Here is a 57671-nt window from a genome sequence, read left to right as displayed (position 1 = left end):
ACGTAACTTGATCAAACGTGAGTGATCCAGTGTGGTCAGTTCATCTTGATGAATCTTGATTGAGCCTGAACTCGGTTGCTCAAGTCCATTCAGGGTACGCAATAAAGAGGATTTACCCGCACCGCTTTTTCCAATGATCCCAACAATTTTACCTTCTGGAATATCCAGATTAATCTCTTTTAATGCTTCAACCTGTTGACCTTGAGTATCATAGGTTTTATTGAGTGAGCGAATTTGAATATGTGGAACTGCAAAACTCACTTGAGCGCCCAAACTGACCATGACTTAACTCCATGAATGTAAGTTATACCCAACCTGGGAACCAAAGTTTTGGCCCCAAATCTTCATTCAGCGCTGCTTTAACCGCAGGCGAAGTTTGATAAATTTCGACAAATTTTTTCAATTTATCGCCTTTGTCCTGATAATCATCACGCACCACGAATAAAATCGCATAACGTTTATTGGTAGTATCGTCCAGCACTAAGGCACTTTCAGGATCAGCGGTTTTGGCCAAACGTAAATAATGTGGATAGCCAAAGGCTAAATCGACATCATCAATAGCACGTGCCGTTTGTGGGCCTTCTACTTCAATAAATTGTAAGTTTTTAGGATTCGATGAGATATCGCTTAACTTGGATAAATAATTAGTTGGGTCTTTCAGTTGAATCAGTTTGGCTTGTTGTAACAGCAATAACGCGCGTCCTTGATTGACAGGATCGTTTGGAATGACCACACGCGCATTTTGTGGCAAAGCATCCAGACTTTTATATTTTTTGGAATACAGTCCGACATGCGAAGCCGCACCTACACCAAACGCTTTAAGCTTATAGCCTGTTTCTTTAATGGCATTGTTTAAAAAAGGTTGATGTTGGAAAAAATTGGCATCAATATCACCATTATTCAAGGTAATATTGGGCGTATTCCAGTCAGAAAATTCAACCAGCTTAACATGAATGCCTTGTTTCTCAGCTTCTTTAGCCGCAGCCTGTAAGGGATGCGCAAAGGGTGGGCTAATGCCAATCACCAACTCTTCATTCTGCGTTTGGCGTTGTTTATTCCAGATGAATAAACCAATAATTAAAATGACAAAAATTGCCCCGAATATAATCAGTTTTTTGTTCGATGAACGTGATGTGAAAGATGATTGAGTCATCTGATACTCCAAAATTTAAGCGCTAATATGTTGTGAAAGGTGAGAAGATTTTTCTTGTTTTAAAGGTCGACATCGGAAGGCATCGGCAGGGTGCGATGCAGCAAGACGATCACCTTGTTGATGCAGTTTGTGTCGTAAAGAACCCACCTGATATTCCGTTTTATAACGTCCGCGTTGTTGTAATTCAGGAACCACGAAACGGATAAAATCCTGATGTGATTCGGGTGCTACAGTACGAGTCAAATTAAAACCGTCAATGCCTGTGTCATCCATCAAGTCAATCAGTTGCTCTGCGACATGGCTGCCACTCCCGACAATCAATGGATAACGTCCACCCAAAACATGCTGATTTTTTAGATCATTTTTCGTGATTTGCTGAGTTTTGAATTTTTCATTCACAGACGCGATACTGTTACTTTTTTGATAAGGAATCACTTCATCATCTGCAAATTTGGATAAATCCATGCCAACTGAGGAGGCATAATGCGCAAGTCCTGCTTCTGGGCTGGCATATTGACGATACTCTGCCAGTTTCTCCTGAGCAATTTGTTCTGTTTCTCCAGTTACGACGGTAATGCCCAGAAAAATTTTAATGTCACTGGCTTGGCGACCTTGCTGTACCGCAAGTTCACGAATTTTAAGAACTTGCTGACGAATTTTTTCTGGTTGATCACCACCAATAAAAATACATTCGGCATGGGCTGTCGCAAATGCTAATCCACGTGGGGAAGCACCTGCCTGAAATAAAACTGGGGTACGTTGAATGGATGGCGCGACCTGAAACACGCCCTGACTTTGGTAAAAACGTCCTTGATGCTGAATTTCGTGAACTTTGCTCGGATCAGTGAAAATACGACGGATTTTGTCTTTTTGAATCGCATCATCTTCCCATGAACCTTCCCAATATTGATAGCAAAGCTGTAAAAACTCTTCGGCCTGTTCATAACGCAGGTCGTGATCTTTGAGACTTGAATGACCAATGAGACGTTCTGCGCTATCCAGATAGCCCGTGACAATATTCCAGCCAATACGACCTTGTGTCAGATGATCCAGAGAGGCAAAACGCCGTGCAAATTGGTAAGGCGTTTCATAACTTAAATTCACAGTAATCCCAAAACCCAAATGCTGGGTGACCGCGGCCATTGCAGAAACCAAGGTACTAGGATCATGACTCGGCAGTTGAATCGATTCTCGTAAAGTCAGATCAATATTGTTTTGATAGACATCATAAACCCCTGTAATGTCCGCAATGAATAAACCATCAAATAGTCCAGCTTCCAGAGTTTTTGCCAGCTCAGTCCAATAACTTAACTCATTAAAACGATGCGACTGATCACGCGGATGCGTCCATAAACCATGATTGATATGACCGACACTGTTCATATCAAAGGCATTCAGTATAATTTTCTTTGGTAATTTGTTTGTCATTACAATGTGCCTCTGCGTGGAGGCAGAATGCCATTTAAAATATAATTTCCAATAAAGTAATATTTCCAACGCGCGGCATCATGCAAGGTATGAACGCGCGCATTTCGCCAGAAACGATCCAGACCATCCTCAGCCTGACTGCCACGACTGCCTGCCAGTTCAATCAGTTTTGATGAAGCTTTCAGAGCTGTCTCACTACTATGCGCTCGAACTTTTGCCACATCGATTGATGCTTTGGCAATCGTTTCAGCATTGGTTTGTAATTTTGCTGCATCAATAGAGTGTGCTGCTTGCTTGAGTAATGCTTCACTGGCACGAATATCGGTGGCAACACGGCCAATTTCATAAATCGTGAGTGGATCTTCGGCGGCACTTTCAACATTGGAATCGATCCACGGACGTGCCAGATGTACCCGTTTTAGAGTTTCTTCAAAAGCAGCACGGGCAATCCCCACTTCAATCGCTGCATGCATAATTTGTGCAAAAGGCCCAACCAGTGTCGGTTGCTGAAAAGCTGTATCGAATGGAATGACATCTTCGGCAGCAACAAAGACTTGATGAAACTTGACACTACCACTGCCTGTGACGCGTTGGCCAAAACCTGTCCAGTTATCAATTAAACTCAATCCTTCACTTTGACGTTGCACAAAAGCTAGATATTCACGACCTTCGGCATCCACCACTAAGGTCGGAATACGATGCGCAAATAAACTCCCCGTGCAGTAAAATTTTTCACCATTAATCAGATAACCCTCTTTAACAGGAATCAGCGCTGTTTGTTTTAAACTGGCATTTTTCGGTTTAAATTCTGCCAATGCATTACCAAAACGTGCACCATCGAGAACTTCCTGATATAAGCGTTGTTTTTGTGCTTCAGTTCCTGTATTTCTTAACACTTCCAGCGCATAAAAATGGTTTTGCGGAATCTGTCCGATAGATCCATCAACGCCACTCAATAACGCAATAATTTTGGCAACCGTGAGGCTAGATACTTCCGCACCACCATAGCGTTTGGGGACTGTAATCGCCCAGAGTCCAGACTGACTAAAAGCCTCAATTTCAGCAAAAGGTAAGATACGCTGTGCATCACGTTCGATACTTTGAGTTTTAAATTGCTCGGCAAGTTGCTGTGCGATGTCAAGTGCTTCAGCATCATTTTGAATCACACGTACCGTAGAATAATGTTGGGTACTTGGATGATTAACAAGATCATTTTCCGCTTGATGGATGGCTTGATAAGAGGTCATTTTATTATCTCCTTAGATCCATGCATGACGAGCAGGCAAAGTACCGTTCAGGTAATAGTTGCCAATGGCGTGTATTTTCCAGCGCACGGGATCGTGCAAGGTATGCACGCGTGCATTACGCCAGTGTTGATCGAGATTAAATTGGCTCAAGCTGGCACGACTACCGCCCAGTTCGAGTAATTTTTCTGAAATCTGTAAGGCTGCATCATTGGCATAGACTTTGGCTTCTGCCACTAAAATCGACGCTTTGGCTGCTTGTTGTTCGGTGACTTGATCAAGCTGATCCAGTTCATCCAGATACTCAGCTGCTTCATCCAGAAGTAAAATCGCAGCATTGAGGAGAATATCCAGCTTGCCCGTTTCTTGCAGGGTATAAGGTTCTAGACTGGCTTTTTCCACTTGTGCATCGAGAATAGGACGGGCTTTTTTCACGGCTGAAATAAGGTCTGCAAAAGCCGCTTCAGCGATTCCGACATCAATGGCGACCTGTAATAATTGTGAATACGCACCACGATAGGTGGGTGCCTGAGTTAAAATACGTTCATCAAAAATCAAGTCTGGATCAACGATGACCTGATGCAGTTTTACCGTGCCACTTGCCGTGGTTCTTTGTCCAAAGCCATTCCAGTTATTGATGATTTCAATCCCGTCACTGTGTCGGTCTACAATCACCAAAACCACATGACCCTCTGGATGAATGGCTTTAATCGCAAGCCAGTGCGCAAAAATACTGCCTGTGGAGTAAAATTTTTCACCATCCAGATAATACTTGCCATTTTTAAGTGTGAGGGTGGTCTGTAGTGTTTTCGAATCTTTGGTATGACGTTCAGGGCCGCCATTGGCAAGGCGTTTACCCGATAGAATTTCATTAAAAATAAATCGTTTTTGTGATTCTGTTCCCATCAGATCAATTAAATTCAGTAAGCTAATTTGATTTTGAGGAATCTGCCCAACACTTGAATCTGCCTTATTTAAAATCCGAAATACCTGAGCCAGTGTTTTATTGGACACGAAAGCGCCACCGTAACGCTTAGGAATACGAATGCCGCCTAAACCTTTTAGGCTAAATTGATCGATTTCTTCAAAGGGCAAAATCCGCTTTTGATCACGTTGATTACGACCTTCCAGCGCAAAATCTGCAACTTGATAAGCTGCATTAATTGCTTGTTGATCGTTTTGAATGACTTGAACCGATCGGGTAGGATAGAAATTTAACTCAGACATAATGATACCTACTATAGATAGAGGTACCTTAGAAAAAATATACCTAATGGTTAAACGAAGTATTGCGCGTAGTTTATGAAGAAAAGTGCTTAATCATTTTTGATCTAAATTAAGTTATTTTTTGAATAATATTAAATTTATAAAAATCAATGATATATTTATTTTTGATAATTTGAATTTTGGTTTTTTATATCGTATTTATTTGTTTTAAAGATATCTAGCGCGGAAAAACATATAAATTATAGGTATCCAAATCGGATTGCAGATTGTGCCAATAGACGATTTCGCCCAATGTTTGGCACAAAAAGTACATTGTTTTCATTTTGGGTTACTTTTAAAGTAAGCAAAACAAGATGTTGTTTTTTAAAATTGTTTGACTAAAAAAATAAATTGGAGTTTTTATGCGGGTTTTATACCAGTTTCCTTTGTCCCATTATTGTGAAAAAGCTCGCTGGTTACTTGATCATAAGGAATTGGATTATGTTGCGCATAACTTGATTCCTGGTTTCCATCGTGCTTTTGCCCAGTTAAAAACGGGTCAAAATAAACTTCCGATTTTAAAAGATGATAAAAGATGGATTGCTGAATCAACTCAAATTGCGTTGTATCTGGATGATCACTACCCCGAACATTCATTATTACGTCGAGATCCGCATTTACGTGAACTGGCTATTGAGATCGATAAAATTGCTGACGAACTAGGCGTTCATGTACGTCGCTGGAGTTTGGGGCATGCACTGACGCATGGTGATGAAGCGCTTGAAATCATGATGGGTGAACAGGGCTATTTGCGTCAGTTTGAAAAGTTTTCAAAACCGATTTTGAAAACTTTAGTGACCAAAAGCTATGAGCTTCAGGAAGAAAAGATTGCCCAATCTAAACTGCGTATGAATGAATTGGTATTGGTCCTGAATGAACGCCTTATTGATAATTTTGGACGTTATTTGGTTGGGGATCGTTTAGGGCTCGCCGATATTGCCGTTTGTGCAATGCTTGCGCCGATTTTGGAGCTTTCAGGAACACCGTGGGAACGGGAAAATAATGAAGTCAGTTCACCTGAATTACGTCAATATAAAGACTATTTACTCAGTTTACCTTTGGGGCAATATGTACAACGAATTTATGAAACTGAACGTAATGCACGTGTAGATTGGCGTGGTATATAACTTAAACTTGATGCAATTTTCAGAAACCTGATTTGATCAATCAAATCAGGTTTTTTTATTTCTTATGGATGATTTTCTACATACAAAAAGAATGGATTTACTTACTCAAACGCTATCTAAACCAAGATTTTGTATCAATAAGTGAGGCTTTGAAGGCGTTTTGCTGCAAAGCCTATTCAATGTCTTTAACTCTCTTTAATGTGGGTGGGTGTACAAATAGTGCCGTGTTTTGGTGAATCATCTGATTAACAGATATGCAAACAAAATAACGCCACACAATGTTGCTCGACCAACGCATTTTGAAATGTTTAAACCATTCAAATTTCACTTAAGATAAACATAATGATTGGAGATAGCCATGAGTTATCAGTCGGTAAATCCTTTTAACGGTCAAATTCTTAAAACTTATGACTTTCATGATCAAGCTAAAATTGATGAAAGTCTGGATCGTGCTGAAAAGCTATTAAAATCAGATTGGTCTAAAAAAGACCTAGAAAAACGTCTTGCGTTACTCAAAAAAGTAGCAAGTCAGTTAAGAGCAAATAAAGAAAAACTGGCACAACTTATGTCTACAGAAATGGGTAAGTTGATCAAACAGAGCCTTGGTGAAGTGGAGTTATGTGCCAATATTGCAGATTATTATGCACAAAATGCCGAGAAGTTTTTAAGCCCACAAAAGTATCCGACTGAAATAGGTGAAGCGTGGGTTGAACATCATCCACTGGGTGTGATTATGGCAGTCGAACCGTGGAATTTTCCCTTTTATCAACTTATGCGGGTATTTGCGCCGAACTGCGCGATTGGTAATCCAGTCCTAGCTAAACATGCCAGTATCGTTCCGCAATGTGCAGAAGCCTTTGAAAAGATTATTCATGATTCAGGTGCACCAGCAGGGGTATGGACCAATTTATTTATTTCAACCGATCAGGTTGCTGAGATTATTAAAGATCCGCGTGTACAGGGTGTTGCCTTAACCGGTTCAGAAGGTGCGGGAAGTAGCGTTGCCGAACAGGCGGGAAAATATGTTAAGAAGTCGACGCTAGAATTGGGCGGAAATGACGTTTTTATCGTATTGGATGATGCCGATTTGCAACGTGCGATTAAGGTCGGTTGTCAGGCACGTATCAATAATGCAGGGCAAGTTTGTACCGCAGCCAAGCGTTTTATTTTACATGAAAAAATTGCTGAGCAATTTAAGCAAGGCATGATCGAAGCATTTAAAAACCTAAAAACAGGCGATCCACTAGATGAGTCGACAAGTCTGGGGCCTCTATCATCGGCTTCGGCAGCAGAAAACTTACATAAACAGGTAGTCAAGGCTGTTGATGCTGGAGCCACATTAGTATTGGGTGGTAAACCTATTGACGGAGCAGGTAACTTTTTTGAAGCAACCATTTTAGAAAATATTGAAGAAAGTAATCCTGCTTGGTATGAAGAGTTTTTTGGCCCAGTGTCTCAACTTTATGTCGCTAAAGACGACGATGAGATTGTAAAAATTGCCAATCAATCACATTATGGCCTAGGCGGTGCAATCCACTCTAAAGATATTGAGCGAGCAAAAAAACTAGCGTCACGTGTTGAAACAGGCATGATCTGGATTAATAGTTTGACTCAAACTGCACCAGAGTTACCTTTCGGTGGCGTAAAACGTTCAGGTTATGGTCATGAACTTTCTGAGCTAGGTTTTAATGAATTTGTACAAAAGAAATTGGTGGTCATTCCTTCCTAATATTGCAAAAAAGCCTGTCATGATTTTTCATGACAGGCTTTTTTAATGGGTGGATAGAACTTCAAATTTACCAGTAGCCCAGAAATTTCCACCAGATGCCACCAATGACGATAAAAATCACAATATTGACCACACTCATGACAAAGCCTGCCTTCCACCATTCTCCCAAAGTGGTATAGCCAGATCCATAGATAATCGGTGAAGTACCTGTTGCATAGTGCGTAAGTGTCATCATAATACTGGATGCAGCCGCCATGATCAGTGCAAACAGCATTGGGGGAGCACCAAGTGCAATACCTGCTGTGTAAAAGGCAGCAAACATTGCGGTAATGTGTGCTGTAGTACTTGCAAACATATAATGCGCATACATATACGTCAGTAAGAGCAACAAACTTGCCAGTACCCAGTTGAGTCCAAGATGTGCAATCTGAGCTTCAAGAACTCCAGAGAACCACGTAATAAGACCTAACTTATTTAAGTAGGTTGCCATCATCACTAAAGCAGCAAACCATGTGATGGTATCCCATGCACTTTTTTGAGTGAGGATATCTTCCCAAGTCAAAACCCCTGTTAAAAGTAAGAGGCTTAAACCAATAAATGCGGTCGTCGTCGCATCCACTGACCACGCATCACCCAAGATCATGGCAGGAATACCAGCCCAAAGTAATAGCATGATGCCAAAGACACCTAACATGATGAGCTCAGGTACGGTCACTTTCCCCATTTCCTTCAGGCGTTCTTTTGCAAATTGTGCTGAATTTGGCGTTCGTTTAATTTCAGGTGGATACATGAGATAGATGATAATCGGCATAACAATGAGCGCTATGATCCCTGGAAGGATCATGGCAATTGCCCATGTTGTCCAACTGAGGTAAATCTGGGTATTGGTCGCTTTTGCGACCAGATCTACCACCAGTGGATTAGGTGCTGTTGCAGTAACAAACATGGCAGAAGTAATCGGATTGGCATGATAATTCACCAAAGCCAGATATTTCCCCATACGACCTTCAGTGCCTTTGGCGGGGTCTGAATCATAACTGGTCGCAATAGCGCGAACAATTGGATGGATAATTCCACCGCCACGTGCCGTATTGCTTGGCGTAACAGGAGCAAGTATGAGTTCCGACAACACCATGCTATAACCGATACCAATGGTTCGTTTACCCCATACCGCAATAAATAGATAACCTAAACGTGCTCCAAGCCCTGTTTTTTGAAGCCCTTTGGAGATCATGATCGACACCCCAATCAGCCAGATAAGAGGATTGGCAAAACTACTTAAAGCGTCCTTAATGGCTTCACTGGGTTTGGGGTTGGTGACGCCCGTAACGGCAACCAGCGTAATGGCAATCATCGCAATTGCTCCAATCGGGAGTGCTTTCCCAATAATGGCCGCAATTACCCCTACAAACATGGCCAATAAATGCCAAGCTTCAGGTGTTACTCCTTGAGGGACTGGGATAATAAACCAGATGATAAGTGTTAATGCACAGGATATTGCAGCTGGAATTGGTTTAAAGCCCATAAAAACCGCCTTATTATGAATAGATTAACGTTATAATTTATATAGTTAGTATTGTTAAACTGCATGCAAACGCATTTGAGTTTATGATTTTATTATGAAAGAGTCTTGCTCTATTACCAAATGAAGAATTGTTGCCTGTCTGTTACTGCATTCTCACTAGGATTAAGCTAAAAGCTGACACAAATACTGTGAGCATGTTAAATTGTGCCGAGTATTGAGCATAATTATAAGTTTTTATTTATGATGACTAAATTTTCCTTACGTCATTTACGTCGTTTTGTTTTTAATAATTTACAGAATCATGATTATGAAAGTCACTTAAGTCGTCTCCTGAATTTCTTTTTGATATTTTTGATTATTGCCAATGTTTTAGCCGTTATGTTGGAGTCGATTGATTCCATTTATTTTGCGCACAAAAAACTCTTCGATCTATTTGAAACAGTTTCTATCGCTCTATTTACGATTGAATATTTATTGCGCTTATGGTGTGTTGCAGAAGAGCACCCAGATCAACCTGCATGGAAAACACGATTGCAATGGTTTAGTAGTGGCGGTGCGATTATTGATTTATTGGCGATTTTACCCGCATACCTTAACTTTATAGTACCAATTGACCTACGTTTCTTGAGAATTTTAAGATTACTGCGTCTGTTAAAGTTGACCCGTTATTTCGTTTCACTTCAGATTTTACTTGCGGTTATTGAGCGTGAAAAAGGTTCATTTCAGGCAGTTGTATTTATTTTGCTGATTATGATTGTTATGGCTGCGGGTGGTATCTATGTGGTTGAAAATAAAGCACAGCCCGGAGTATTTAGCTCTATTCCCGAGGCAATGTGGTGGGCAGTTGTTACGCTGACTACAGTGGGCTATGGCGATGTGACTCCAGTCACCAATATTGGCAAATTATTGGGCGCTGTAATTACGATTTTAGGTGTTGGTTTGGCTGCATTGCCAGCAGGTATTTTGGCGACCGGTCTTGCAAATGAATTAAGTTTACGTAATCAAAAACTTGCTCAGGAGTTTAGAAATTTGCTGATTTCAAATCAGATAGACTATCTAAATGAAACAAAGGAAATCGAAAAAATCCGTAAACGAATAGGTTTAAGCAAAGAGCAAACCAATGAAGTGATTATGCAATTGATCCGTGAAAAAGATTTGGAAGAGCAGGAACAACAAAAGAAAGCCTTTAAATATTGTCCTCATTGCGGTGAAAAGTTGCCAGAGGCATGAGGTCACTGAAATTGATCTCATGCCAAAGATTTTTATTTCTTATGTTTTTCTACCGCAAAGGCGATCAATAAAATCACTAATCCGCCAAGACTTAGAACAAAACCCACCCAGATAGGTGCGATCCAGCCCATCTGATGACTCAAGACCCATCCACCTAAAAAAGCGCCTAACGCATTTGCCAAATTAAAGGCTGAATGGTTGAGAGATGCCGCTAAACCTTGGGCTTCGCCAGCAACATCCATTAAGCGCATTTGTAAAGTTCCGCCTAAACCCATGACCGTGAGTCCAATCAAAAACAAGGCAAAAATCGCAGTATAAAGCTGGCTCATCATGAAACTGGCTAAAACAAAAGCAAGTGCCGAACTAATAAGCACGGCTACAATGGTTTTATTTAAATTTCGATCGGCCAGCCAACCTGCCAATAATCCTCCAATCACCATACCAACGCCCCAGATGGCTAAAGCAATGGGAACAATATCGATACTGACTTGGGTATATTCAGTCAAAATAGGTGAGACATAACTATAGACCGAAAACATGCCGCCAAACCCAATTGCACCCACAGCAAGCGTGAGCCACATATGGATATTTTTCAGTCCTGCTAACTCGGTTTTAACACTGGCTGTTGAATGTACTGGTATTTGGGGTACAAAAATGGCAATGGCAACTAAGGTAACAAAAGCAATAATTGAGGAAAATTCAAAGCCTGAACGCCAACCAAATTGTTGACCTAGCCATGTTGCCAATGGAACACCGAAAACTGTCGCAATGGTTAACCCCATCATCATTTGAGCAACAGCGGAAGCTCGTTTTTTAGGACCAGCCAGTTCTGCGGCGACCAATGCGCCTACACCAAAATAAGCGCCGTGTGGAAAACCCGCGATAAAACGTGAAAGTAAAACAGTTTCAGGTGTATGAGCCAAAGCGGTTAGAGCATTGGCAATGCCGTAAAACAACATCAAACCCAGTAATAACGACTTGCGTGGAATGCGTGCAGCTAAAATAGCAATAACTGGCGCACCAATCACCACGCCAAGTGCATAAGCACTGATAAAATGACCTGCATCTGGAACACTAATATGTAGATCTTTGGCAATTTCCTGAATCAGTCCCATCGCAACAAATTCAGTTGTTCCGATACAAAAGCCACCAATCGCTAATGCTAAAATGACCCAAAATAATGAATATTGTCGGGGTGAACCCGAAGCAATCGATGTATTTGATTTAGCTGACATAAAAAATCGAGAGAAATGGGAGAATAATCAAGAAATAATTATAGTGGAAAGAGATTGTAATAGTTAACTAATTTACTCGGGATTAAAGATTTTTAACATCTTTACCGCGATAAATAATGATTGAAAAAAGTTATATACAATATATATTTGCATGCTGCATTACGGGGTTTAATGCGGTGATGGAGTTAATCAGAATAATGAGTATGAAGATGTTAAAAAATGTATGGCTGTGGGGTTGCTGGTATCTGTATTGACTAGTAGTGGTTGTGCTGTAGTCATGGCAAGTAATCAGCCCAGTAAGAAAAATCTCAGTGTTCTAAATACAGGTATTTCACGTAATCACGTGATTGCTGAGTTTGGTGCACCTGTTGCAAGTGAATATAAAGATGGTCAACGTGTAGAAATTTATACTTTCCAACAAGGTTATTCCAAAGCAAATAAAACCAGTCGTGTGATTTGGCATGGCTTAGCAGATGTCGCTTCGATTGGTTTGTGGGAAGTCATTGGAACGCCTGCGGAATCATATTTTGATGGAAAGAAACTTTCTTATCAGGTGATATTTGATCAAAACGATAATGTTGCAAGTCATCAGTTACTTTCAATGGTTGCTCAATCACAAACTCAAGTTAATGATGTTGCACAATAACTCCATGATGAATTTGATAGATCAATCGTTCTGATAAAAAAAGCTCTAGGTCAACGTTGACCTAGAGTGTCTGGAGTTTTTGGTTATAGTTTTTTATATTTATTATTTTAAAATTTATAACATTTTTATTTTCAATATCTTAGTAAGAATTTAGCATCCAAATTATTTGATCTGTCAAAATGGAACTAGAAGATGATTGTGTTTTAAAGTCATATAAGTTGAGCTATATTCATGTAGTAAAAGAATAATGAAATAAAATTTAGGTTGAAACAAGCTAATAAATTTCATGATATAATGAATAATATTCACTCTTTTGTTTTGATTCGACTTTATGCTTGAAATTCGCCATCTTAAAACGCTTCTGGCTTTACGTGAGCATGGTTCACTGGTCGCTGCTGCAAATGATTTGTGTCTAACCCCTTCAGCAATTTCACATCAACTGAAAGAACTTGATCATTGGTATGGGGTGGAAGTTGTCAATCGTCGTAGTCGACCTGTAACCTTTTCAAATGTGGGGCAACGATTATTAAAACTTGCTGATGATGTGTTACCACAAATTCAAATTGCACAAAGTGATATCACGCGTATTGTGCATGGGCAGACAGGACGTATTATTTTTTCGTCTGAGTGCCACAGTTGTTTTGACTGGTTAATGCCATTATTAAATCAATATCGCCAACAGTATCCTGATGTCGATCTGGACTTTGCTTCGGGTTTTGAAGCCAATCCACATGAACTTTTACAAACAGGTGAATTCGATTTACTCATTACCGCAGATCCGATTGCGCTTAAAGGGATTGAATATTTTCCGATTTTTGAATATGAATCACGTTTGGTCTTATCCAATACGCATCCTTTGGTGCGTAGCGAAAATATCACGGTACAAAATTTAGCTGAAGAAACGTTGATCACATATCCTGTTGATAAACATCGTCTGGATATTATGGCGCATCTATTTCTTCCTGCAAATATCCAGCCTAAAGCCATCCGTACCACCGATTTAACTCAGATGCTCATTCAACTGGTGGCCAGTGGGCGTGGTATTTCAGCTTTGCCTGATTGGGTGGTGAATGAATATGAACAAAAAGGCTGGGTGACAAGTCGTCGTTTGAGTTGTGTTGCACCACAAGGCTTGCGCCGTACTTTATATGCGGGTTATCGGACTGACGAGAAAGAAAAAAGCTATTTTGAAGGTTTCTTGAAACAGTTGGAAAAATTTTCTCAGAAAAGAATAAATTATTATTCAGCCTAATCATAAGACTTCTTTCATCATTGTTTAAACCTTCTTTATTTTTCTTCAATAGAGAGAAATAAAAGGGACTTATGAAAGAAGTCGGTATTCTTTCTAAGAACGACTCTTGGACGTTATTTAAATTGTAGGTCATTCGGCAGATTGATTAAAAGTGCCCTTTTTGAGCGCATAAGTCTGTTTATTTTCTATGCATTTTGCATAATTAGTCGTAAAATTCCCTCCCATCACTTCCTTATTATTTTAATAGTCAAAAAGTCATCATTTTTAATACGGGTTAGGGCTTAGAATGTCAGGTAAATTTCAACCGACAGTCGAACAATTACTTTCTGTGATCAAGACGCAGACTGAAATTGTAAAATTGGGGCTAGATTTAGACTCAGTGATGACCGTGGTTGCCCAACAGTCAAAGAACATTATTGAAGCTGATGGAGCAATTATTGAACTCTTAGAAACCAATGAAATGGTGGTTCATTCAGTATCTGATCATAATTTAAATCTACTAGGTCATCGCATAAAAGTTAAAAATACTCTTTCGGGACTTTGTATTGAAAAAAGAGAAATCTTATATAGTCCAGATACTGAGACAGATCCAAGAGTGGATGTATTTGCCTGTCGTTATGTAGGACTTCGTTCAATGGCGGTGGTTCCACTTATTCATTGTGAAGAACCTTTAGGCGTTTTAAAAATATATTCAAAAAAAGTAGCCGCTTTTGCAGAAGGAGACTTAAGACTACTCGAGCTGATGTCTGAACTGATTGCGGCCGCCATGTATCATGCAACACGATTTGGTACACAAGAACTCTATCGTATGGCGACTCAGGATGTGCTCACTGAGCTTTCCAATCGCAGTCATTTTTTAGATCATTTCAGAAGATGTCTTGCTTCAACTCAATCCACTCAGAATTATTTTGCTTTGTTAATGATTGATATGGATGGTTTGAAACAAATTAATGATCAGTATGGACATCGGGTTGGTGATGCTGCTTTAAAAGAATTTGCCCAAAGATTAAAAATGGTGATTCGTGTTCAAGACCATCTGGCTCGTATTGGAGGAGATGAGTTTGCCATTATTCTTACTCAATTAACTGATCCAAAACTAAGTTTGAACGTGGTTGATCGAATCAATGTTGTTTGTGATCAAGAATTTATCTTTGAAAATAAAAACTTGAGTATTCGAGCCAGCACCGGGGTTGCAATTTATCCAACCCATGCAGACAGCGTTGAACAATTACTTGAATATGCAGATCAGCAAATGTATTTATCAAAACGATCAAAAAAACAGTCTGAAGACTTAAGCGGTTTTAATCAATTGATTATTGATAGCTAATCAGTAAAGACAAAATTCCTGCTGCAATCAGTGGGCCGACAGGAACTCCTCGAAGTACAGCGACACCTGCCACTGTGCCAATCAATAAACCTGCAACAACATCTGGCTGATTGGTCATGAGTTTAACACCGCGACCGCCCAACCACGCCACTAATAGACCGACTGCAATGGCTAAAATGGATTTGTAACTCAGGAATGATTTAAGAATCGTCTCACCACTTAATTTGCCGCTGGCGATAGGCGTAAGCACACCGATGGTTAAAATAATAACCCCAATATTTAAGCCATGTTGTTGTAAATAAGGGAAAAATTGACTTAATGGTGTAAGCTTAAAAAAGATTAGAACACCCGCAGCAATCGTGACTGCCGCATTTTGACTGAAAATACCACAGGCCAGTAAAACGAGTAAAACCAACAGATTGACATCAAGCTGTGACATGATCATGGTAATAAAAGCGTATATTGGGGGAGTGGTATATTGTATAACGATTTTTTATTTTACCAATGGTTGAAAAATATCATTTTTCTTTTTTAATATTTGATAATCACAGCCAATAAGGGATGTATATAGCTGAAGGCCATTATCTGTAAAATTAGCCACACATAGTTGAAGGGTATGAGTTGATTGAAAATATTTGCAGTAATGTCGGGATTGATTATATCTGTAGTTGCCGTTTGAGCTAAATTATTGTAAATACTGGATATGAGAAATGATAACGTACTTAAGCTCGTTACCATTTCTCATTACATTTACTAATTTAAAAATGCCCAGACATCTTGTGATTCAAGTTTACTTGAAAGCATTCTAAAACTTGTTGGGTCTAGATCGCCATCAACAACAATATAGCCTTGAGTGTTATTTTTTAGTAAATCACATTTATTATCTGTCAACGCATATATTGCGGTATTTGCCAGTTGGCTAGCAGTTATCACACCATTAAAGGTACAGTTTGGATCTTTAGCGATCATCTGTCCGTTAGCCTTCACTTCGATAGGAATCGTAGTGCCATTGGAAAATGATAGGTTATAGAGTCCAATCAACTGATTAATATCCAGTTTTTCATCGACAATTTTTTCATAATGATCTAGCTTAATAACAAGATTTTTATCTTTCTGGTTACTTTGCCATGTTTTACTTTTTGCATCGTAACTCATCACGATTTGAGCACGATCTTGCTCATCATTGAGTACCAATAACTTGTTGCCATCTTGTCCTAAATAATACTTGCCAACCTGCGGTAAATCTTCATTGGTGACTGTACTAATAATGTATGTGCCTACTGGTAAGTTTGGGGCTAATTCGGGCGACTCAGCTATCGTATTTTGTTGATCCTTATGATCATCATTACAAGCAGTTAAACCTAAACTCAAAAACAAAGCTAATAAGTAACGTTTCATCAATTTATTCCCCTTTACTTATTAAATAACCCTTTTAATCGTATTTTTAGCCATTCTTGAGCTGCGGGTCGCTGCTCATAAGCAACTTGCATTGCCGTAACGGCAATCTTACTTTGCATGACAACACTTTCATCAGACATTTGAGTAGAAGCTGGGGTACTAGATGTCACATCAAAGCCTAAACCATATTGATTGTTTCCACTATTATCTTTACTTACATTAAATTTAAAATTGTATAAATCAAAAGTCCCAATTTTTGAAAAAGCAAAAGGAGTATTGGTTGTTAAATTCTTTGGAAAATTAACATTTAAAGTTATACCTTTGGCTAATAATGGTTCTTTACCCGCTTTACTTTGTAATTCTTTTAACAACACTACAGTTTGCTTCGCCACAATCGCAGAATTGGGATTTTTTAAAGATTTATCATCAACTGTATTAGTATCTGCACTTAATGCAATGGATGGAATCCCACGACCTGCAGATAATTGAACATTACCAATAGTTCCAGAATGAATAACTACTTTTCCGACATTTTGTCCTTCATTGGGTCCTGAGAGGACTAGATCTGGTAATTTTCCCCAATGCTTTTTAGCAACAATATCTAAACCGTAAATGGTCGCCATTACAGGCGTTCCATGGACATAGTTCCAGTCACCATTGGTATAGCCCGCTTTAGTAAAAGTTCCAGCAGCAGGTGCTCCTATTGGAGCTGCACCATTATGACAACCATTTTCTGCTGCAATTTGTTTATCATTGTCAGATGTTATTACAGTTGTACTATACATTACGATAGCACCTCCACGTCCACTTTGTGGTGAACAGGGTACTGAGACTAAAACATTATGACCCTCTGTCTTTAACTCGTCGTATAGAGCTTTAATATTACTGGTTAGACCATCATCATTAACTAATAATATATTCATTGCAAAAGCTTGTGTTGTACAAGCAGATAAAATAAGACTGCCCAATAAAATTTTTTTCATATCCAAACCATCGCATTATTCAATTAAGAAGTGGACAGTAATCAAAATATATTTAATTTTTATTACTATTGAAAATTATTTAATAAAAGAAAAACTTTAACTTTATTGTCATTAATTACAATTAAAATCCAAAAATTTCATGATCTTGAATCATTAAAATTCTTTTTTTAAACTTAAATATATCTTGGATTAGATAATGAGTGAATTTCCCAATAGTAATCGTAGAAAATTTCTAGCTATAGGTACAGCACTGGCTGCGGGAACTTTATTAAGCGGTTGCAATGATAATGACCAGCAGCAAGAAATAAGTAATCAAGAGCCAATAAATGACTCAAATTTACTAACACAAATTGAAGCTAAAATGAATCTACAACTAGGTGATGCTAAGCTCGCAAGTATTGTCTCTCCCATCATACTTGACTGTTGCTTCAACTGGGAATTACCACAAATTAAAGCGAATCAAATCAATAGTATTATTGGTTATGCTTTTGGTAATCGTCCTAATGAACAAAGTGGAAATACTTCTAGTAATGGTGGAAATCAAGCAGCAATGCCTGATCCTGGTCCGATGAATGAAGCACTTGCGGATACCATTTATAGTATATATAAATTAAAGCCTGTCAAAATTTATGCGCAATGGGAAATTGCTCGTTTTTTAACATCTAAATATCATGTAGAAAAAGATGTATTAACTTCTATTGAGCCGATCATCGCATCTGATGGAACTATTATCTATCTCAGTACTGACGATGTCGCCAATACAATTATTAAAATTTCTGGTGGGGCGTCTGCACTAGGTAATGCTGCTATTGTAGGCCATAGAGATCACGCAAAACGATGTATCTTGACTTCACAATTACGTGGAATACAGGCAGCCGTGGTTCAAGAGGTTCCTTTACCAATGATTTATGATGAGCAGTCTGGGCAACCTTGGACACGCAGTCGTGATCTATACCTCATTCACGATATATATGCACAGCTTTATACCAAAACAATTCTATTAACCAAGCAAGCATACCCTCAAGGCTAATACCTTATTTAGGACATCTTATAATGTTAACACGTCGACGTTTTCTTACTTTAGCGCCCTCTATTGTGGGGTTGTGTACAATCGGTTCCTCTGTCTTTGCAACAGTTTCAACTTTGGCTGCATCAGATGCTGAATTAAAGCGACAAATGTTAGGTAAATTAACGACTGAATTGAATGATGCTACTTTGGCAAATACACAGACTCAGAACCTGTTTAAGACATTATTTAATTGGGATACTGCTACTTTCGATTTGAATACAATTAATACAATCGTAGCTTATAGCTTTGGATATCGCCCAGCATTGAGTGGTAATACAATGCCAGAATCTGGACCTATTAATGAGCAAATTGCCGATGCAGTGTATATGCTTTATCAAATGAACCCAGTATTAATTTACGCACAGTGGGAAGTGGCTTCTATCTTAAAGTCAAAGTATCACCTAGAGAGCGATAAAGTCATTTCAGTCGGTAATCCAACTATCAATACAAATGGAGTCGTTACGGCAAGTATTGATCAAGTGGCCGCTATGATTGTTAAGAAAGCAAGCATTAGTTTGGGTAAAGTTGCAATTTTTACTCATGCAGATCAACAATCTTTAGCTATTGATATATCTAAAATTTATGGAATGAATGCAGCAATACCTAAAGGAATCGTGATGCCAATAAATTATGATGTCGATGCTTTGCCAGCACAGAATCGGAGGAGAGATTTATATATACTAACTAATCTTTCAACACGAATGGGTATTCTCCGAACCCAATTAATTAATCAAAAATATCCTAATGGTTAGATTTTAGAGTTATCACATATTTTTTAAAAAGTGTGGATTAATTAATTAGTATATAATACATATAAGTATCTTGCTTGTATGTATTATTTTTTTAAATACGGTTTATTTAAAATTTATAAAATATAAGTCATATAAATAAAAATATGAATGATAAACTTAAATATGAAGCGCATTTATTTAAAATCATAATATCTTTAAATGATTGTAAAATTGATTTAAATGTAATTTTAGAGTCAAGTAAATAAGACTTATAAAGATTTAGATTTGATTAATAAATTTTCCGAGCTATTCAGACTTTACATTTGTATTGTTGCTTAAATCTAGTTGATTTAAGCAAAGCTAAACTTTTAAATTTCTGTGGCAGTTGTGCTATTTCTGCTTATTTTGTCGCGTTAAATTTTAAAAATCAGTTAAACTATACCATCGCTTATTTCGGATATTGTTATGCTCTTGGAAAAAATGTTGCAATCACAAGGTTTTGGTTCACGCAAACGTTGTCAGCAACTGATTAAAAATGGAGCAATAAGCATTCATAGCGAAGTGCAAACAGATCTAAAATGTCGTGTCGATGTGAATGGTTTAAACTTTTCAGTATATGGTCAAGATTATACTTATCGCGAAAAAGTGTATATTGCGCTGAATAAACCTCAAGGTTTTGAATGTTCACATCAACCTCAGCATCATCAAAGCGTCTTTAATTTATTCCCAGAGATTTTAAGAGAACGTGGACTCGCTGCGGTTGGGCGTTTAGATCAAGATACAACAGGATTATTATTACTAACAGATGATGGTCAATTTTTACATGCGCTCACTCATCCCAAACGTCATGTTCCAAAAGTCTATCATGTCACGACACTCGCCCCGATTTCTCAGGAACAATTAATCGCGCTAGAAAAAGGAGTTGAATTACATAACGAAAAAGGAATTTTTGCTGCAACAGATGTTCATTTATTAAATGAGTACCAACTCAGTTTAACCATTCATCAGGGTGTTTATCATCAGGTTAAACGTATGCTTGCCGCAGTAGGGAATAAAGTTCAAGCGCTGCATCGTCAGCAAATTGGTGAATTGGATTTGCCTGAGCTTGAATTAGGGGAGTGGATTTATTTAGATAAAGAACAAATTCAGGCAGCACAACAATCAAATTCACAGTGAAATTATTTAAGAAAACAGTGATAAGTAAGAAAAGCATCATCCTGAATAAATCCCATAGACTCATAAAGCCGTTGAGATTCGACGTTGGTTTTCTGAGTCTCCAGACTAATCCTTAATGCACTTTCATGTCGTGCAAATAATATTGCAGTATCGATGAGTTGTCTGGCAGATCCTTGACGACGATAAATGGGGGTCACATAGACATCGTCTAAAATATAATAATTTGAACAGGCGACAGAAGAAAAACCCAGATAAAGCAAGACAAAACCAGTAAAAACATCGTCTTTAACATGGATGAAGATGACACTTTCTTTATTTTCGAAGCGTTGTTTTAGAAAATTATAAGATTGTTTAAGATTAGATGAAGCACCGTAAAACTGACGATATTCATCAAATAACACCGCAAGCTGATTTAAATCTTCTAATGTCGCGCGTCTTACAATCATCTAATTTCTCCATATATTTTATTAATTATCCTAAACATGGAGAGCATAACGAAAAAATCTAAAGAAGAACGTTAAAACTTGTTTATATTTATAAATAGTAAAGCGTATTTATAGTTGATCACTTTCACCTAACAGCGCATTTAACTCTTCAAAAAATGCATCATCATCAAGTTCTGTATCTATAGCAGACCCATTGCTTTGCGTCGTCGCAGATTTCATTTTACGCAGCTTTAAGAGCTGTTCCATATTGATATTCTGGTTCTCAATGGTAAATGGAATAGACTTAGTCAAAACCACTTGCTTGAAAAAAAGACGAACTGCTTGAGCAGGTGTAATCCCCAGTTGCTTAAAAACAGCAAAGGCCTGTTTCTTTTCTTGTGAGTCAAGGCGAACCTGATAGACTTCTGTTTTTCGCATGAATAATAACCGAATGATTTTTTAATTTTAAAAAATTCATTGTAAACCAAGAAATTGTAATTTCAATATTTTGCACATAAAAAATCGTTCATTTGTCATTACTTTGGTATGACAAACTCAAATCAAATGTTGATTCAATACAAATTTTCTGACTATTGATGGGATCGGTGAACTCAATGCTTTTGGCTAAAAGTTGTAATGGCGCAGAAAAATCATCGTCTGCTTTATGTTGAACAGTGGGATAAAAAGGATCATTTTTAATCGGAATACCTAAATAATTGAGATGAACTCGCAGTTGATGCTGTTTACCCGTATGGGGTTTTAACTGATATTTTGCCCATGTTTTATTATGCTCCAGACATTCAATCAAGGTTTCGCTATTGGGCTCACCGCAAGGATTAATCTGCATGGTATAAAAAGGTTGTCCTTTTTCCATACAGAGATTAAGAGTTTGGGGAAAATATAATTCTGGATCATAAGCTGCAATTGCATGGTAAGTTTTTTGGACTTGTCGTTTGGCAAAAAGCTCCTGATAGGCGTGTCTAACTTCAGCTTTTTTACTAAATAGCACGATTCCTGCTGTTTCCCGATCAAGCCGATGTATTGGACTTAATTCTTCAATTCCAGTCTGATTTTTTAAGCGTACCAGTAATGTTTCCTGTACATATTGTCCTGTCGGACTGATGGTTAAAAAATGTGGTTTATCGACAATCAATAAATGTTCATTTTCAAATAAAATTTGGTGCTCAAACGGAACATGGATTTCATGCGCCAAAAAACGATAATAAAAAATATGGGTACTGGCTTGATATGGACTATCGACTGAGAGTATTTGTCCAGTCGAATCATAAATCAAACCCTCTGTAAAACGTTGTCGCCATTCTTGTTCTAAAATATGTGCAAAATGTTTGTAGAGATATTGAAAAACCGTCTGAATAGTTTGATCTCGATCGTGGGGTAAGAAGACTTGACTGGCACTCACGCCATTGATCATCGGCGGTTTAAACTCAATTTTGTTCATGAAATGTGATAAAAATAAACAGATGTAAATGGCTTGTTTTAAAATAAAACAGATGTCCGCCTAGCGTAGGCTTTTAAAGCCTGAAAATGCTATCATATTCCGTTCTTCGATTCATGTCGTGTGTGCTATGCAATATTCCTTATCGTTACAATTAAATAGTGAAAATGATACTGAGCAGTTTGCGCAGCATTTAGCTAAATTTGTGCAATCTGGTGTGATTTATTTGATTGGTGATCTAGGAGCAGGGAAAACCACTTTTACACGCTATTTATTGCAACACATGGGACATCAAGGTGCAGTCAAAAGTCCAACTTATACGCTGGTTGAACCTTATAAAATTAACAATAACGAAATTTTTCATTTTGATCTTTATCGTTTAAATGATCCTTATGAATTAGAGCTGATGGGGATTCGTGACTATCTCGAAGTGCCTAACGCTTTATTTTTATTTGAATGGCCCTCTAAAGGTGGAGATGAAATTCCACAGGCAGATCTCGTCATCAATATTGAAAAATCAGAAGATGATCTTCAGCGTTTTGTTACATTGTCTTTAAATGATGAAAACCTTTATCAGGCATTAAAGGAAACATTGGAATCATGAGTGATTCAATTAGCTTGCGTCGTATCCATGCTTTAAATCCTGCTTTAGCCAACCAGATTGCTGCGGGAGAAGTAATAGAACGCCCGTCATCAGTAGTCAAAGAGCTTCTGGAAAACTCGATTGATGCAGGAGCAACCGAGTTGATTATTCGTGTTGCACAAGGCGGCGCAACCCTCATTGAAATCATCGACAATGGCAATGGCATTCATCCAGATGATTTGCCGCTTGCCGTTATGCGACATGCCACTAGTAAAATTCAAACTGCTGAAGATTTGCATGCGATTGTCAGTTTGGGCTTTCGTGGAGAAGCATTGGCTTCAATTGCAGCTGTATCACGTTTGACTTTGGTGAGTAGTCAAAATGAAGAAGGGATTGGTTATCAGGTAGAAGTGAACGGTACCGCTTTTGAACATCAACAGGTTCAAGCAGTGGCAGCACAAAAAGGTACCCATATTCGTGTACAGGATTTATTTTTTAATGTACCTGCACGGCGTAAATTTTTAAAAAAACCAGGTACAGAATTTGGACATATTGAAGAAATTGTTCGCCGTTTGGCTTTAACCCATTTTGATATTCGTTTTGTCCTTGAACATAACGATCAGATCCGTCTCAATCTTCCGATTGCTGATAGCGGTGCTTTGCGTTTTCAGCGAGTACAGCAATTATTGGGTCAGCAGTTTACCGAAAATGCTTATTGGCTCGATAGTGAAAGTATCAATATGCGTTTGTCAGGTTGGCTTGGACACCCTTCTGATGCCAGACCACAGGCTGATTTACAATATGTTTATGTGAATGGTCGTATCGTCAAGGATAAAACCATTTCTCATGCGCTGCGCATGGCTTATGACGGTATTTTACATGGCCATCAATATGCGGGTTATTTACTGTTTTTAGAGGTTGATCCCGAGCAGATTGATGTCAATGTGCATCCCACCAAGCATGAAATTCGTTTCCTCAACCAACGTGAAGTGCACGAGTTCGTCAGACATTATGCCAAAGAAACCTTAGCGCAGTTTCAAACTGCAAGTACGGATTTGGCTCAGGCAATGAAAGCTGATGAGCAGGTGACATCCGCTTTAAATACGGTCATTCAACCGCGTTATCAGGAACAATTTGCTTTACATAAAAATTTGGATACGTCGCCACGAGTATCAGATCAGTCTGAAACAACACCAGAGCTTTCTATTGAGTTACTGACTGATTTTAATGCCAGCCGTCCACAGATTGTTCAATATTCACCCCAAAGTCGTTATAACGGTTCAACGCAGCTCAATAATGCCCTGAAAACGTATTTGTCGCCGCTTCGGGAAAGTTCAGATACTGAGCATGATACATCTGTAACATCCTCTTCAGTCGATGAGTTTCCTTTAGGGATCGCCATTGCACAGTTACATGGCATTTATATCTTGGCACAAAATACAGAAGGACTGATTATCGTTGATATGCATGCGGCGCATGAACGTATTTTATTGCAACAAATGAAAAGTGCTTGGGATAAACCAGAGTTTTGGACATCTCAGCAACTTTTAATTCCAAAAATTATTACCATTAGTCGCATGCAAGCCACCCGCATTGAGGATTTAAAAAATCAACTGCTTCGATTGGGGCTTGAAATCGATCAATACGGCGATGAGCAGGTCATTGTTCGTGGGGTGCCTGCGATTTTGCAAAAAGCCGATTTTGACAAGCTCATTCCTGAACTGTTGCATGATTTGGATCCAAATGATGAGGCTCAGGCACTGATGCAAAAGCGCGATCAGATTTTGGCGGGCATGGCGTGTCATGGCGCAGTACGTGCACATCGTATGCTTAGTCTTTCGGAAATGAATGCCTTACTCCGTCAGATGGAACAGACTGAATTTGCCAGTCAATGTAATCATGGTCGTCCGACATGGCGAGCGTTTCCACTTAATCAACTCGATAAACTTTTTGCTCGCGGAGAATAATCTCAAATGTCATCAAACTTGCCTGTGATTAATCTGATGGGGCCGACTGCCAGCGGCAAGACTGCGCTGGCATGTGAGTTATACGAACGTGGACATTTTGAAATTATTTCAGTGGATTCAGCACTTATTTATCGAGATATGGATATTGGTACTGCTAAACCTACGCAAGAGGAACAAGCACTTTATCCGCACCATCTGATTGATATTATTTCGCCTTTAGAGGTGTATTCTGCTGCCCAGTTTGTCGAAGATGCGAGTCGCTTGATTGATGACATTCACGCACGTGCTAAAACCCCGATTTTGGTGGGTGGAACGATGTTGTATTTCAAAGCATTGCTTGAAGGGCTTTCAGATCATTTACCTAACGCAGATGCACAGGTTAGAGCGGAAATTGAACAAAAAGCAAATGAGCAGGGTTGGCAAGCTGTTTATGAAGAATTAACGCGGGTGGATCCACTTGCAGGAGAAAAGTTCAAAGTTTCAGATAAACAACGAATTATTCGGGCATTGGAAGTTTTTCGTTTAACTGGTCAGCCAATCACAAAATTACAAGCAGAACAGCCTAAAAATTTACCATATCGCTACATTTTTCATAATTATGCTTTACTGCCAGATCGAGTAGAATTACATCAGCGAATCGAACAAAGATTACGCAAAATGTGGGATATTGGTTTTTTAAATGAAGTGGAATACTTGATTGAAAAATACGATATTAATGACAATTTGCCCTCAATGCGATGTGTCGGCTATCGGCAAGCACTCGATTTTCTTCTAAAAAGTGACAAAAGTCACAAAAATAAGCTGGAGATGGAAGATAGAGCATTATTTTCGACACGACAACTTGCAAAACGTCAATACACTTGGTTACGATCTTTGCAAGAAACACACTGTTTTAAAACTTATTTAACGATAAAGCAAGCTCAAGAAGACTTGCGAAACTCTTATGGATAAAGCAAAATTTACATACTATCTTTTTTATAATTTTTAATTGAAAACTAAAGATGGTTTTTTGCGCTGATTTTTAATTTTTTTGGAGTTATAACATGTCTAAAGGTCAAACTTTACAAGATCCGTTCTTAAATTCTCTCCGTAAAGAACGTATTCCTGTTTCTATTTTCCTTGTGAACGGTATCAAGCTACAGGGTCATATTGAATCTTTTGACCAATACGTGGTTCTATTAAAAAACACAGTAAGCCAAATGGTTTATAAGCATGCAATTTCTACAGTTGTTCCTGCTCGTAATCCACGTCCAGCTGGCGCTCCTGCAACAGCAGGTCAAGGTGGCGGCTTTGGCGGTGGTCAAGGTGGCGGCTTTGGCGGTGGTCAAGGTGGTGGCTTTGGCGGTGGTCAAGGTGGTGGCTTCGGTGGTCAAGGCGGCTTCGGTGGTCAAGGTGGTGGCTTCGGTGGTCAAGGCGGCTTCGGTGGTCAAGGCGGCTTCGGTGGTCAAGGTGGCTTTGGTGGTCAAGGTGGCGGCTTCGGTGGTCAAGGCGGCTTTGGTGGTGGTCAATCATCAGGCTTTGATGGCGATACAAAATTTGAAGATAATCAAGAAGACGAAAATAATCGTTAATTGATCATTTTAGAGAAGCCTCGATCTTAATCGGGGTTTTTTTATGTCAAGAAGGATGTGTACGATTAAATTTGAACAAGTTAAAATAAAAAAGCCAGCAATTGCTGGCTTTTTTATAAAATCAAGTTTTAAGATTTATTTTTCTGACTTTGTTCTTGAAGGGCTTTCTTATCCAGAGTTGGATCTTTGATTTCGACGTAGGCATTAGAGCGTACTTCACGTAACCAACTATCCACTTCGGTATCAAACTGGCGTTCACCTAATATTTGACGCGCCATACGCTCTTGATATTCATGCGTCATATCCTGTTTACGGGTATCTTGTACCTGTAAAATATGCCAACCGAACTGAGTTTGAAACGGCTCGCTGATTTGACCCACAGGCGTATTCTTCATTTTTTCATCAAACTCAGGAACCATCATCCCAGGAGTTACCCAGCCTAAACTACCGCCATCACGAGCAGAACCTGGATCATTGGAAAAGGTGGCTGCTAAAGTTGCAAAATCTTCACCTGCTTTTAAGCGATTATATAAGCTGGTAATCATTTGCTTGGCATTTTCAGGGCTGACGACTTCAGAAGGTTGAATTAAGATATGGCGAGTTTTATATTGCTCCACCATCGCTTTTTGATCACTTGTTTTGCGGTCAAGTAGTTTTAATACATGAATTCCATCACGGACATTAATCAGTTCGGTGGTTTGACCTGTTTGTAAGGCACTTACACGCGCTGCCAGTTCCGCAGGAATATCGGCTAAGTCACGATAACCCATATCCGCACCTTCAACCTTGATATCTTTGGTTGAATAAGTCTTGCCAATGTTTGCAATATCATCGCTGCTATTTAAAGCGGTTTTAACTTCTTGAGCGACCTGATTGAGTTGTTGCGGATCTGCTTTGGCACCAGAAATACGTGCATGTAAGACATGAACCTGACTGCCTAACATGGCTTGACCCTGTGGGGATTTTAAAAAGTTGGCAACGTCTTGATCGCTAATTTTAATACGTGACATCACTTGTTGCTGACGTAAGCGACTGATGGCTAGATCTTCACCAATACGATCACGTAAGGATGCATAAGTTCCTGGCGCCATAGCATCCAACTTTTGCTGGAAAGCTTCAAGAGATTTGCTGCCAGATTGGTTTGCAACTTTAAGTACGGCTTCATTAAGCGCTTTTTCGTCAGGCTTGATTCCATAACGTTTCACTTGCTCAAGTTGGGCTTCACGTAAAATCAGTTGATCTAAAACTTGTAGCTGTAAGTATTGTTCAGGTGGAACTTCTTTTTTTTGCGCTTGCATTTGATGGGCTGCCTCAGCAACGCCTTGTTCTAAATCGCTCTTTAAAATGACACTATTGTCCACAATTGCAATCACTTCATCCGAAGGAGTTGCAGCAAAACTATGCATTGATGAAGAAACAACCGCTGCGAGGGCAGTTGCTTTAAATAACTGTTTTAAATACTTTGTCTTCATTAACGTTGTGTCCAAGATTGATTAGTTTCTTTAAAGCCTAAAACTCGATTTTCCATAATAGATGCAAGTTTGTTATTTACACCACCTAAGCCTTTCAGGGTAAGTTCGACCATAACCGCTTTTTTTACATTGACGTTTGGATCGTTTGGATTATCAAGGTCATTGTAATAAGAGCGTCCATAGACTGAAACGCCCCAACAGCATGATTCGTAATTTACACCGAGTAAATATTCACGCGCGACACTATTGTCAAGGTCGTATTGAACATGGCCCATAATACGCCAATTGTTATGGATAGGTTGTATAAAGGATGCAACCACCTGATCATAAGTATTTTGGCGATCTGGAATTTCTTTACGATAAAAATAGCCTAAGTTATACAGATTTCCTTTGTCACCTGTGTAGTACATTTGAAAATCACGTTGTGAATTCGTACCGTTTGACATCCATGCCGAATTTGCACCAATGGTAAAGTGCTGTGAAAGCTGGCTAGATAAACTCACCACAGGCCCTGTATTGTTTTCCGTGTCGCTTTCATCATTACTGATTAAAGTGACGCGTCTATCTTGAAAATAGTAGCTTTGTCCAACACTGGCGCGCAGGCGTTCTAAACCTTCTGGATCAAATAAACTATAACTTACGCCCAAAGACATAAAGTTATTATCTTCTAAACGGTCATGTCCATAGAAGCGATATGGGTTAAACAGTTGATCATAATTAATCGAAGCTGTAGTGGTGTCAAAGTTTGGATAATCTGTCTGATTTTTATACGGCGCATAGGCATAAAATGCTCTTGGCGTAATGGTTTGCAGGTATTTTCCATCTTTTTCAAAGGTTAAACCAGTATCCAGACTGAATTGCGGTACAACCACCGATTTATTTTTATCGTTTGGTGTTGCTCCACCTTCAGGATATAAAGCGTTGATGGTGTTTTCATCATAAAATGTATTAATGCTACGAACCGAGACTTCAGGAATGGCAAAAGCATAGGTGTTTCTAAAGTTATAACGTGCCGCGAATTGGTTATAGATTCGTGTACCACTTGGCTGAGTGCTATAGTTGTTAGTATCACTAATGTCTTTTTTGAAATATGCGGTGTCGTTATTAAACTCGTATTGTAACCCTAGAGGATTGCCCGTGACATAGTTTAGTAAAAACTGAGGCAGACGCGCATAAGGTCGGTCAATATCAGCTACGGTTTTATCTAGAGTCTGAAAGTCTTCAACTTTTAATTGAGCTTTTAAGCCAGGAATTTGATTTTTATAATTTAACACCCAGGCACGACGTAAATTTAAATCTGTCTTTGAATCAGGACTTGAGTTTAAGTCTGCCGTAAAGTCTTTATCTGATGCGTAATTGTATTCTAAGTTGGTTGACCAATAATCATTGATATCCCAATTATGTAGAAATTTTAAATCTTTACGGTCTTGATCATTATATTTTTTATCTTCAGGAAGGTAAGCACCAGAAATTTTACCCTCACCAAAGTTCTCGGTGATATATCTGAACTGACCTTCCAGCATCGTACCACGATCAGCATAGTAGCGTGGCGTCACAGTTGCATCGTAGTTAGGCGCGAGATTAAGATAAACAGGAACGGCAAGTTCAAAACCACCATCATTGGAAAAACCAAAGGTGGGGTTTAAAATCCCAGTAGTTCTACGATCATCAATCGGAAAGTTAAAATAAGGAACTGCTAATACAGGTACATCTTTGACGTAAAGTTTTGTGCCCTTGGTTATGCCCCGACCACTGTCCTGATCCAACTTGATTTCTTTGGCTTTAATTTGCCATGTTGGTTTTTCTTCAGGAGGACAGGTCGTGTAGGTCGCATCATGCAAAACCATCGTCGTCGGTGATGTGCGATTGATTTGCTGTGCATGACCATGCGCATGCCGTTCCTCAGAAATATAGAAACTATTATTTAAATCACCTGTTTGGGTCTTTAAATTGTAATTGATCTTGTCGCTTTGAGAAAGCAGCCCGCCTTGTGCCAATTGTACGTGACCTTCAGCGTCAGCATAGGTTTGAGTCTGATCAATGGTGACTTTGTCGGCACGAATAGATCGACCTTCCTGATCAATTACAACATTACCACTCAGCTCTGAGTCGCCTTTGGGATTGTAATGTCCATAGTCGGCAGTCACCACAGAAGTTGCCTTTTCTGGATCTACGGCTTGAGCGGTTGGGCTGATGGGAGTGATCCATGTGCCTGTACAAAAGGCAGAGCTTAATGATTTTGTATCTCTGACCTGAGCTTCAGGTGCAGATTTATCTACATAATATTGCTCAAAAAATTCCTGACCAGGATAAGCTTTTTGAATGCTTTCCTTGAGCTGTTTATTATCAACGTTAGAAGCCGCATTATCCGACTCAGCATAACTTGATTGTATGGAGCCACCACATAAAAGTGTCAAAATAGCGGTCGCTAAAGGATTAAATTTAAACTGATGCTTCATTGTTTCATTAACCAAGTATGCTAATTCGCAATTAATTATTGTCGCATCATAGAGAAAAAGTTTATAAGTGGCTACACTTATGACTTCAAAATCTCAGCTAGTTTTAGATTTTATTGCAAATGAATACACAACGTGAACAATTGATACAATCATGGATTGCCTCTGCTTTGAATACTGAAGATTTTCAGGTTCACTTTTTAGCTGGAGATGCGAGTTTTAGACGCTATGCACGCGTCATTAACCAAAATAATACCTTTATGTTGATGGATGCGCCACCTGAAAAAGAAGATTGTGCTCCATTTGTGATGATTGATGAGTTTTTTGATCAGCATGGTGTGCGTGTGCCACATATTATTGCTAAAAATTTGGAGCAGGGTTTTTTGCTACTCGAAGACTTTGGTGATGTGGTCTTATCAACTCTACTCAATGATGTCACGGTGGATCATTATTATCTACAAAGCTTTAAGCAACTGATTCAATTGCAATCGATTCAGGGTAAGGGACATTTCCCAATCTATTCGCATGAAAAGTTACTGACCGAAATGAAGTTGCTGACAGATTGGATGCTGCCATCACTTCAAATTATACCAAGCGCAGAACAGCAAACAGTTATCGATCAAGTATTTGATTTATTGGCAAATACTGCGCTTGAGCAGCCTCAGGTGATTGTGCATCGGGATTTTCATAGTCGTAACTTGATGAAAATTGAAGGCGAAGAACAACTGGGTGTAATTGATTTTCAGGATGCGGTGATTGGTGCAGATACCTATGATCTGATCTCGATTACGCGTGATGCGTATGTGCAGTGGAATGCAGATCGGGTTTATCGTTGGTTCCAGCTTTTTTATGATTTATTACCCGATGAAGCCAAGATCAATCGCAGTTTTGAACAATTTAAAAAAGAAGCAGACTTTATGGCGATACAGCGTCATATCAAAATTCTGGGAATTTTCGTCCGTTTATTTGAGCGAGATGGAAAATCGGGTTATCTCAAAGATTTGCCTCGTGTGATGTGGTATTTACTCGAAGAAAGCAAAGCTTATCCAGAATTGGATGCTTTTATGCAATTTATGCAGCAGATAGTTATGCCTAAGTTTATTGAAAAATATGGTCGTTATGAGGTAGCCGCCTAATGAAAGCTATGATTCTTGCTGCGGGCTTGGGTAATCGTATGCGTCCATTGACTTTGCATACACCGAAGCCTTTATTGCAAGTCGCTGAAAAACCTTTGATTGTCTGGCATATCGAAAAGTTGAAAAAGATCGGTGTCACCGAGATCATCATTAATACGGCATGGTTGGCTGATAAACTGGTAGATACTTTAGGCGATGGCTCGCTTTTAGGTGTCAAAATTTTATGGTCACATGAAGCTGAAGGTTTGGAAACAGCGGGTGGCATTATCAATGCCTTGCCACTTTTGGGTGACGATCCTTTTATTTTGGTCAATGGTGATGTTTGGACAACGATGGATTTTGCATCGCTTTTAAAGGTCAAATTAATCGACGATTTAGCGCATTTAGTATTTGTGCCTAATCCTGTGCAACATCCGCAGGGTGATTTTGTGCTATCCAATGGCAAAGCTTATACTTTTGAGCAAGCGCAAATCGGTGAGGCTCTAACTTATAGTGGCGTGGCTGTTTTATCGCCAAAACTATTTGAAAATTTAGAACACGGTAAACGACCTTTAGCACCTTTATTGAAACAAGCCATGCTTAACGGTCAAGTGAGTGCTGAAAAAATGCAGGGTGTTTGGGTCGATGTGGGTACGCCTGAGCGATTAAATGAGCTAGATCAACACATTAAAGCAGGTTTATACATTTAACTGTGTAAACGCTAATCGTTGACCACTACTTTTGAGTAGAGAAATAGGTATACTGCAACTAACTTTTTAGAGATGTTCCACGGATATGCATCCTTTTTTCCACGAATTAAAACAGGGCAGTCAGGCTTTAGGTTTAGACCTGAGCGATGATGCTTTAAATCTGTTGTTGAAATATCAAGATGCATTGGTGCTCTGGAATAAAGCCTATAATCTCACGGCGATACGGGATCCGAAAGAAATGTTGGTGAAGCATTTATTGGATAGTCTAAGTATCTTAAAAGATTTACCTGAGGGTCGTTTACTCGATGTCGGTACAGGTGGCGGGATGCCAGGCATGATCATTGCATTGTGCCAGCCAGAACGTTGCTGTGTATTGCTAGATTCAAATGGTAAAAAGATTCGATTTTTAAAACAGTTTATTGCAGATTTAAAATTAAAAAATGTGATTGCTGTCCAAACACGTGTGGAAAATGAAGATTCGATTGGTGAATTGGGTCAATTCGATGTGATTACCAGCCGTGCATTTGCTTCACTGACTGATTTTGTCAATGCCGCACGACCGTACATGCATCAAAGCAGTATCATCGCTGCGATGAAAGGTTTGGTTCCTTTAGAAGAAATGCAGCAAATGCAACATGAATTTTCGTGTCAGGTGATTGAGTTGCAAGTGCCGCGTTTAGATGAACAACGTCATTTGCTTTTACTTGAACAAAAACAATCTTAAATTGGGGTAACTATGGCTCAGATTATTGCAATAGCCAATCAAAAAGGCGGCGTAGGTAAAACCACGACCGCTGTGAATCTGGCTGCCTCATTGGCTGTATTAAAAAAACGCGTACTTTTAGTGGATATGGACTCACAGGGCAATGCCACCATGGGGTCTGGTGTACAGAAAAATGATTTGCTGTATTCCATCACCGATGTATTGCTCGGTGAAGTTCCTGTTGAAACTGCAATCACAAAATCTGAAGTAGGTTATAAAGTGCTGGGTTCAAACCGTGAGCTTTCGGGTGTAGAGCTTGCGATTGCCGATCAGGAAGGGCGCGAATTTATTCTAAAAAAAGCGCTAGATAGTGTTCGTGATGCTTTTGATTATATCATCATCGACTGTGCGCCAAGTTTGAGTCTAATTACGGTCAACGCGCTGGCTGCTGTAGATGGGGTTATGATTCCGATGCAGTGCGAATATTATGCGCTCGAAGGTTTAGCTGATTTAACCCAGACCATTGATCGCATTCAGCAAGCATTAAATCCTGATCTGCAAATTATTGGGGTTTTGCGTACGATGTACGATGCACGTAATGCTTTGACTCGTGATGTTTCTGCTGAATTAGAACAATTTTTTGGTAAAAAACTCTATGACACGGTCATTCCGCGTAATGTTCGTCTTGCTGAAGCACCTGCACACGGTTTGCCGATTATTTATTTCGAGAAAAGCTCCAAAGGTGCTGTGGCTTATTTAAATCTTGCTGCTGAAATGTTGAAAAAAAGTAAAATGAAAAAAGGGAGTCACGCATGACCACAAAAAAACGCGGATTGGCAAAAGGTCGTGGTCTGGATGCACTTCTCGGCTCTATTCAAAAGGAAAAGTTACAAATAGAAGCACAGGCGATTGATCATGGTCAGCTCAAACAGATTGATGTTAATCTACTGAAACGTGGGGAATACCAGCCACGTCGCTTTATACAGGAACAAGACTTAAAAGAGCTTGCATCATCTATTGAAAAACATGGTGTGATGCAGCCGATTGTGATTCGTCCGATTGAGGATGAAAAATATCCCTATGAAATCATTGCGGGTGAACGTCGTTGGCGCGCAGCACAATTGGCAGGTTTAAAAGAAATTCCTGCGATTGTCCGTGACTTGAATGATCAGGTTGCCATTGCATTGGCACTGATTGAAAACATTCAGCGTCAGGATCTCAACCCGATTGATCAAGCATTGGCTTTACAACGTTTTCACGACGAGTTTGGTTTAAGTCATCAAGAAATTGCAGAAACCGTGGGTAAAGCCCGTACTACGGTCAGTAATTTATTGCGTTTACTCAGTCTGGATGATGCCATCAAAAATCTGATGCAGGAAGGTCAATTGGATATGGGGCATGCCCGTGCGATTTTGGCGTTAAAGGCCAAAGATCAAATGGCAGTCGCTAAAATTGTCATCGAAAAAAGTCTTTCAGTACGTCAAACAGAGCAACTGGTTCGTGAATGGAATGAGCCAAAACAAGACAAACCTCAGGCTGTGATTTCGCCAGATATTGAGCAATTGACCCAAAAATTATCTGAGCGTTTTGGTGCAAATGTAAAAATCGATCACAATAAACAAGGAAAAGGCAAACTGGTCATTCACTATCATTCACTTGATGAGTTAGATGGTATTTTAAATATTTGCTTAACCGATTAGTCTATGCTGACCTTTTAAATTTTTTTGTAGTCATTGGGGAAGTACAGCATGTGGGAATTAGTTAAGGCAGGGGGCTGGTTGATGCTGCCCCTCATTCTATGTTCTATTTTTACTGTGGCGATTAGTATCGAACGTTTTATTCGCCTGAAACGATCAGCAGTTTTGCCAAGCGCCCTCATGTCTTCAAGTTCTCATTCGGTTGATCAGGTCATTGTGCAATTGCAGCAAAACCAAGCCTTGCAAACCAGTCCTTTGGGACGAATTTTAAAAGCTGGTATTGAAAACCAGAGTATGGGCGAGCAATTTGCCAAAGCACAAATGGAAGTTACTGCCTCTCAGGAAATTGGATATCTGGAACGTAATATTAACTTTTTGGGAACGATGAGTGCTGTTGCGCCTTTACTTGGTCTTTTGGGTACAGTCGTTGGAATCATCGAATCCTTTCTAGTGATTGATATTGGATCGAGTAGTAGTCCAACTTTAATGATTCCTGGTATTTCTAAAGCGTTGATCACTACCGCTGTGGGAATGTTGATCGCAATTCCAGCATTAATGGCGTATCGTTATTTTCAGCGTCTTGTGCATGAATATATCGCGGAGCTTGAACAACAAGCGACTCTTTTTCATGCCGCACTTTTTTTCAAACCTTCGCAGTCAAATGCATTTGAGCAACGTCGTGTAGGCTAGGGCGGGATATTATGAAATTTAAGCGCCCGCAAGTTGAAGATATTCATATCAATCTGACACCTATGATTGATTGTCTGCTGTTTATTTTGGTGTTTTTGTTGCTTTCTACGACCTTTGCACAAAATAGTCGAATTAATCTGACTTTACCCGATGCACAAGGGGTTCCACCAAAACAATACGATCAAAAAATCGAGGTCATGGTAGACTCTTCGGGGCATTACATGGTCAATGGTCAAGCCATTTCTAGTCAGAGTAGTTCTGATTTAAGTAGTGCAATTAAACAGGCGGCACATGATCGTCGTGATTTAATGTTTGTCATCGCCGCTGATGCCAAAGCGACGCATCAGGATGTGATTCGCGTGATGGATGTGGCAGGACAGCTTGGTTTTGTTAACATCAACATTAGTACAAAAGTTCCTTCCAGAGGTTTTACTGAGTGAAGCAAGATTTTAAGATTTATCTTCGTCTACTATCCTATCTAAAACCCTTTTGGGGCATTGCATTATTGGTATTGGTTGGTTTTGCGATCAATGCTGCAACTGAGGTGTCAGTTGCCAAGTTATTAAAATATATCATTGATGCAATTCAGGAAGGTAGTCGACAAAATCTTGATTGGTTTCCAGCCCTTATAGTGTTGTTGGTTTTCTTTCGTGGTCTGGGCTTGTTCATGGGCAGTTATTTTACCGCTGTCATCTCACGCAGTTTGATCTTTAGTATTCGTCAGGATGTCTATGCAAAACTGTTGTGTTTGCCTTCACAATATTATCTGGATAATTCGTCAGGGCATATTACTGCCAAGATCATGTATAACGTAGAGCAACTCACGGCTGCATCTTCTGAATCGCTGACGACCATTGTTAAAGAGGGTTTTATTACCATTGGTTTATTGGGTTATCTTTTTTACTCGAACTGGCGTTTGACTCTGTGTATTCTAATTTTTATGCCTTTGATTGGTTTGCTTGTTCGTAAAGCATCTAAAAGAATGCGTAAACTTTCGATTCAAGTACAAAATACCATGGGTGATGTGAATCACGTGGTACAGGAAAGTATCAATGGTAATTCAGTGGTTAAAACCTTTAATGGCGAAGCCTCAGAACAACAGCGCTTTTATAAGTCTTCTCAGGAAAACCTCAAACGTGGTTTGAAAATGGTGGTAGTTCAAAACATGAACTCGCCACTGGTACAATTAGTAATGGCATTTGCCATGAGTTTAATCGTCTGGTTGGCATTGCGTCCACAAATTTTGGGTAATACGACTGCGGGTGAGTTTGTGGCCTATATTACGGCTGCAGGCTTGCTCGCAAAGCCTATAAAAAATCTGACCGATGTAAATGAAAAGATACAACGCGGTATTGCAGCAGCTTATTCTGTTTTTGAATTATTGGATTTACCTGAAGAAAAAAATACAGGAACTTTGAAGCCTGAATTGAAAGGTAATATTCGTTTTGATCATGTGGGTCTGGTGTATAAATCAGATGTTCATGCCATTCAGGATTTTACGCTCAATATCAAATCAGGTGAAACAATTGCTTTGGTCGGGCGTTCTGGTGCAGGTAAAACTTCTTTGGTGAATTTGTTGGTGCGTTTTCAGGAAACGACTAGCGGTCAAATTTATCTGGACGATCTTCGTATTGAAGATATCGATTTACCAACTTTACGCCGTCAGGTTGCGATGGTGAATCAGCAAGTAGTGTTGTTTAATCGTACAGTGCGCGAAAATATTGCGTATGGACAGCTTGAAGGTGCAAAAGAAGAAGATATTATCGCTGCGGCAAAAGCTGCTTATGCACATGATTTTATTATGAACTTACCGCAAGGTTATGACACCGTTCTTGGCGCTCAAGGATTGAATCTATCGGGTGGTCAGCGTCAGCGTATCGCGATTGCCCGAGCGATCCTAAAAGATGCGCCGATTTTGATCTTGGATGAAGCGACAAGTGCACTGGATAATGAATCTGAGCATTTTATCCAAAAAGCTTTTGATCAGGCGATGCAGCAAGATCGTACCACCATTGTGATTGCACATCGTTTGTCAACGATTGAAAATGCAGATCGAATTGTGGTGATGGATAAAGGTCGTATTGTGGAGCAAGGTACACATTCGGAATTACTGGCTAAACATGGCGCTTACTATCAATTACACCAGCGTAATTTTGAGGATTAGTCTGCATGTCTTTTGCCCAAATGATTCAGGATGCGTGGAATAAACAAGCAAAATGGCTAATTTTGTTACGTCCACTGTCATGTTTATATTGGGTAGGTTCAAGTTTTAATCACAAGCTTTATCAAACTGGCGTAAAAGCAGTATATACCGCACCCGTACCTGTGATGGTGATTGGTAATATTACGGTAGGTGGGAGCGGTAAAACGCCTCTATTAATCCAACTGATCAAATATCTGATGCAGCGACAGCTTAAAGTCGGTGTGATCAGTCGTGGTTATGGTGGTCATGGGCCTTTTCCTGCTTTCGTGGATATGAGTTCCAAACCTGACGAAGTGGGCGATGAGCCGTGTTTAATTGTTCAATCTACACATGTACCAATGGCTGTAGGAGCAGACCGTAAAGCAGCAATTGAATTACTGCTGAGTCAATATGATATCGATCTCATTATTAGTGATGATGGCTTACAACATTGGGCCTTAGATCGACAAATTGAATGGATTGTACTAGATCTTAATCGCGGCTTGGGCAATGAAAAACTGTTGCCTGAAGGTTATTTACGTGAACCCAAATCACGTTTAGAAACGGGGACTGTTATTGAACATGGAGTACAACCGCAGTCGAGCTTAAATATGCACCTTCAAGCAGGTCAGCCGTATTTGTTAAATCCATCCAAAAATGCTGCAAATTTATTTAATCCGCAAGACCAGTTTTATGCAGTAGTCGGTATTGGTTTTCCGCAGCGTTTTTATAAAACGCTTGAATCGATTGGTATTCAGGAATTTCAATGCCATGAATTTCCTGATCATTATGATTATGAAATTGAAGATTTACAGTTTGATGATCACAACCCCATCATTACCACCGAAAAAGATGCAGTAAAGATTTTAGCTTTGCTTCAACAGTATCCAGATTTCACTACTGAAATTTGGGTCGTGCCTGTAGAAGCAATCCTTTCTCAAGATTGTTACCAATTACTTGATGCTCAATTACAACAGTTGGGTATTTCTCTGTCTCAGGAAATTTAAATGAAACACATCGTCATTCCTGCTCGTTTTGCTAGCTCACGTTTACCTGGGAAACCTCTTTTAGAGATTCATGGTCGTGCCATGATTTTACGTGTTGTTGATCAGGCAAAAAAAGTTCAAGGTTTTGATGATTACTGCGTGGCCACAGATGATGAACGTATTGCTCATATTTGTCGTACAGAAAATATTGATGTCGTGATGACCAGTACGGAACATCCTTCTGGTACAGATCGTTTAAGTGAAGTTGCACGAATCAAAGGCTGGGCAAGTGATGACATTATTGTTAATGTGCAAGGTGACGAACCTTTACTGCCTGCCAAATTAGTACAACAGGTGAGTCAGTTATTGGTTGAAAAACCAAATTGTTCTATGTCGACCTTGTGTGAGCCGATTCACCAGTTGGAGGAATTTCAGCGTAACAGTATTGTGAAAGTCGTCATGTCTAAAGGCAATGAAGCGCTATATTTTAGTCGTGCAACGATTCCTTATGACCGTGATGCGGCGCAACAGCACACCCAACAACTACATGCACATGCTTATCGTCATTTGGGGTTATATGCTTATCGGGTCAGTTTGTTACAGGAATATGTGACTTGGGAACAGGGCACATTGGAAAAACTTGAAAGTCTTGAGCAGTTGCGTGTGCTAGAAAATGGTCATCGAATCGCGATTGCGATTGCAGAAGCCAATCTGCCACCGGGTGTGGACACTTTGGCGGATTTAGAGCGTTTAAACGCGATGCCCGTTTCAAGCTTTCAATAATTTTGGATGATTTGATGCAAACTGTTTATCCGTGGCAACAAAATGTATGGGAGACGCTCACCAGCCGATTCCCAGAAGTGGGTCATGGTCTCTTGTTTTATGGCAAAAATGGTTGTGGGAAACATGAATTTGCCCAGCATTTTTTAGCTTGGATTCTCTGTTCTAATAAACAGGCTCAAGCTGCCTGTGGTGAATGCGTAAGTTGTCAGTGGTTAAAGTCCGATACCCATCCCAATTATGTACATATCAGTACCGATGAAGAAAATAAAAAACAAAATGCCAAGATCAAAATTGAGAAAATACGTGAGCTATTGCCTTTTGTGCAACAAACCGTAGATGGCTGGCGTGTGATTGTGATTGAACCCGCGGAAGCTTTGAATATTGCTTCGTCCAATGCGCTCTTAAAAACACTCGAAGAGCCAGGTGAACGTATCATTTTAATTTTATTGGCAGATCATTATCTAAAATTACCTGCGACTATCCGCAGTCGTTTGCAGCACTTCGCACTAGATCGAATTTCACCTGAGCAAGCATTGCAATATATTCAAAATAAGCAGCCTGAACTTTCGGTAGAACAAATCAACTTGCTCTTGAATCTTACGGGCGCTATGCCCTTAAGTGCGTTACAGTTAGCAGAAAGTGATTGGTTAAATAAGCGTACTGACTTTATGGCTGATTGGACAAATTTGGTCATACAGAAAAATAAACCCATAATGCTCGCAACCAAATGGTCAAAAGAGTTGAGCTTTAATGATTTTATTGCGATGTTGGAGTACTTGTTGGGTGATGTAATTTGTGTCAAGCTCAATCAATCAATCAAAAACATTGATCTGTCTTTTGATCAAATCGTGCCAGCCTATACGCTTGAGCAATTGTTTGAAATCTATGCAGAAATACAACATGCCAAGCAATTGGTTGAGCAAAATGTACAAACCAATCTGGTTTTGGATCAACTTTTTATAAAATTAATGAATGTTAAATAAAGGGGAAGTAGAATGGAACCACGTATGATGGGCGGAATTATTCAGTTAAATATTCCTGATCGTGCAACCTTGCAAGCCAGTTATATGAGTTTTGTGCAAGGTGGTGGTTTATTTATTCCTTCCAAGCAAGCTGTCAAGCTGGGTGACGAGATATTTGTACTGGCTACCTTGCCCGAGCAGTCGCAAAAGATTCCTCTCACTGGAAAAGTGATCTGGATTTCACGTAAACAAACTGGGGTTAAACCGCATGGTTTTGCGATTCAACTCAGTGGCGAAAAGGGAATCTACTACAAAAATGAAGCAGAAAAGCTTTTGGCGGGTAGTGTATCTGATCGTCCTAATTTCACCATGTAAAAAATAGGAAAAAATTGTGTTTGTAGATACTCATTGTCATCTGACCATGCTGGATTTGACAGCTTATGATGGAGATTTGGATCAGGCACTGGCACAGGCGCGTCAAGCAGGTGTATCCAAGTTTATGAGTATTTCAGTTGATCTGGATGATCATCTTCAACTTGCTCAAATCGCCGAACGCCATGATGATGTGGGATATACCGTCGGTGTGCATCCCTGTGAAGATGCAGCCACGATGGCTCGAGCGACCACTGAATTTCTGGTTGAATTGGCACAATCTGATAAAGTTTGGGCATTAGGTGAAACGGGGCTTGATTATTATCATAGTACTGAATTTGTAGAACAACAAAAGCAATGTTTTGCCCGACATATTGCAGCATCTAAAATTGTGAAAAAACCAGTGGTGGTGCATACTCGTTCTGCCAAGCAAGATACCATTGATATTATTCGTGCAGAGCAATCGACACATGGTATTTTACATTGCTTCACTGAAGATTGGGAAACGGCAAAAGCGGCGCTAGATTGTGGTTACTATATTTCTTTTTCAGGCATTATTTCTTTTAAAAATGCGCAAGATTTACGAGATGTCGCTAAACAAGTGCCACTTGATCGAGTATTAATCGAAACAGATAGCCCCTATTTGGCACCTATGCCTTATCGTGGTAAATCAAATGAACCAAAATATGTGCCATTTGTAGCCAAAGCTTTAAGTGATGTATATGATAAACCTCTAGAAGAAATGGCAGCTATTACTCGCCAAAACTTTGAAAATCTTCTGAATATGAAATAGTTGAATTAAACGAAAGCTAAAGTAAGAGAGTTATTGCGTGAAGATGGATCGTCAGGCTCAGTTTCGAGCAAGAGAAATATTGATATTTCAGGTTGCAGAACAACTCCTATTGGAAAATGGCGAAGCAGGTATGACACTTGATGCTTTGGCAGCGGAGCTGGATCTGGCTAAAGGCACGCTTTATAAGCACTTTCAAAGTAAAGATGAACTGTATATTTTATTGATCATTCGTAATGAAAAGATGTTGCACGAAATGGTGCAGGATACGCAAAAGACTTTTCAGGAGCATTTAGCTTTTTTTATGTTGCATCATTTGCATCATCCTGAACGTACTGTGATGTTTCATCAGATTGAAGAACGTTTGTCGACAACTGGACAAGGGATACAGCAACTTTTTCAAGAGCTTTATCAGATTCGTAAGAAACGTTTACGCATTATTATTGGTATGACAGATACTTATCTGGAGTCAATCCAAAGCTCAATGACGACCCGTGATTATTTGGCTGGAATTTGGTCGCTTACACATGGTGCAGCCGCTATTTTAAATTCGAGTTTTTATCAGCGTTATTTGGGTTCAAGAGATACTTTGCGCATTGCTTATATTGATCAGGCTTTAGCTATGCCTAAGTTTATTCAAGAACAATATGCCTAATCAGGATGAACACGCGAAGCATAGCTTTTCGTCTTGGGTTCATCCTCATACTCGAAGCATAGCTTCTCAGCCTTCTTGCGAAGCGTTGCTTCTCAGATCGAGCGTTGCTCGATTTAAACCTCGCCACTTCAAACAGAGCTTTTCGTCTTGCGTTCATCCTCATACTCGAAGCATAGCTTCTCGCCTTGCGGCAGGATCGAGCGTTGCTCGATTTAAACCTGCCTCAGGATTTACGTTGATCGAGTTGATGGTGGTCATTGTTATTATCGCGATTTTGGCTTCGCTGATTTTATTAAATATCAGTGGGGTCGATCAGCGTAAAGCAATGCAAGCACGTGAATTTTTTATTCTCGATTTAAAAAAAATCAATAAAGAATCGGTTGATCAATCCCGTATTTTTGCTCTATTAACTCATAATGCGACTGATGTCGCCCCATTTAGCTATGAACTGGCTGAATATCATGATCTTCGTGCTCAAACGGTTATTCAGGAAGATAAAAAATGGCAACCTTATTCGGAATTTCCTGTCAGAGTATTACCTGAAAGAGTTGCGTTTAATATTGAATCTGTTGATCAAAACTATCAGAATGCAACTCAACAGGACTTAATTAATCAACAAGCTCCCAAATTAATTTGGTTTGGCAATGGTGAAGTAAAACCAGTACGAATCCAGTTTTATTTTGAACAAAACCCTGTTGGTGATCCAATTGAGGTTGATCATTTGGGTAATATTAATGAAAACCAATAAGCCCACTTCTGGATTCTATTGTTGTGCTCATCCTCGTATTCGACGCATAGCTTCTTATTATTCTTGCGAAGCGCTGCCTTTTAGATCAAGCGTTACTCGATTTAAACCTTGTCACTCGAAGCAGAGCTTTTCGTCTTGCGCAGCGGCAAAATTATGTTTTGTTAGTCCTCGCCATTCGAAGCATAGCTTCTCATCTTGCGCAGCGGCAAAACGGTGTTTTGCTTATCGCTGCTCAGGATTTACGTTACTTGAAGTCATGGTGGCCCTGGCTATTTTTGCAATTGCAGCCGTTGCCGTGACAAAGGTGGGTATGCAATATACTCAGTCCACTGCAAATGCCATTTTAAGAACCAAAGCCCAATTTGTTGCCATGAATGAGGCGGCTCAAATGGAAATTAATAAACAATGGCTGACAGGAACAGAGTCAAAACAAATTACCTCTCAGGGTGAAACTTGGCAAATTGATAAGCGCTCTGAATCGACCATCAGCCCTAATGTGCAGCGCGTTGAGATACAAGTCAGTTTATTTAATAATGAGCAAGGTAAGGTTGAATCTGGCATTACCAATATTGTGTTTTTTAATTATCCTCAACAAGTCAAAACGCAATGAAAAATAAAAAAGACAATCAAGCTTGTAATGAAGTCGTTTTTTCGAGACGTAAAATAATTACGCAATTTCAACCTTGCCAATTCACCTCTGGCTTCGTGCCTTGCGCACATTATCGTACTCGAAGTAAAGCTTCTCAGTCTTCTTGCGAAGCGTTGCTTCTCAGATCGAGCGTTGCTCGATTAAAACCTTACTACTTGAAGCAAAGCTTCTCGTCTTGCGCTCATCTTCGCACTCAAAGCACAGCTTCTCAGTCTTCTTGCGAAGCGTTGCTTCTCAGATTGAGCGTTGCTCGATTAAAACCTCGCGACTCGAAGCATAGCTCCTCACCTTGCGCAGCGGCAAAACGATGTTTTGCTAATCGCTGCTCAGGATTTACGTTGGTTGAGCTTTTGGTCGCGATTGCGATATTTGCAGTATTGTCTGCATTAGGTTGGAAAGTTTTTGATTATCTCATCAAGACTAAAGATCGAAATGCTCAGCACGAAGAGCAACTTTTTATTTTACAAGACGCATATCAGCAAATTTTGCGAGATACTCTACAGATCATTCCACTTACGGCAAATATGAATGGGCAAATGCGTCCAGCATTATCACTGAATAATAACGTACTCCAGTTTAGCAAAGCTGGTGTGACTGATCCATTAGGGCAGGGGGTATCGCCCTATGAGCGGATTGAGTATCGCTATGATGCTTCGCAGAAAGTAGTCTATCGCTTAAAATATTCAGATTTGAATTTACCCAATAGTGCACAGCCTCAATCCAGTATCCTATTGAAAAATGTGGAACAGTTTCAAATTAATGTATTGAATCCTCAGGCTTTAAATCAATGGCCTGATGCAAGTTTAGATTTTACTCAGACTCAAAATTTAAAACTTCTGCCCGCAGGTTTAAAAATTAATGTCACCATGGCAGGAACTGAATATGAATGGATTTACAGCTTATTGGATACTAAAGCTATTGTTTTAAAGCAGCAACAAAATGATGCATCAAGCAACAATAATAATTCAACGAATAATACCAATCACAATTCCACTAATCAGACTGGACAGAATTAATCATCATGATGAGAAGCCGCATAAAGAATCAGCAAGGCATTGCACTGATTACAATTCTGGTGATGGTGGCGTTAGCAACAATTTTGGCCGCAACGATTGCAAAAAAACAAAGCAATACTGCTGAAAACACAGCCTATCTGATCCGACAAGATCAATCCTTGCTTTATGCCAAAAGTGCGGAGGCCTTCTTTTCCGAGCTTTTGGTGCAAGATGCTCAAGATAGTGCGCAAGTTGATCATTTAGGGGAAACATGGGCTAAGCCGATGCCTGCTTTTCCTGTGGAAGATGGTTATATTTCTGGAGAGTTGCAGGATGAATCTGGAAAATTCAATCTTAATAATTTGGTGAAGGCAGATGGAACACCTGATGAAAATGTTCAAAAATGGTTTGAAAAGTTATTGGTCAGAGTTGGGTTGCCAGCAGAACTAAGTCAGGCTGTCATTGATTGGCAAGATCCAGATGATCAACCTAATGGCGCAATGGGGGCGGAAAGTTCGTATTATCAAGGTTTACAGCCGCCTTATCTTGCACCCAATACCCAGTTTCATAGTATTGAAGAATTAAAAAGAGTACGCGGTTTTGAGGGTAAAAATTTTGATTTGATCAAACCTTATATTAGTGCTTTACCCACTACACAATCCACAAAGATCAATATTAATACGGCACCAGCGCTAGTTCTGGCAAGTATTGATGAAAAACTGGATCAACACGCGATTGAAGAGCAACTCAAGGCAAAATCTGCCAAAATGGAATATTTTAATAGTGTCAATGATCTCTGGTCATTAGATGCATTTAAAAATATTGATCCAGACAATAAACAACGGGTGATGTCTTTACTCGATGTTAAATCCAATTACTTTCAGGCACATATAGAGGTCTTGTTGAGTGAGCGTAAACGTCAGTTTAGTAGTAGCCTGATGCGTAAGGACAAACAGGTTTTTGTCTATTCAAGAAGCTTGGCGCCTTTTTAAAAGTATTAAAAAGTACGATCGTTTATCAGTGTTGAAAAATTGACCTAAAAATAAATGTTCTGATACTTTTTGACTATTGCTATTAACGTTAAAATTAATGTAAAGCTCCAACTTTTTCCTTTATAATTAGAATCCGTTGATCATTATTTTTAATTTGGCGCATGTTAATCCGAAAGTTATTTAAGTTTGAAAATGCTCATATTGTGCGAAATTGTACATCGGATCGTTGTAAACGTTCGATTCACGGTCATAGCTATAAAGTTGAGTTGATACTTAAAGCTTCCAAGCTTGACCATGGGCAAATGGTATACGACTTTGGTTTGCTCAAAGGGGTCATCAAAGAACTATTTGATAGTTTTGATCATGCGATTTGTTTCTGGCAAAATGATAGTGCTGAATATATTCAAGCTTGTAAAACATTTAGTGCACGTTGGGTGGCGTTACCTGTTTCACCTTCGGCAGAACAGTTTTCCCGTATCTTCTTTTATTTGGCACAGCAAGTTTTAAAATCAACGGAAACCCAAAATGGTGAAGGAGATGTTGAGGTTTATTCTGTGATTGTGCATGAAACTGATACAGGCTATGCACAAAGCTTTTTGGAAGATATTCAAAATACACAAATGGGTGAACTGGATCTGGAAAGTATTGAATTTTCAGAGCAAGTCAGATTAGAGTGGTCTGATCCAGAGATGTATGAACAATTAAAACAAGGCACTAAATTTCAAAACCCAAAAGTTGAGTTACAAGTGACCATCTAGGTCAATAAAGAATATAAAAGGTAATCGATTGATTTCAGGATGGAATAATGCAATTAACTGAGCAACAGCAGGATAAACTGGGTAAGGTTCAGTTAGAACAAAGTTGGAAATATTCACTGGCAGACTTTTTACTAAGTCCGCTGATGGATAACTTGCGTGATTTCTTGGTTCAGGAAAAGCAGGCGCAAAAACTGGTTTATCCGCCGAGTAAACAAATTTTTAATGCCCTGAATACCACGCCTTTAGATCAGGTCAAAGTCGTTATTTTGGGACAAGATCCTTATCATGGACCGAATCAGGCCAATGGATTAAGTTTTTCTGTACAACGTGGCATCACCTTACCACCTTCTTTACGCAATATTTTTCATGAATTACACACTGATTTGGGTGTGCCTATTTCAAATCATGGGGATTTGACCAAATGGGCCAATCAAGGCGTTTTGCTTCTCAACAGCGTACTGACTGTTGAAGCAGGACAACCGACCTCACATCAGAAACGTGGTTGGGAAGAGTTTACAGATCATGTTATCGATGTGTTAAATGAACAGCGTGAACATGTGGTTTTCATTTTATGGGGTGCTTATGCACAACGTAAAGGACAACGTATCGATCGAAACAAACATCTGGTGCTCACCGCAGCACACCCATCGCCACTGGCAGCAAATCGTGGCGGTTTTTTTGGTTGTAAAGTCTTTTCCAAGACGAATAATTATTTGAAACAAAATGGCATTGAGCCTATAGATTGGCAGTTGGACGCATGACAAATTCTCCCGATGTAACCCGATATCACCCAGATCTTATTGTCGAAGAGGCAAAAAACGGCTGGCGCATTGTTCGCCTGAATCGCCCGAAATCTTTGCATGCTTTAGATGAGTCGATTGCGACTGCACTATTGCGTGTCTTTGAAGATTTCCACAAGGATGATCAGGTGAAAGCCATTTGGTTAGATTCTACAACGCCAAAAGCATTTTGTGCGGGGGGAGACGTCCGTAAGCTGCGCCAATTGGTGATTAATAATGAAGTTGAAACTGCCAATCAGTTTTTTGAGCAGGAATACGCATTAGACTTATTACTTCATAACTATGCCAAACCTGTGATTGTGTGGGGCGAAGGTTATGTCATGGGCGGTGGTTTAGGCTTATTTATGGCTGCACCATTTCGTTTGGTGACGCCATATTCGCGTTTGGCAATGCCAGAAATTAACATTGGTTTGTATCCTGATGTCGGTGCAAGTCGTTTCCTCGCAGATCGTGGTCCTATAGGTTTATTTACAGGACTGACAGGTTCAATCATGACGGCTGCTGGTGCGTACAGTATTGGTTGGGCAACCCATATTTGCGATGCTCAACGTGATAATGTGCTGAAAAAAGTCATCGATATCGACTGGAGTCATTATCCAGCAGGTGATTTTAGAGCGATTGATGATACGTTAAATAGTTTGCATCGACCTGTGGCAGCAGGGCCGCTACAAAATTCTCTGGATGTCATTCATAGTGTCTGTCGTGGCGTCAGTTTTGAGCAGGACTATCAGGCGATTATTGGACTAAATGATGCGCGTAGTGACTGGTTACGTCAAGCTAGCGAAAATTTGCAGAAAGGTTCTCCAAGTACCGCCGCAATTACATGGCTTCTGTGGCAATGGGGCAAGCAGGTACATGCTTGGGATGAAGTGTTTAAGCTTGAAGCGCAAATTTCTGACTGGAAAATCCGCCATCCTGATTTTGTAGAGGGTGTTCGTGCACGTCTGGTTGATAAAGATTTATCGCCTGCATGGAAAGATACTCAAGATTTTAGCTTAAAAGGTATTTTGGGTGATCATCCACCTGTCACCAATATTGAAAGCTGGAATCAATTGCTCAAACATTATGGTGTTATCAACTAGCTTATGTCTGAGCCGATTTATTCTGATGAGTATTGGATGCAGCTTGCTTTTGAGCAAGCTGCATTGGCTGCATCAAAAGGAGAAATACCTGTTGGTGCGGTGATTGTGAGCCAAAATCGTGTGATTGGTACAGGTTATAATTCACCGATTTGTTTAAACGATCCTACAGCACATGCTGAGATTCGTGCGATTCGCATGGCTTGTGAATCGATTCAAAATTATCGCTTACCCACTGATGCAACTTTGTATGTGACTTTAGAGCCGTGCACGATGTGTGTGGGCGCATTAATACATTCGCGTATTTATCGCGTAGTATTTGCAACCACAGAGCCAAAAGCAGGATCGCTGGTCAGTGCGCGCCGATTACTTGACTCAGGTTATTATAATCATAAATTTATCGTTGAGCATGGTTGTATGCAACAACAATGCTCAGAGCAATTGAGCCTTTTTTTTAAGCAGCGAAGAGAGCAAAAGCGTTCCGAGCGTCTGCTTAATTTTAACGCTTTAAAAAGTGATGCAGAATAACCTCATATTCGCTGAACTGACAAAAAACATTCACGCAGCATCTCTTGATTCCTTTTGCATGTTTCGATAGTGTATTTTGACAATATAAATTGTCATTGCTATCTGGAGGGATGTGATGAATGCCATCACCATAAAAAAAGAATTTAATGCGCCGATAGATCAAGTATTTGATCTACTCTCAAAACATGCAACCTATAACCAAGCTTTTGCACCTATTCAAGTGGTGAGAGTTAAGGACTCCGCAGATCTTGATCGCCCAGATGGTTTAGGGTCAGTACGTCGTATGGGGTTTGGGCCATTTAAGCCGTTAAAAGAAGAAATTACTTTGTTGGAAGAAAACAAGCGTATCGAATACAAATTAATCGATAATCCATTGATAAAACATCATATTGGTCGAATCGATTTTCAGGAAATTTCGCCCAACAAAACTTTAGTGACCTATACCATTGAATTAACCGCAAAAATTCCATTTGTCAGCAAATTAATTCTTGCACAACTTAAAGCAGCGATTACACTAGGCTTTTCAAAATTAGCAAAATCGATCGCTTAGTGGGATTTTAATGACAGTTCATATTATTACAATCGATGGACCAAGTGGTTCTGGTAAAGGCACACTTGCTGCAAAACTTGCTCAACATTATGGTTTTCATTTACTTGACTCAGGTGCTTTATATCGATTGCTGGGGCTGTCATTACATCAAAAAAACTTACTCGATGCGTTAGATATACGTTTAGATGAATGTGTAGAAGTTGCGACCCATCTTAATATTAAATTTGAAACAAAAAATGAAGGAACTGCCATTATTTTAGATGGTGAGGATGTGACCCAAACGATTCGTACAGAACGCGTGGGGGAGTTTGCATCTCAGGTTGCAGCAGTTCCTGAACTTCGCAAAGCCTTATTTGATCGACAACGTGCTTTTATTCTGGCCCCAGGTCTGGTTGCAGATGGTCGTGATATGGCGACTTCCATTTTCCCAGAAGCCGAAGCCAAAATTTATCTGACCGCATCTGCTGAGTCGCGCGCAGAGCGTCGTGTAAAGCAGTTGCAGGGGATGGGGCTAGATGTTAAAATGAACGACATTTTGGCTAATATACAGTCGCGTGATCAGCGTGATATGCAACGAGCAGTTGCACCCTTGCGCCCAGCTGAAGACGCTTATCAGATTGATAGCTCAAATTTGACTATTGATCAAGTTTTTCAGTTAATGACCGATTACGTCGACCAACGTATAAAAGCCTAACCGATTTTTTAAATCAGTTAAAGCATAGCTTGATCAGTTTATTACGGACTATGTAGAGACTTAACTAAACCGGCCTTGTCTGATCCAAGACCGCTGACTTTATCAGGTATATCATGACCGAATCTTTTGCAGCCCTCTTTGAAGAAAGTGAATTAAACCTCAACGTTGAAAAGGGTGCAGTCATCCAAGGTGTTGTTGTTAGCATCGATAGTGACTGGGTAACTGTTGACACTGGCCTTAAATCTGAAGGCGTTGTTGACCGTGCTGAATTTTTAAATGAACAACGTGAACTTGAAGTTCAAGTTGGTGATACTGTTGACGTCGTTGTAGAAGCGCTTGACAACGGTATGGGTCAAACTGTTTTATCACGTGAAAAAGCAAAACGTGCTGAAACTTGGACTAAACTTGAAAAAATCTTTGAAGATGGCGAAATCGTTACTGGTGTTATTTCTGGTAAAGTTAAAGGCGGTTTCACTGTTGACATCGGTCCAGTTCGTGCGTTCCTACCAGGTTCACTTGTAGATACTCGTCCAATCCGTGACACAACTCACCTTGAAGGTAAAGAGTTAGAGTTCAAAGTGATCAAACTTGATGCTAAACGTAATAACGTTGTGGTATCTCGTCGTGCAGTTATGGAAGCTGAATCTTCTGCTGACCGTGAAGCACTTCTTGCTCAGCTTGAAGAAGGTCAAACTGTTACAGGTACAATTAAGAACCTTACTGATTACGGCGCGTTCGTTGATCTTGGCGGTATCGATGGTCTTCTTCACATTACAGATATGGCTTGGAAACGTATCAAGCACCCATCTGAAGTGGTTGAAGTAGGTCAAGAAGTGACTGTTAAAGTCCTTAAATTTGATCGTGAGCGTAACCGTGTTTCTCTAGGTCTTAAACAACTTGGTGAAGATCCATGGTTAGCGATCATGAACCGTTATCCTAAAGGTTCTATCGTTAAAGCTCGTGTTACGAACTTAACTGACTACGGCTGTTTCGCTGAAATCGCTGAAGGCGTTGAAGGTCTTGTTCACGTTTCTGAAATGGATCACACCAACAAAAACATCCACCCATCTAAAGTTGTTCAGATTGGTGATGAAGTTGATGTTATGGTTCTTGAAGTTGATGAAGAACGTCGTCGTATCTCTCTTGGTATCAAACAAACTCGTGCTAACCCATGGGAAGAGTTTGCTAAGGCTCACGACAAAGGTGAAAAAGTTTCTGGTACGATCAAATCAATCACTGATTTCGGTATTTTTATCGGTTTACCTGGCGGTATCGACGGTCTAGTTCACTTGTCTGATATCTCTTGGAACGAACAAGGTGAAGATGCAATCCGTCGTTACAAGAAAGGTGACACTGTTGAAGCGGTTATCTTGTCTGTAGACGCTGAAGGCAACCGTATCAGCCTTGGTATCAAACAATTGAACAGCGATCCATTCAATGACTTCTTGGCAGCGAATGAACGTGGCGCATTGGTTAAAGGTACTGTAACTGCGGTTGACGCGAAAGGCGCAACTGTTAAGTTGGCTGACGAAGTTGAAGCAACTTTGAAAGCATCAGAAATCAACCGTGATCGCGTTGAAGATGCAACTAAGTTCCTAGAAGTTGGTCAAGAAGTTGAAGCGAAAATCATCAACGTTGACCGTAAGTCTCGCTCTATTAACTTGTCTATCAAAGCAAAAGACGAAGCTGAAGAGAAAGAAGCTGTTGCAAATCTTCGTACTGCAACCACTTCTCAAGAAAATGGTCCTAAGACCATTGGTGACTTGATCAAGGCACAAATGAAGTAAAACTTATATAAAAGTACGGTTAGTGTAACTAATTCGTACTTTTTATACGATTTACTGTAAACGGTAGCGTAGTATTAGTGTACTGCGCTACCGTTTTGTATTTAAACAGGTTATTATTAAAGTCATTGAAAATCAGTAAGAAATAAAGAGGTCATCAATGACGACTGAAGCACTTAATAAATCTGACTTAATTGAGCGTATTGCTTTAAAGAATCCTCACTTGGCAGAACCTTTAGTAGAAGAAGCGGTAAAGATCATGATCGATCAAATGATCGAGGCTTTATCAACAGATAATCGCATTGAAATTCGTGGTTTTGGTAGTTTTGCATTGCATCATCGTGATCCACGTGTAGGACGTAATCCTAAGACGGGAAAATCAGTTGAAGTCGCAGCGAAAGCCGTTCCGCACTTTAAACCTGGAAAAGCACTTCGTGATGCGGTAAACGAAGTTGTGGCAAAATAACAATTAAGAATTAATAAAAATGAGGTGCTTATGCGTATTATCTTGATCGCATTACTCGTTGTTTTATTTGGTTATTCGCTTGCATTGGTACTCCAAAATAGTACGGAGTTATCTGTGGATTTGTTGTTCACACAAATACCAGCAATGCGTTTGGGCTTATTACTTTTAATTACTTTGGCACTTGGAATTGTCATTGGACTTTTACTGGGTGTTTTAGTCTTTAAAGTCATTCAAAAAGGTTGGGAAATTAAACGATTGAGAAAGGATATTGAACATCTGCGTAAAGAGCAGATTCAAATGGCACAGGTTGCAGCTGCCCAAGTTGCGGCGAATACCAAGCATGAAAAGACAGTGGTGGAAGTTCAACCTGAGACTCAGAATCGAACTCCTTTATAAATTGTCTTATTTATAGATAAAAGTATAAGATATTGAAATAAAAAACCCTTTATGACTTAAAGGGTTTTTTTATGGGAAACCTATAGCTCTCAAGGTGGCAGTCACTCTAACTGCGATCAGGATTAAGGGCCCTCAGTTAGATCGGAGATTGCGCATTATCAGGCAATTTTATCGGCGAATTGTCCTACAAAACCAAGACGTGATTTATATCCTGACTACTCAGCCAAGTGAATCACGTTTGAGTCATCGGTACCCAATCGGAAGTATTGAACATATTATTATGAAAGGACACGCAAAAGTTGGGTTGAGTGCTGAACCCATGATTTTAAATGACGGGGATTATATTTGTTAGGCTGCTGATCAAGAACATATATTTGAAGCACACCATGATGATACACATGCCATCCTGATTTCTGAACAAAGATAGATCAGATGAATTTTGTGATTTGGCTTTTTTCATAAAAGCCATATTCCTGCTTTGTTGAATGCGTGAATCCATCTATAATTAGCCGAATTTAAAGCTGTGGAAATAAATTTGTGAGTATTATTGTTGCTTTGGACGCAAAGAGCCAATATGACGCTTTGAGCATTGCTGATCAGCTCGATCCATCACTTTGTCGTGTAAAAGTGGGTAAAGAGCTGTTTACTCATGATGGTCCACAAACAGTCAGAATTTTACAGGATCGTGGCTTTGAGTTGTTTCTTGATCTTAAATTTCATGATATTCCAAATACGACGGCACAGGCGGTTTGTGCCGCGGCTAATTTAGGTGTATGGATGGTCAATGTTCATGCTTCAGGCGGGCGTAAAATGATGGAAACCTGTGTTGAGCGCTTAAAAGCAGGGAACTATCATACTCAATTGATCGCTGTTACGGTTCTCACTTCAATGGGAAGAGAAGATTTACGTGATATTGGTTTAGATGTCGAGCCATTTGAACAAGTCAAACGTTTAGCTCAATTGACCAAAGACAGTGGTTTGGATGGCGTAGTATGTTCTGCGCAAGAAGCTAAGATGTTACGTGAGCAAATTGGTTCAGAATTTTCTTTGGTGACGCCTGGGATTCGCCCAGAAGGTTCAAGTGCCGATGATCAAAAACGGATTGTGACACCAAAGCAAGCGATGCTAGATGGCGCAACGCATTTGGTGATTGGTCGTCCGATTACCAAAGCTGAAAATCCAAATGAGATGCTCAAAAGTATTTGGGCATCACTCAACTAAAGCATTAAAAAGAAACTAATGAGTAAGGGTGCAAGTAAACTTAATATAATCCCGCTCATCATGGCATGTGGCACATAATGTGTGCCGCATGACTGTTTGACCATTGCTAACGTGACATCCATTGATGTTGCGCCAGCGCTTGAAATTGCAGAGCGAGGAAAGCGCCAACCTAAACAATACATCAATAGAATTGCAAAAATTTCTCTAAATAAATCAGTGAGTAAGGCGATTCCACCTAATTCGGTTGAATGCAATTTAGTAAATAAGATTCCTGACATTGAATACCAACCATAACCCTGAGATAAAGCGATCACTTCATTTAAGCTATAGCCAGTTAAAAGCATAAAACAGAAGAAAGCAGCAATCAGTGAACCAAATATCGCAGCCAAAGGTACAACCAGTATTTTCCAACTGAGCCAAGTACGGTCAAAATGGGTGTAAGCAAGCTCAACACCAATAAAACCTATAAAAACTAAAAGCAAATACCAACTATTGAACAGCACATTGATCTGAAAATGATGAACTATAAAGCCTAACGTGGCTCCAAAACCAAGTGCAATAAAGGCATAACTGATGTTTTTTAATGCATTTAAAAACAAATGCAAAGAAATTGTTCCCTGTACACTGTCTTTATCTAATAATTTATAAGCAATCAAACACACAAAAAATGAAGCAATGGAAGTCGATGCTGCAATTAAAAGAGCAGTCGGTAAAATCCGCTCAGGATGCTCTAAATGAGTTAAGGCTTGAGCAAATTCAAAAGCAACACTGATTAACAGTAAGTAAGAAAAGTAGGGGAGTGTTTTAAATATAAACTGGCGAAGGGTTTGCTTTAAATGAGGTGCAATAAAATAGCCTAAGCCAATTGCGATAAAAATTTGCACAATTAAAATAAGGGATTGCATAAAATAAGTAGGTTCTATTTAACCTACTTATTATGATGATAAAAAATTATGCAGCAACCTGTTTTTTATCATTTGTTCTATTTTGTCCAAGAAAGACATAGTCAGAGGCATTCGCAGTTCTGGTTTCTAACCAATATTTCCATGTATAGGTTGGCCATAAAGCAAAGTTTTTACCATCCGCAGCCTGATACCAACTGACACAACCTCCAGACTGCCAGACGGTATCTTTTAGTTGCTGTTGAATTTTATGGTTAAATTGAGTTTGAACATCGGCTTTCACCTCAACCGCAAGTGTTTGAGTTTTATCCACCATCTCGATCAGTTGAAGAATATAGTTCACTTGAGATTCGATCATAAAAATAACTGAATTATGTCCAAGCACTGTATTTGGACCGAGAAGCTGAAATAAATTCGGGAAGCCTGCTGTCGTTATTCCATAATAGCTTTCTGGACCATTTTTCCAAGCTTGTTTGAGTTCTTGGTGATTTTTCCCGAAACATTCAAAATGTTTCAGATAGATACGTGGATCTGTAATAAAACCCGTTCCATAAATTAGGCAGTCGATCTGTCTTTGCTTACCATCTTTGGTCACAATGGCATTTTCTGTAATTTCTTGAATTCCATCGGTCACTAACTCGACATTTTTACGATTGAAAGTTGGAAAATATTTATTTGAAATCAAAATACGTTTACAACCCATTACAAAATCTGGGGTCAGTTTCCTCGCAAGTGCTTTATCTTTTACCTGAAATCGAATAAAAGCTTCTGCAAGTTTTTGTCCATATTTCATAATTTGTGGTTGGACAATAGGTATAACTCTCGATTCATTACTCCAGTATAATCTCGCACGATGCACTTGCCGATAAATGTTTGATTTTTTAAATAATAATTTGCTTAAATGTGAATATTGACGCTCGTCTCTGGGAATCACCCACGCTGCTGTACGTTGAAATACATATAGTTGCTTGACCTGTTTTGCAATTTCAGGAATATATTGAATTGCGCTGCCGCCTGTTCCGATAGAAGCAACATTTTTACCTGTTAGGTCGTAATGGTGATCCCATTCTGATGAGTGAAATACTTTGCCTTGAAAGTTTTCAATGCCTTTAATATGTGGGATTTGTGGAATATGTAAAGGGCCTGAAGCAAAAATCACAAATTGTGCTTCAAATGGGGCATGTTCTTTAAATGAAAGTGTCCAGATACAACGCCCTTCATCATATTCTGCACGGGTAACTTCATGCTCAAATTGACAATATTTCCTAAGTTGAAATTGCTCCGTAATATCCTGAATATATGAAAAAATTTCGCCTGCTTCGGCATAACGTTTAGACCAGTTGGTTTTAGGTGCAAACGAAAGTGAATACATGTGTGATTGGACATCGCAAGCCGCACCGGGATATTGATTTTCTCGCCAAGTTCCGCCGACATCTTTGGCTTTTTCTAAAATTACAAAATCATGAATATTGTTTTGTAGAAGACGAATTGCCATTGCAAGTCCACCAAAACCCGCACCGATAATCACAACTTTTGTTTTTTGAATTGCATTGATTGAGGAATCTTGCATGATATTGATCCGATAATGAAATAATGATCTATTTATAATCAGTTTAATGAATTATCAGAGCCAGAAACATGATTAGATCGACATCAAAATTGATAGATTCGGCAATTAATTTTATTGCTGCTTTATAGTACAACACTACAGTAATCGAAAAATAGAACTGTGAATGAAGCGATCAATACTTGGACTCATGTATTTAATACAAGGAATGCGTAATTCTGGTATTGATGTCGATTCGCGTCTGGCAAATATTGGGATTCGGATAGATGCCCTCAATCCACATTCTATTATTCATGATAGTTTGGAATGGGATATCCAGCATATTATCAGTCAGGATGTTCCTTCTGAACAAGGCTTATATATTGGACAACATTACGCGCTGGCAGGTTATGGACCTTTATTAATGTTATTGGTCACTGCCGATAGCATTCGTCATGCTATTTATAAAGGTATTGAATATCAAAGTCTCACGCATTTGTTTGGACAACTCAGTCTGAGTGAACGAGATGGATATGCGTCATTAGTTTACGTACCCATCGATTTAAATACAGAAATGGGACGCTTAAGAGCCCAGTGTGAAATATCAGGTACTTACAAATTTATTTTAGATATTTATAAAATGATGGGATTGGAGGCACCTGAAATTCGAGTGGATTTGCCATTCCCGCAGCCGCAAAATTTAAATATGCTAGCTCAGTATCAGCATTATTATGGCAATAATTTGCATTTTAATGCAGATCATGCGGTTTTTAGTTTGAATCAAGCGGTATTAGATGTAAAAATCCCATCTGCGGATATCATTACCCATCGCGTCTATGAAGCTAAATGTCTGGATGAGATCAAACGTTTAGATGATGAAGCAACACAGCAATCCGATCTGGTGCAGCGTGTGCATAATTATCTCGAATTACAACAGGGTGTAATTCCCACAATGGCGGAAACGGCAATTGCTCTTCAGATTCCTGAGCGAACTCTGCGGCATCAATTGCAACAACTGAATACGAGTTATAAACAAATTCGTGAGCAGTTAGTTAAAACTAAGGCATTAAAGCTTATGGAATATAAGGAATATTCAATCGAAGTCATTGCAGAATTACTGGGTTATTCAGAACCTGCTGCATTTAATCATGCATTTAAACGCTGGTTTGGACAAAGTCCAAGACAGTATGGAAAATAGCATCAAAGCTATAGTCCAAAGTTCTATTTTCACGCATCGAATCTTCGATATACTTTTTCTACAAATACTGAAAGCAAATAAAAGACATGGCAAACATTCATTCTCCTCATGGTACAGCGTTTACTCCTTTATCTCCTGCAGAGCGTTATGCACAAGCATTATCTTCAGGACAATTTATGCCTGATGAAGCTCAGGCACAGGCTGTACATGAATTAGAACGAGTTTGGCAGGATCTCATTAGTCGTTATAAAGCTTCAAAAAAAGCATTCCG

General features: G+C 39.5%; 60 protein-coding genes and 1 pseudogene (2 of these 61 only partly in view). 44 read left to right on the top strand and 17 right to left on the bottom strand.

Features of this window, described 5'->3' with window-relative positions; translation table 11 throughout:
- The 5 genes in view from F944_RS08930 to F944_RS08910 are tightly spaced (at most 22 nt apart) and all read right to left on the bottom strand, a layout consistent with a single transcriptional unit that may run on beyond the window.
- Nucleotides 1-282: the beginning of a methionine ABC transporter ATP-binding protein gene (locus tag F944_RS08930; protein WP_004989553.1), read on the bottom strand. Its footprint begins 789 nt before the window's first position; only the first 282 of its 1071 coding nucleotides appear in the window; the start codon lies at nt 280-282; the stop codon falls past the left edge of the window.
- A 22-nt stretch (nt 283-304) separates the two neighbouring features.
- Nucleotides 305-1153: a MetQ/NlpA family ABC transporter substrate-binding protein gene (locus F944_RS08925; RefSeq protein ID WP_004989549.1), complete on the bottom strand. Its 849-nt coding sequence runs from the start codon at nt 1151-1153 to the stop codon at nt 305-307.
- Between the two features lie 15 nt (nt 1154-1168).
- On the bottom strand, nt 1169-2581 hold the full coding sequence (locus tag F944_RS08920) for an LLM class flavin-dependent oxidoreductase (protein WP_004989548.1): 1413 nt from the start codon (nt 2579-2581) through the stop codon (nt 1169-1171).
- The gene (locus tag F944_RS08915; protein ID WP_004989540.1) at nt 2581-3828 is read right to left on the bottom strand and encodes an SfnB family sulfur acquisition oxidoreductase; all 1248 of its coding nucleotides are present in this window, start codon (nt 3826-3828) and stop codon (nt 2581-2583) included. Before F944_RS08915 ends, F944_RS08920 begins: the two co-directional genes overlap by 1 nt.
- A 12-nt stretch (nt 3829-3840) precedes the next feature.
- Nucleotides 3841-5052: an SfnB family sulfur acquisition oxidoreductase gene (locus F944_RS08910; protein ID WP_004989538.1), complete on the bottom strand. Its 1212-nt coding sequence runs from the start codon at nt 5050-5052 to the stop codon at nt 3841-3843.
- Between the two features lie 401 nt (nt 5053-5453).
- Between F944_RS08910 and F944_RS08905 the strand changes: the two genes are divergently transcribed.
- Nucleotides 5454-6218: a glutathione S-transferase family protein gene (locus F944_RS08905; protein ID WP_004989536.1), complete on the top strand. Its 765-nt coding sequence runs from the start codon at nt 5454-5456 to the stop codon at nt 6216-6218.
- Nucleotides 6219-6576: 358 nt separating this feature from the next.
- The gene (locus F944_RS08900) at nt 6577-7947 is read left to right on the top strand and encodes an NAD-dependent succinate-semialdehyde dehydrogenase (protein WP_004989533.1); all 1371 of its coding nucleotides are present in this window, start codon (nt 6577-6579) and stop codon (nt 7945-7947) included.
- A gap of 67 nt (nt 7948-8014) precedes the next feature.
- On the opposite strand, the gene F944_RS08895 is transcribed toward F944_RS08900, so the two are convergent.
- Entirely contained in the window at nt 8015-9472 is a 1458-nt protein-coding gene (locus F944_RS08895; protein WP_004989532.1) for a DASS family sodium-coupled anion symporter, read from the bottom strand.
- A gap of 243 nt (nt 9473-9715) precedes the next feature.
- On the opposite strand from F944_RS08895, the gene F944_RS08890 reads away from it, so the two are divergent.
- Nucleotides 9716-10702 (top strand): ion transporter, encoded by a 987-nt coding sequence (locus F944_RS08890; protein WP_026039907.1) that lies wholly within the window; start codon nt 9716-9718, stop codon nt 10700-10702.
- Between the two features lie 32 nt (nt 10703-10734).
- Here F944_RS08890 and F944_RS08885 read toward each other — a convergent pair whose 3' ends face one another.
- The gene (locus F944_RS08885; protein ID WP_004989529.1) at nt 10735-11937 is read right to left on the bottom strand and encodes an MFS transporter; all 1203 of its coding nucleotides are present in this window, start codon (nt 11935-11937) and stop codon (nt 10735-10737) included.
- Nucleotides 11938-12160: 223 nt separating this feature from the next.
- On the opposite strand from F944_RS08885, the gene F944_RS08880 reads away from it, so the two are divergent.
- From F944_RS08880 to F944_RS08870, 3 genes are all read left to right on the top strand, one after another.
- Entirely contained in the window at nt 12161-12583 is a 423-nt protein-coding gene (locus F944_RS08880) for a hypothetical protein (RefSeq protein ID WP_004989526.1), read from the top strand.
- A 331-nt stretch (nt 12584-12914) separates the two neighbouring features.
- Complete coding sequence (locus F944_RS08875) at nt 12915-13835, top strand: LysR family transcriptional regulator (protein ID WP_004989520.1); 921 nt, start codon at nt 12915-12917, stop codon at nt 13833-13835.
- A gap of 286 nt (nt 13836-14121) precedes the next feature.
- Nucleotides 14122-15162, top strand: a complete 1041-nt coding sequence (locus F944_RS08870; protein ID WP_004989513.1) for a sensor domain-containing diguanylate cyclase — start codon at nt 14122-14124, stop codon at nt 15160-15162.
- Here F944_RS08870 and F944_RS08865 read toward each other — a convergent pair.
- The 3 genes from F944_RS08865 to F944_RS08855 form a co-directional block, all read right to left on the bottom strand.
- Complete coding sequence (locus tag F944_RS08865) at nt 15149-15604, bottom strand: DUF441 domain-containing protein (RefSeq protein ID WP_161798701.1); 456 nt, start codon at nt 15602-15604, stop codon at nt 15149-15151. The genes F944_RS08870 and F944_RS08865 overlap by 14 nt on opposite strands.
- A gap of 311 nt (nt 15605-15915) precedes the next feature.
- Nucleotides 15916-16560 carry a hypothetical protein gene (locus tag F944_RS08860; protein ID WP_004989507.1) on the bottom strand — a complete coding sequence of 215 codons (645 nt, stop codon included), beginning with the start codon at nt 16558-16560 and terminating at the stop codon, nt 15916-15918.
- A gap of 14 nt (nt 16561-16574) precedes the next feature.
- Complete coding sequence (locus F944_RS08855) at nt 16575-17543, bottom strand: 5'/3'-nucleotidase SurE (RefSeq protein ID WP_004989503.1); 969 nt, start codon at nt 17541-17543, stop codon at nt 16575-16577.
- A gap of 196 nt (nt 17544-17739) precedes the next feature.
- Between F944_RS08855 and F944_RS08850 the strand changes: the two genes are divergently transcribed.
- From F944_RS08850 to F944_RS08840, 3 genes are all read left to right on the top strand, one after another.
- On the top strand, nt 17740-18573 hold the full coding sequence (locus F944_RS08850; RefSeq protein ID WP_004989501.1) for a hypothetical protein: 834 nt from the start codon (nt 17740-17742) through the stop codon (nt 18571-18573).
- 23 nt (nt 18574-18596) lie between these two features.
- Complete coding sequence (locus F944_RS08845) at nt 18597-19364, top strand: hypothetical protein (RefSeq protein WP_004989499.1); 768 nt, start codon at nt 18597-18599, stop codon at nt 19362-19364.
- A 444-nt stretch (nt 19365-19808) separates the two neighbouring features.
- Nucleotides 19809-20519 (top strand): pseudouridine synthase, encoded by a 711-nt coding sequence (locus F944_RS08840; protein WP_004989497.1) that lies wholly within the window; start codon nt 19809-19811, stop codon nt 20517-20519.
- A 2-nt stretch (nt 20520-20521) separates the two neighbouring features.
- Here the strand turns inward: F944_RS08840 and F944_RS08835 are convergent, their stop codons facing one another.
- The 3 genes from F944_RS08835 to F944_RS08825 all read right to left on the bottom strand — a co-directional run bounded on the left by F944_RS08835 (nt 20522) and on the right by F944_RS08825 (nt 22403).
- Nucleotides 20522-20965, bottom strand: coding sequence for a GNAT family N-acetyltransferase (locus F944_RS08835; RefSeq protein WP_004989495.1), 444 nt, complete (start codon nt 20963-20965; stop codon nt 20522-20524).
- Nucleotides 20966-21073: 108 nt separating this feature from the next.
- Nucleotides 21074-21382 carry a type II toxin-antitoxin system RelB/DinJ family antitoxin gene (locus F944_RS08830; RefSeq protein ID WP_004989494.1) on the bottom strand — a complete coding sequence of 103 codons (309 nt, stop codon included), beginning with the start codon at nt 21380-21382 and terminating at the stop codon, nt 21074-21076.
- Between the two features lie 88 nt (nt 21383-21470).
- On the bottom strand, nt 21471-22403 hold the full coding sequence (locus F944_RS08825) for an RluA family pseudouridine synthase (RefSeq protein WP_201640254.1): 933 nt from the start codon (nt 22401-22403) through the stop codon (nt 21471-21473).
- A gap of 127 nt (nt 22404-22530) precedes the next feature.
- Between F944_RS08825 and tsaE the strand changes: the two genes are divergently transcribed.
- From tsaE to hfq, 4 genes are all read left to right on the top strand, one after another.
- Nucleotides 22531-23004: a tRNA (adenosine(37)-N6)-threonylcarbamoyltransferase complex ATPase subunit type 1 TsaE gene (gene tsaE, locus F944_RS08820; protein WP_004989491.1), complete on the top strand. Its 474-nt coding sequence runs from the start codon at nt 22531-22533 to the stop codon at nt 23002-23004.
- Entirely contained in the window at nt 23001-24950 is a 1950-nt protein-coding gene (gene mutL, locus F944_RS08815; protein ID WP_004989487.1) for a DNA mismatch repair endonuclease MutL, read from the top strand. The genes tsaE and mutL overlap by 4 nt, the downstream gene beginning before the upstream one ends.
- A 6-nt stretch (nt 24951-24956) precedes the next feature.
- The gene (gene miaA, locus F944_RS08810; protein WP_004989482.1) at nt 24957-25901 is read left to right on the top strand and encodes a tRNA (adenosine(37)-N6)-dimethylallyltransferase MiaA; all 945 of its coding nucleotides are present in this window, start codon (nt 24957-24959) and stop codon (nt 25899-25901) included.
- A 92-nt stretch (nt 25902-25993) separates the two neighbouring features.
- A complete protein-coding gene (gene hfq, locus F944_RS08805) occupies nt 25994-26521 on the top strand; it encodes an RNA chaperone Hfq (RefSeq protein WP_004989480.1) in 528 nt (175 codons plus the stop codon).
- Between the two features lie 128 nt (nt 26522-26649).
- Here the strand turns inward: hfq and F944_RS08800 are convergent, their stop codons facing one another.
- Together F944_RS08800 and F944_RS08795 are read right to left on the bottom strand one after the other, a co-directional pair.
- Entirely contained in the window at nt 26650-27993 is a 1344-nt protein-coding gene (locus tag F944_RS08800; protein ID WP_004989478.1) for a peptidylprolyl isomerase, read from the bottom strand.
- The gene (locus F944_RS08795) at nt 27993-30452 is read right to left on the bottom strand and encodes an LPS-assembly protein LptD (protein ID WP_004989475.1); all 2460 of its coding nucleotides are present in this window, start codon (nt 30450-30452) and stop codon (nt 27993-27995) included. The genes F944_RS08800 and F944_RS08795 overlap by 1 nt, the downstream gene beginning before the upstream one ends.
- A 119-nt stretch (nt 30453-30571) precedes the next feature.
- On the opposite strand from F944_RS08795, the gene F944_RS08790 reads away from it, so the two are divergent.
- The 29 genes and pseudogenes from F944_RS08790 (at nt 30572) to pyrF (ending at nt 53754) form a co-directional block, all read left to right on the top strand.
- Nucleotides 30572-31585 carry an aminoglycoside phosphotransferase family protein gene (locus F944_RS08790; protein ID WP_004989473.1) on the top strand — a complete coding sequence of 338 codons (1014 nt, stop codon included), beginning with the start codon at nt 30572-30574 and terminating at the stop codon, nt 31583-31585.
- Nucleotides 31585-32274, top strand: a complete 690-nt coding sequence (gene murU, locus F944_RS08785) for an N-acetylmuramate alpha-1-phosphate uridylyltransferase MurU (RefSeq protein ID WP_004989471.1) — start codon at nt 31585-31587, stop codon at nt 32272-32274. Before F944_RS08790 ends, murU begins: the two co-directional genes overlap by 1 nt.
- 85 nt (nt 32275-32359) lie before the next feature.
- Nucleotides 32360-32998, top strand: coding sequence for a 16S rRNA (guanine(527)-N(7))-methyltransferase RsmG (gene rsmG / locus F944_RS08780; RefSeq protein ID WP_004989469.1), 639 nt, complete (start codon nt 32360-32362; stop codon nt 32996-32998).
- 12 nt (nt 32999-33010) lie between these two features.
- Entirely contained in the window at nt 33011-33793 is a 783-nt protein-coding gene (locus F944_RS08775) for a ParA family protein (protein WP_004989468.1), read from the top strand.
- Complete coding sequence (locus tag F944_RS08770; protein WP_004989464.1) at nt 33790-34677, top strand: ParB/RepB/Spo0J family partition protein; 888 nt, start codon at nt 33790-33792, stop codon at nt 34675-34677. Before F944_RS08775 ends, F944_RS08770 begins: the two co-directional genes overlap by 4 nt.
- Nucleotides 34678-34725: 48 nt before the next feature.
- On the top strand, nt 34726-35364 hold the full coding sequence (locus F944_RS08765; protein WP_004989462.1) for a MotA/TolQ/ExbB proton channel family protein: 639 nt from the start codon (nt 34726-34728) through the stop codon (nt 35362-35364).
- 11 nt (nt 35365-35375) lie between these two features.
- The gene (locus F944_RS08760) at nt 35376-35804 is read left to right on the top strand and encodes an ExbD/TolR family protein (protein ID WP_004989460.1); all 429 of its coding nucleotides are present in this window, start codon (nt 35376-35378) and stop codon (nt 35802-35804) included.
- Nucleotides 35801-37528, top strand: coding sequence for a lipid A export permease/ATP-binding protein MsbA (gene msbA, locus F944_RS08755; RefSeq protein ID WP_004989457.1), 1728 nt, complete (start codon nt 35801-35803; stop codon nt 37526-37528). The genes F944_RS08760 and msbA overlap by 4 nt, the downstream gene beginning before the upstream one ends.
- 5 nt (nt 37529-37533) lie before the next feature.
- On the top strand, nt 37534-38553 hold the full coding sequence (gene lpxK, locus F944_RS08750) for a tetraacyldisaccharide 4'-kinase (protein ID WP_004989455.1): 1020 nt from the start codon (nt 37534-37536) through the stop codon (nt 38551-38553).
- Nucleotides 38554-39315: a 3-deoxy-manno-octulosonate cytidylyltransferase gene (gene kdsB / locus F944_RS08745; protein ID WP_004989453.1), complete on the top strand. Its 762-nt coding sequence runs from the start codon at nt 38554-38556 to the stop codon at nt 39313-39315.
- Nucleotides 39316-39329: 14 nt separating this feature from the next.
- Nucleotides 39330-40298 carry a DNA polymerase III subunit delta' gene (locus tag F944_RS08740; protein WP_004989450.1) on the top strand — a complete coding sequence of 323 codons (969 nt, stop codon included), beginning with the start codon at nt 39330-39332 and terminating at the stop codon, nt 40296-40298.
- A 12-nt stretch (nt 40299-40310) separates the two neighbouring features.
- Nucleotides 40311-40652, top strand: a complete 342-nt coding sequence (locus F944_RS08735; RefSeq protein ID WP_004989449.1) for a PilZ domain-containing protein — start codon at nt 40311-40313, stop codon at nt 40650-40652.
- A gap of 16 nt (nt 40653-40668) precedes the next feature.
- Entirely contained in the window at nt 40669-41442 is a 774-nt protein-coding gene (locus F944_RS08730) for a TatD family hydrolase (protein ID WP_004989446.1), read from the top strand.
- Between the two features lie 43 nt (nt 41443-41485).
- Nucleotides 41486-42094: a TetR/AcrR family transcriptional regulator gene (locus tag F944_RS08725; RefSeq protein WP_004989445.1), complete on the top strand. Its 609-nt coding sequence runs from the start codon at nt 41486-41488 to the stop codon at nt 42092-42094.
- 172 nt (nt 42095-42266) lie between these two features.
- The gene (locus tag F944_RS08720) at nt 42267-42842 is read left to right on the top strand and encodes a type II secretion system protein (protein WP_035245727.1); all 576 of its coding nucleotides are present in this window, start codon (nt 42267-42269) and stop codon (nt 42840-42842) included.
- Nucleotides 42829-43452 carry a type II secretion system minor pseudopilin GspI gene (gspI, locus tag F944_RS17090; RefSeq protein WP_126624345.1) on the top strand — a complete coding sequence of 208 codons (624 nt, stop codon included), beginning with the start codon at nt 42829-42831 and terminating at the stop codon, nt 43450-43452. The genes F944_RS08720 and gspI overlap by 14 nt, the downstream gene beginning before the upstream one ends.
- A gap of 266 nt (nt 43453-43718) precedes the next feature.
- Entirely contained in the window at nt 43719-44507 is a 789-nt protein-coding gene (locus tag F944_RS16785; RefSeq protein WP_227546592.1) for a type II secretion system protein GspJ, read from the top strand.
- Nucleotides 44508-44512: 5 nt separating this feature from the next.
- Nucleotides 44513-45478 carry a type II secretion system minor pseudopilin GspK gene (gene gspK, locus F944_RS08705; protein ID WP_004989430.1) on the top strand — a complete coding sequence of 322 codons (966 nt, stop codon included), beginning with the start codon at nt 44513-44515 and terminating at the stop codon, nt 45476-45478.
- A 161-nt stretch (nt 45479-45639) separates the two neighbouring features.
- Nucleotides 45640-46236 (top strand): 6-pyruvoyl trahydropterin synthase family protein, encoded by a 597-nt coding sequence (locus F944_RS08700; RefSeq protein ID WP_004989429.1) that lies wholly within the window; start codon nt 45640-45642, stop codon nt 46234-46236.
- 47 nt (nt 46237-46283) lie between these two features.
- Nucleotides 46284-46997, top strand: coding sequence for a uracil-DNA glycosylase (gene ung / locus F944_RS08695; protein ID WP_004989427.1), 714 nt, complete (start codon nt 46284-46286; stop codon nt 46995-46997).
- Entirely contained in the window at nt 46994-48118 is a 1125-nt protein-coding gene (locus F944_RS08690) for an enoyl-CoA hydratase/isomerase family protein (protein WP_004989425.1), read from the top strand. The genes ung and F944_RS08690 overlap by 4 nt, the downstream gene beginning before the upstream one ends.
- Before the next feature lie 3 nt (nt 48119-48121).
- Entirely contained in the window at nt 48122-48643 is a 522-nt protein-coding gene (gene tadA / locus F944_RS08685) for a tRNA adenosine(34) deaminase TadA (protein ID WP_004989424.1), read from the top strand.
- 112 nt (nt 48644-48755) lie between these two features.
- Nucleotides 48756-49193: an SRPBCC family protein gene (locus tag F944_RS08680; protein ID WP_026039912.1), complete on the top strand. Its 438-nt coding sequence runs from the start codon at nt 48756-48758 to the stop codon at nt 49191-49193.
- A 10-nt stretch (nt 49194-49203) separates the two neighbouring features.
- Complete coding sequence (cmk, locus tag F944_RS08675) at nt 49204-49887, top strand: (d)CMP kinase (protein ID WP_004989422.1); 684 nt, start codon at nt 49204-49206, stop codon at nt 49885-49887.
- Nucleotides 49888-50000: 113 nt separating this feature from the next.
- On the top strand, nt 50001-51674 hold the full coding sequence (rpsA, locus tag F944_RS08670) for a 30S ribosomal protein S1 (RefSeq protein WP_004989421.1): 1674 nt from the start codon (nt 50001-50003) through the stop codon (nt 51672-51674).
- Nucleotides 51675-51831: 157 nt separating this feature from the next.
- Nucleotides 51832-52137, top strand: a complete 306-nt coding sequence (locus F944_RS08665) for an integration host factor subunit beta (RefSeq protein ID WP_004989420.1) — start codon at nt 51832-51834, stop codon at nt 52135-52137.
- A 30-nt stretch (nt 52138-52167) separates the two neighbouring features.
- Nucleotides 52168-52533 carry a lipopolysaccharide assembly protein LapA domain-containing protein gene (locus tag F944_RS08660; protein WP_004989418.1) on the top strand — a complete coding sequence of 122 codons (366 nt, stop codon included), beginning with the start codon at nt 52168-52170 and terminating at the stop codon, nt 52531-52533.
- 126 nt (nt 52534-52659) lie between these two features.
- Nucleotides 52660-52960 (top strand): annotated as a pseudogene (locus F944_RS16780) (transcriptional regulator); the annotation flags it as partial.
- Nucleotides 52961-53070: 110 nt separating this feature from the next.
- Nucleotides 53071-53754, top strand: a complete 684-nt coding sequence (pyrF, locus tag F944_RS08655) for an orotidine-5'-phosphate decarboxylase (RefSeq protein ID WP_004989417.1) — start codon at nt 53071-53073, stop codon at nt 53752-53754.
- On the opposite strand, the gene F944_RS08650 is transcribed toward pyrF, so the two are convergent.
- Entirely contained in the window at nt 53751-54659 is a 909-nt protein-coding gene (locus F944_RS08650; RefSeq protein ID WP_004989415.1) for a LysO family transporter, read from the bottom strand. The two genes, pyrF and F944_RS08650, sit on opposite strands and share 4 nt — an antisense overlap.
- Nucleotides 54660-54705: 46 nt before the next feature.
- The gene (locus F944_RS08645; protein WP_004989412.1) at nt 54706-56226 is read right to left on the bottom strand and encodes a flavin-containing monooxygenase; all 1521 of its coding nucleotides are present in this window, start codon (nt 56224-56226) and stop codon (nt 54706-54708) included.
- 163 nt (nt 56227-56389) lie between these two features.
- On the opposite strand from F944_RS08645, the gene F944_RS08640 reads away from it, so the two are divergent.
- Nucleotides 56390-57400, top strand: a complete 1011-nt coding sequence (locus tag F944_RS08640) for a helix-turn-helix transcriptional regulator (RefSeq protein WP_010588715.1) — start codon at nt 56390-56392, stop codon at nt 57398-57400.
- A gap of 86 nt (nt 57401-57486) precedes the next feature.
- Nucleotides 57487-57671: the 5' portion of a cell division protein ZapE gene (gene zapE / locus F944_RS08635; protein ID WP_004989408.1), read on the top strand. Its footprint extends 961 nt past the window's final position; the window shows 185 of its 1146 coding nt (coding positions 1-185); the start codon lies at nt 57487-57489; its stop codon lies beyond the right edge, outside the window.

This window comes from Acinetobacter ursingii DSM 16037 = CIP 107286, assembly GCF_000368825.1.
Classification (GTDB): domain Bacteria; phylum Pseudomonadota; class Gammaproteobacteria; order Pseudomonadales; family Moraxellaceae; genus Acinetobacter; species Acinetobacter ursingii.
The sequence above is the reverse complement of the archived record's forward strand: the minus strand, read 5'-3'. Positions and strand labels throughout refer to the sequence as shown.

What these genes read in the sequence shown, in the direction of transcription:
- F944_RS08925 (WP_004989549.1), bottom strand. Translation starts at nt 1,153, where the DNA reads ATGACTCAATCATCTTTCACATCACGTTCATCGAACAAAAAACTGATT.
- F944_RS08920 (WP_004989548.1), bottom strand. Translation starts at nt 2,581, where the DNA reads ATGACAAACAAATTACCAAAGAAAATTATACTGAATGCCTTTGATATG.
- F944_RS08915 (WP_004989540.1), bottom strand. Translation starts at nt 3,828, where the DNA reads ATGACCTCTTATCAAGCCATCCATCAAGCGGAAAATGATCTTGTTAAT.
- F944_RS08910 (WP_004989538.1), bottom strand. Translation starts at nt 5,052, where the DNA reads ATGTCTGAGTTAAATTTCTATCCTACCCGATCGGTTCAAGTCATTCAA.
- F944_RS08905 (WP_004989536.1), top strand. Translation starts at nt 5,454, where the DNA reads ATGCGGGTTTTATACCAGTTTCCTTTGTCCCATTATTGTGAAAAAGCT.
- F944_RS08900 (WP_004989533.1), top strand. Translation starts at nt 6,577, where the DNA reads ATGAGTTATCAGTCGGTAAATCCTTTTAACGGTCAAATTCTTAAAACT.
- F944_RS08895 (WP_004989532.1), bottom strand. Translation starts at nt 9,472, where the DNA reads ATGGGCTTTAAACCAATTCCAGCTGCAATATCCTGTGCATTAACACTT.
- F944_RS08890 (WP_026039907.1), top strand. Translation starts at nt 9,716, where the DNA reads ATGACTAAATTTTCCTTACGTCATTTACGTCGTTTTGTTTTTAATAAT.
- F944_RS08885 (WP_004989529.1), bottom strand. Translation starts at nt 11,937, where the DNA reads ATGTCAGCTAAATCAAATACATCGATTGCTTCGGGTTCACCCCGACAA.
- F944_RS08880 (WP_004989526.1), top strand. Translation starts at nt 12,161, where the DNA reads ATGGCTGTGGGGTTGCTGGTATCTGTATTGACTAGTAGTGGTTGTGCT.
- F944_RS08875 (WP_004989520.1), top strand. Translation starts at nt 12,915, where the DNA reads ATGCTTGAAATTCGCCATCTTAAAACGCTTCTGGCTTTACGTGAGCAT.
- F944_RS08870 (WP_004989513.1), top strand. Translation starts at nt 14,122, where the DNA reads ATGTCAGGTAAATTTCAACCGACAGTCGAACAATTACTTTCTGTGATC.
- F944_RS08860 (WP_004989507.1), bottom strand. Translation starts at nt 16,560, where the DNA reads ATGAAACGTTACTTATTAGCTTTGTTTTTGAGTTTAGGTTTAACTGCT.
- F944_RS08855 (WP_004989503.1), bottom strand. Translation starts at nt 17,543, where the DNA reads ATGAAAAAAATTTTATTGGGCAGTCTTATTTTATCTGCTTGTACAACA.
- F944_RS08850 (WP_004989501.1), top strand. Translation starts at nt 17,740, where the DNA reads ATGAGTGAATTTCCCAATAGTAATCGTAGAAAATTTCTAGCTATAGGT.
- F944_RS08845 (WP_004989499.1), top strand. Translation starts at nt 18,597, where the DNA reads ATGTTAACACGTCGACGTTTTCTTACTTTAGCGCCCTCTATTGTGGGG.
- F944_RS08840 (WP_004989497.1), top strand. Translation starts at nt 19,809, where the DNA reads ATGCTCTTGGAAAAAATGTTGCAATCACAAGGTTTTGGTTCACGCAAA.
- F944_RS08835 (WP_004989495.1), bottom strand. Translation starts at nt 20,965, where the DNA reads ATGATTGTAAGACGCGCGACATTAGAAGATTTAAATCAGCTTGCGGTG.
- F944_RS08830 (WP_004989494.1), bottom strand. Translation starts at nt 21,382, where the DNA reads ATGCGAAAAACAGAAGTCTATCAGGTTCGCCTTGACTCACAAGAAAAG.
- F944_RS08825 (WP_201640254.1), bottom strand. Translation starts at nt 22,403, where the DNA reads ATGAACAAAATTGAGTTTAAACCGCCGATGATCAATGGCGTGAGTGCC.
- tsaE (WP_004989491.1), top strand. Translation starts at nt 22,531, where the DNA reads ATGCAATATTCCTTATCGTTACAATTAAATAGTGAAAATGATACTGAG.
- mutL (WP_004989487.1), top strand. Translation starts at nt 23,001, where the DNA reads ATGAGTGATTCAATTAGCTTGCGTCGTATCCATGCTTTAAATCCTGCT.
- miaA (WP_004989482.1), top strand. Translation starts at nt 24,957, where the DNA reads ATGTCATCAAACTTGCCTGTGATTAATCTGATGGGGCCGACTGCCAGC.
- hfq (WP_004989480.1), top strand. Translation starts at nt 25,994, where the DNA reads ATGTCTAAAGGTCAAACTTTACAAGATCCGTTCTTAAATTCTCTCCGT.
- F944_RS08800 (WP_004989478.1), bottom strand. Translation starts at nt 27,993, where the DNA reads ATGAAGACAAAGTATTTAAAACAGTTATTTAAAGCAACTGCCCTCGCA.
- F944_RS08795 (WP_004989475.1), bottom strand. Translation starts at nt 30,452, where the DNA reads ATGAAGCATCAGTTTAAATTTAATCCTTTAGCGACCGCTATTTTGACA.
- F944_RS08790 (WP_004989473.1), top strand. Translation starts at nt 30,572, where the DNA reads ATGAATACACAACGTGAACAATTGATACAATCATGGATTGCCTCTGCT.
- murU (WP_004989471.1), top strand. Translation starts at nt 31,585, where the DNA reads ATGAAAGCTATGATTCTTGCTGCGGGCTTGGGTAATCGTATGCGTCCA.
- rsmG (WP_004989469.1), top strand. Translation starts at nt 32,360, where the DNA reads ATGCATCCTTTTTTCCACGAATTAAAACAGGGCAGTCAGGCTTTAGGT.
- F944_RS08775 (WP_004989468.1), top strand. Translation starts at nt 33,011, where the DNA reads ATGGCTCAGATTATTGCAATAGCCAATCAAAAAGGCGGCGTAGGTAAA.
- F944_RS08770 (WP_004989464.1), top strand. Translation starts at nt 33,790, where the DNA reads ATGACCACAAAAAAACGCGGATTGGCAAAAGGTCGTGGTCTGGATGCA.
- F944_RS08765 (WP_004989462.1), top strand. Translation starts at nt 34,726, where the DNA reads ATGTGGGAATTAGTTAAGGCAGGGGGCTGGTTGATGCTGCCCCTCATT.
- F944_RS08760 (WP_004989460.1), top strand. Translation starts at nt 35,376, where the DNA reads ATGAAATTTAAGCGCCCGCAAGTTGAAGATATTCATATCAATCTGACA.
- lpxK (WP_004989455.1), top strand. Translation starts at nt 37,534, where the DNA reads ATGTCTTTTGCCCAAATGATTCAGGATGCGTGGAATAAACAAGCAAAA.
- kdsB (WP_004989453.1), top strand. Translation starts at nt 38,554, where the DNA reads ATGAAACACATCGTCATTCCTGCTCGTTTTGCTAGCTCACGTTTACCT.
- F944_RS08740 (WP_004989450.1), top strand. Translation starts at nt 39,330, where the DNA reads ATGCAAACTGTTTATCCGTGGCAACAAAATGTATGGGAGACGCTCACC.
- F944_RS08735 (WP_004989449.1), top strand. Translation starts at nt 40,311, where the DNA reads ATGGAACCACGTATGATGGGCGGAATTATTCAGTTAAATATTCCTGAT.
- F944_RS08725 (WP_004989445.1), top strand. Translation starts at nt 41,486, where the DNA reads ATGGATCGTCAGGCTCAGTTTCGAGCAAGAGAAATATTGATATTTCAG.
- gspI (WP_126624345.1), top strand. Translation starts at nt 42,829, where the DNA reads ATGAAAACCAATAAGCCCACTTCTGGATTCTATTGTTGTGCTCATCCT.
- gspK (WP_004989430.1), top strand. Translation starts at nt 44,513, where the DNA reads ATGATGAGAAGCCGCATAAAGAATCAGCAAGGCATTGCACTGATTACA.
- F944_RS08700 (WP_004989429.1), top strand. Translation starts at nt 45,640, where the DNA reads ATGTTAATCCGAAAGTTATTTAAGTTTGAAAATGCTCATATTGTGCGA.
- ung (WP_004989427.1), top strand. Translation starts at nt 46,284, where the DNA reads ATGCAATTAACTGAGCAACAGCAGGATAAACTGGGTAAGGTTCAGTTA.
- F944_RS08690 (WP_004989425.1), top strand. Translation starts at nt 46,994, where the DNA reads ATGACAAATTCTCCCGATGTAACCCGATATCACCCAGATCTTATTGTC.
- tadA (WP_004989424.1), top strand. Translation starts at nt 48,122, where the DNA reads ATGTCTGAGCCGATTTATTCTGATGAGTATTGGATGCAGCTTGCTTTT.
- cmk (WP_004989422.1), top strand. Translation starts at nt 49,204, where the DNA reads ATGACAGTTCATATTATTACAATCGATGGACCAAGTGGTTCTGGTAAA.
- rpsA (WP_004989421.1), top strand. Translation starts at nt 50,001, where the DNA reads ATGACCGAATCTTTTGCAGCCCTCTTTGAAGAAAGTGAATTAAACCTC.
- F944_RS08665 (WP_004989420.1), top strand. Translation starts at nt 51,832, where the DNA reads ATGACGACTGAAGCACTTAATAAATCTGACTTAATTGAGCGTATTGCT.
- F944_RS08660 (WP_004989418.1), top strand. Translation starts at nt 52,168, where the DNA reads ATGCGTATTATCTTGATCGCATTACTCGTTGTTTTATTTGGTTATTCG.
- F944_RS08650 (WP_004989415.1), bottom strand. Translation starts at nt 54,659, where the DNA reads ATGCAATCCCTTATTTTAATTGTGCAAATTTTTATCGCAATTGGCTTA.
- F944_RS08645 (WP_004989412.1), bottom strand. Translation starts at nt 56,226, where the DNA reads ATGCAAGATTCCTCAATCAATGCAATTCAAAAAACAAAAGTTGTGATT.
- F944_RS08640 (WP_010588715.1), top strand. Translation starts at nt 56,390, where the DNA reads ATGAAGCGATCAATACTTGGACTCATGTATTTAATACAAGGAATGCGT.